Origin of the sequence: Frigoribacterium sp. CFBP 8754 (genome assembly GCF_014841815.1) — a bacterium.
Lineage (GTDB): Bacteria > Actinomycetota > Actinomycetes > Actinomycetales > Microbacteriaceae > Frigoribacterium > Frigoribacterium endophyticum.
Genome location: NZ_JACYUO010000005.1, coordinates 111,751 through 166,651, shown reverse-complemented (window position 1 = coordinate 166,651; position 54,901 = coordinate 111,751). Strand labels below are relative to the sequence as shown.

Below are 54,901 nucleotides of genomic sequence, written 5' to 3'. Positions count from 1 at the left end.
GGCGCGGCCGCCTCGAACGGCGAGGGCAGCACGAGCGCCAGGGCGCCCGAGGCGCCGCCGATGCCGAGCAGCGCCACGAGGCCGAGGGTGAGGCCGAGGTGCCGGCGGGCCCACGGGCGGGGCTTCGCGGGGGGCTCGGCCGCCGCTCGCTGCAGCACCTGCTGCTTCATCGAGACGAGCATGCGGTTCAGGTCGTCACCGACGGGGGGCTCAACGTCCATCGTTCGTCACCGCCTTCCTGAGTCGGGCGCGGCTCCGGCTCACCCGTTGGGTGAGGGAGCCGACGCTGATGCCGAGCGCCTTCGCGGCCTCGGCGTAGGAGCGTCCCTCGATGAGGCACAGCTCGATGACCTGCTGGTCGAGGGGACTGAGGGCGTCGATCTCGGAGCGCACCCAGCGGAGCCGCTCCCGCGCCTCGGCCGCGTCCTCCTGGTCGAGGTCGGCGAGGTCGAGCGGCAGCTCGTCGGCGGAGTCACGGACCCGCTTGCGACGGAGGTTCATCGCGTGGTTGCGGCACGCGACGAGCAGCCAGGGCAGCAGCGACCCGTCGTGCAGCACGATCTCGGCCGACCGTCGCCACATCGTCACGAGCGTGTCCTGCACGACCTCCTCGACGTCCATGCGGCTGTCGACCAGTGCCCACGCGTACCGGGTCACGGCCGGCGCGTAGCGGTCGAAGATCGTCGACAGCGCGTGCCGGTCGCCCGTCGCCGTGCGTCGTACGAGATCGGAGTCGCTCTCCGTCGTCAGGTCCATGTCCACCCCCCTCACCTAGGAATGTCGCCGGAGGACGGATCCTGACGAACTCGTGCAGATCTCTTCAGCAGGCCCTGGGGGAGGCGCGGTGCGCGCCCGGCCCCGCCCGCGCCTCCCGCGGTCAGGTGAACTGGATCGGCGTGCCGACGGGCAGCGTCGCCAGCGCCTGCGTCATCGCCGCCGACACCCGGACGCACCCGTGCGAGGAGCCGGTGGGGTCGGGGTAGTAGTGGATCGCCGTCAGCGCGGAGTTGCCGCCGTAGCCCGCCAGCAGCGGCGAGTGCGCGCCGGTCAGCGCGATCGGCTGGCCCTGCGTGTAGCCGATGCTCGGGTCGACGTAGTTGGCCTCCATGTAGGTGGCCGTCCCGGCCGGCGTGGGGTCGTCGGGGGAGCCGAGGCGAGCGACCTCCTGGGCCGAGACCGCGCCGTCCTGGTCGAGCACCGAGATCACCGAGCTGGCGTTGTCGACGAGCACCGACTGCGTCGCGGGGCTGAGCGTGAAGTCGGCCGCTCGTGCCCACGCGAACGTCGCGCTCGGGGCGGCGGCGACCCCGCCGTCGCCGGGCGTGGCGTTGCGGGCGGGCGTCGCCACGAGCACCATGCCGCCGTCGAGGCCCGGGCTCGTGCCCCAGACCGCGGTGGCGGCGGGGCGGTTCAGCGTCGGGACGGTGGCGCCGAACGTCGCGACCGGGGCCGCGTCGGCCGAGGGGCTCGCGTAGAGGGCGACGAGCGCGGCTCGCGGGGTCGCGATCGTCCACTGGTTGGTCGGCGTGAGGTCACCGCCGTCGAGCAGCTCGGGCACGACCGCGTCGAAGAACGCGAGCGGGAGCGCGGCCAGGGCCTCGGGCGAGGGAGGCGCGGGCACGGCCGCCGGGGCCGGCGCGGCGGTGGGGCTCGGGCTGGGCGTCGGCGCGGCGGCGGGCGCGGAGGTCGGCGCGGCGGCGGGCTCGCCGCGGGTCACCGCGACGGCGACGGCGCCCGCGACGACGAGGGCCAGCGCGGCGGCGCCGGCGAGGACGGCGGTGCGGCGGGGGAGGCGGCGGGGTGCGGCGGCGGGAGTGGAGGCGGCCGCGGGCGTGCCGGCGTCGGAGGTGCCTGCCGCGACGGTGCCGGCCGCGGGGGCGGCCTCGGGCGTGCCGACGTCCGCCGTCCGGTCGGGGCCGTGCGGGGCGGGGGGCGTCGCGTCCGGTGTCTCGTCCACAGTGCGTCCAGTCTGCCCGGCGAGGGGCCGGTCCGGGCAGAACGAGAGTGATCTGTGATCTCGACCCGCGACTCCCGCGTCCCTGCGCTCCTCCGCCGCGGATCCCTCTCAAAATTGAGAGGGCGCCTACCGGGCGAGCGCGGTCAGCTCGGCTCGGGTCGCGGCCCCGGCCTTCCGCAGCAGGTTCGAGACGTGGAACTTCACCGTGTTCTCGCTGATGCCGAGCGCCTGGGCGATCGACCGGTTGCGCGCCCCCGACGCGACGAGCCGCAGCACCTCGCGCTCGCGCGGGCTGAGGACGACCGACTCGTCGAGGCTGCCCGGCTCCGCGGGCGGGTCGAGCGGCAGCGTCACGGCGACGTCGCTGCCCCACCCCGGCGTCGACGCCACGTCGAGCGAGCCGTCGAGCGCCGCGACCCGCTCGGCGATCGGCCGCAGCGAGTCGTCGTGCACCGTCAGCTCGCCGGCCCCGTCGTCGCGGATGCCGATCAGCAGGTTGAGCCCGTCGCAGTCCCACTGGATCCGCACCCGGCTCGACCGCCCGGAGTCGACGAGGGCGAGCACGGCGCTCCGCACGATGGCGCGCGCGGCGTGGGCCACCTCGCCGGGCAGGGCCCGGCCGGTCGCGGGCGGCTCGACGAACTGCACGTCGAGGTCGCCGAACCGCACGAGGGGCCGCAGGTCGTTCCGGAGGCGCGCGAAGGCCCCGACCACCGGCTCGAGCAGCAGCGAGCGCTGCTGGTCGGTCTCGGTGCGGATCTCGACCATCGCCGAGGCCGCGATCTCGGTCGCGAGCGTCCGGGCGGCGCGGTCGTCGAGCCGGGTCGAGCGGAGCGTCGCGAGCAGCGACTCGAGCGTGAGGGCCTGCCGGTCGACGAGGTCCGACACGGCCCGGGCGTGCTCGACCACGAGGGCCCGGCTGGCGGGGGAGGGCAGCGGCAGGTCGTCGTCGGTCACCCGCCCGACCCTACCCGCGCCTCCCCGACCTACCCGTTCGGGCAGGTCGCCCCCACCGGACGGACGGCCCCGGGGAGGCGCGGTGCGCGTAGACCAGGAGCCATGCCTCCCGCAGACACCGCCGACCACCCCGACGCCGCCGTCCCCGCCGTCGCGCTCGACCTCGTGCGCGCCGAGGTCGACCGGACCGTCCGTGCCGTCGTCGACACCGACCCCGACGGCCTCGCCGCCGTCGCCGACCTGCTCTCGGGGGCGCGCCGCGTCTTCGTGCACGGAGCCGGCCGCTCGGGCCTGGCGCTCCGCATGACGGCCATGCGCCTCATGCACCTGGGCCTCACCGTCCACGTCGTGGGCGAGGTGACCGCGCCGGCGATCGGCGAGGGCGACGTGCTGCTCACGGCGAGCGGCTCGGGCACCACCGGCGGCATCGTCGGCGCGGCCCGGTCGGCCGTCGACGCCGGGGCCCGCGTCGCCGCGGTCACCACCGACGACTCGTCGCCCCTGGCCGAGGTCGCCACGGCCGTGCTGATCGTGCCCGCCGCCGACAAGCTCGACCGCTCGGGGGCCGCCTCGGCGCAGTACGCCGGCGGCCTCTTCGAGCAGGTCGTCGTGCTGGTCGGCGACGCGCTGTTCCACGCCCTCTGGCAGCGGTCGGGCCAGAGCGCCGACGACATGTGGCCCCGCCACGCCAACCTCGAGTAGCCGCGCCGCGCCTCCTCGACACCCCCTCACCCCACCACAGAAGGAGCACCACATGAAGCTGCAGTTCGCCATGGACACCCTGACCACCGACGCCGCCCTCGAGCTGGCGGCCGCCGCCGCCCCGAGCGTCGACATCATCGAGCTCGGCACCCCGCTGATCAAGGCGGAGGGCTTCCGCGCCATCACCGCGATCAAGGAGGCGCACCCCGACAAGATCGTGTTCGCCGACCTCAAGACGATGGACGCCGGCGAGCTCGAGGCCGACGAGGCCTTCAAGGCCGGTGCCGACCTGGTCACCGTGCTCGGCGTCGCGGGCGACAGCACCATCGCCGGTGCCGTCAAGGCCGCGAAGGCGCACGGCAAGGGCATCGTCGTCGACCTGATCGGCGTCAGCGACAAGGCCGCCCGCGCCAAGGAGGTCGTCGCGCTCGGCGCCGAGTTCGTCGAGATGCACGCCGGCCTCGACGAGCAGGCCGAGGAGGGCTTCACCTTCGAGAAGCTGCTCGAGGCCGGCCGCGCCTCGGGCGTGCCGTTCTCGGTCGCCGGCGGCGTGAAGGCCGCGACGGTCGGCTCCGTGCAGGACGCCGGCGCGCAGGTCGCCGTCGCCGGTGCCGCGATCTACTCGGCCGACGACGTCGCCGGTGCCGCCGCCGAGATCCGCGCCGCGATCAAGTAACGGCACCACCGCCTCCGCGCTGACGAACCCCGTCCTCGCCGAGGAACCACGCCGCGGCGTGGTTCCCGTGCGAGGACGGGGTTCGTCGTGGGCCGACGGCGTCCTAGCCTGGGGCGATGACCGAGCCGACGCCCGCCCCCGCGACCCCGCCCGCGCCTCCCGAGCCCGGCATCTACCGCCACTTCAAGGGCGCCCTCTACGAGGTCGTCGGCACCGGGCGGCACAGCGAGACCGAGGAGCCGCTGGTCTTCTACCGCAAGCTCTACGACGACTACTCGTTCTGGGTGCGCCCCCTCGCCGACTTCGTCGCGCACGTGACGCGGGGCGAGCACGACGGGCCCCGGTTCACCCGCCTGCACTGAGCTGCCCCGGTTCACCCGCCTGCACTGAGCTGCCCCGGACACATTCCGGCCTGGGCATGTGCCGCGAGGTCGAGGCCGCACAGGGGTTTGCCAGGAAGCCGGTCGGTCCCGTTCAGGCCGGCCGTGCATGCTTGCCGCTTCGTCTGCGCGTACGCCCTGTCCCCCGCGGGAGCGCGGACGAAGGAACGGGCCCTGAGCCCTGCCGCACCACCGACACCGACCCCGTCACGCCGACGCGTCCTCGCGCCGTCTCGCCCGAACCTCGGGAGCCTGCCCCCGCAGGCCGGAGACGCCGTGCCCCGAGATCCGGAGGGACCGTCCGACACCGCCAGCGCGGTGATCGCCCCCGTGTGACGCGTGCCCGCTCCCTCGAGGAGCACCCGGACCCCCTCCGGAGGCGCGGGTCGGCCGAGCATTGGACGACATGACCCCCGAGAACACCAGCGCCACCGTGCCCGCCGAGGGCACGAGGCCGACGGCCCCCGCCGCGGCCGCCCCCACCCGCCGCGAGCTCGCCTCCGCCCGTCGCCGCACCGCTCGTCGCCGCACGATCGCGATCGGCTCGATCGCCGCGGTCGCCCTCGTGACCGGCTCCGGCTTCGCCCTCGTGAACCGAGCTCCGTCGGCCGAGGCCGTCGCCGCCGCTCACGCCGCCGAGACCGAGAGGCAGGAGGACGCCATCGCGTCGGCCCTCGCCGACGCCCAGGCGAAGGCGACTCTGGACGCCGCGTCGCAGGTCGTCGCGTCGTCGCAGGGCAAGGTCGACGCGTCGGCCCTGCAGACCAGCGTCGCCTCGCTCGCCGACTACGAGTCGCTCGACGCCGACACGCTCGCCGACCGGGTCGCCGCGACCGTCGACAGCGCCCGCACGGTGCAGTCCGCCGCCGCCGAGGCCGACCGCCAGGCGGCCGCCGCGGCCGCCGCCGCCGCAGCGGCCGCCGCCCAGGCGGAGGCCGACCGGCAGGCCGCCGCCGCCGCGCAGGCCGCCGCCGACGCCGCCGCGGCCCTCGCCGCGCAGAACACGCCCGCCGGCGCCAAGGCCACCGCGCAGGCCCTCGCCTCGTCGAAGTACGGCTGGGGCAGCGACCAGTACGGCTGCCTCGTGAACCTCTGGACCAAGGAGTCCGGCTGGAACTACCAGGCCTACAACCCGAGCGGCGCGACCGGGATCCCGCAGGCCCTGCCGGGCAGCAAGATGGCCACGGCCGGCAGCGACTGGGCGACCAACGCCTCGACGCAGATCGCCTGGGGCCTCGACTACATCAAGCGCGCGTACGGCACCCCGTGCAGCGCCTGGGGCCACAGCCAGTCGGTCAACTGGTACTGATCGGTCCGGCCTGACCCGCTCACGGCGGGGCGCCTCCCTCGGGAGGCGCCCCGCCGTCGTCGTCCCGTCCGGCGCCGGCTCGGCGTGCGGGGCTCGGGAGTCGGCGGGCGAGTGCGACCCCGCCGGGCGACCGTGACGGCCCGTCCCGGTCGCACCCGCCCGCCCGGCGTCGACCCTCAGTCCTGCGGCGGGATGGTCTTGAACTCGTCCTCCTCGCGCGGCACGGGCACGAGCGCGGTCGGGGCCGGGCCGGGCTCCGACGCGCCGTCGCCGGGGGAGGCGGGCACGGTCACGGTCGGCGCGGGCGTGGGCGCGGGCGTCGCGGGCTCGGGAGTCGCGGTGGGGCTGACGGGGCTCGGCGTCACCTCGACGACCGGCTCGTCGTCGCCGCAGCCGGCGAGCACGACGGCTCCGAGCGCCGCCGTCAGCAGCACGGTCGCGACCTTCGCCTGTCCCCTCATGCGCCGAGCCTACGCATCCGCCGGGGGAGAGGTCGAGGAGGCGCGGGTCGCCCGGACACGGTCCGGTCGCCCTGGGCAGGATGGGCGCATGACCCCGCCGGAGCCCCGCGACGACTCCGAGGCGCGTCGTGCGGCGCGACCCGCCGCGCGGCCCTGGACGCTGCGGACCGCCAGCGCCGCCGACGTGCACGACATCGCCGTGTTCCAGACCGAGACGTGGCGGGAGGCCTACCGCGACGTCGTCGACCCGGCCTACCTCGCGGCGGTGGGCGTGCCCGAGAGGGTGGCCTCGTGGGGCCTGCGCATCGCCTCGCCGGCGCGGCACGTGGTGGTCGCCCGGGTGCGCGACGCCGCGGGGGACACCTCGGGCGACGACGCTGACGACACCCCGGGCGACGATGCACGGGGCCCCTCGGCCGACGACGCGCGCGGCGAGGTGGCCGGCGTCGTCAGCTGGGCGCACGGCGACCTCCGCCACGACCCGTTCGACCTCGACCTCGTCGAGCTGACGACCCTCTACGTCGGCGCCGCCCACCGCGGCGGCGGCCTCGCCGACGCCCTCCTGCGGGAGGCGCTGGGCGATGGTGCCGCCTACCTCTGGGCCTTCGAGCGAAACGCCCGGGCCCTCGCGTTCTACGCCCGGCACGGGTTCGTCGCCGACGGCACGCGCAAGCTCGACGTGCCGACCGGCGCGTGGGAGCGGCGACTCGTCCGCCCGCCCCGCCCCGCGCCCGGCGTGGGCTAGGACCGGAGCCCGCACCGCGCCTCCCGCAGGCTAGGCCCGCGTCGACCAGCTCGCACCCACCAGCTCGCACCGACCAGCCCGCGTCAGACGGCCGCGACCAGCGTCCAGGCCCCGCCGTCGCGGCGCAGCACCCGGCCGCTGAGGACGTCGGCGAGCTCGCCGACCGTCGCCTCGACCACGGCACCGACGGCCACCGCCACGTCGTCGTCGGGCGAGGTGTAGCGCACGACGAGCTGGGGCTCGCCGCGGCTCAGCAGGATGTCGCGCGCCTCCACCGTCGTCAGCTCGGCCGCGGCATCGGCGGCGCGGGGCAGCAGCTCGTCGGGGCGGGAACCGGGGCGCAGGGTGCCCACGGAGAGGGCGACGCGGTACGAGGGCATGCCCCGATCCAACCGCCGACCCCTGACAGTCGAGCCGCGGGATGTCGGTCACCGGCACCGGCAGCGCGGCCCCCGGGAGGCGCGGGTCAGCCCAGCGCGGAGGCCGCGTCCCCGGCGGCGACGGCGGCGCTGCCGAGCGGAGGCTCGGGGACGACGCGCATGCCCGTGGTCGTGGTCGCCGTCGCGAGCATCGCGTCGACCCAGGCGCGGTTGATCGCGGCCATGCGGCTGCCGGCGTAGACGAAGCGGAGCGGGATGGACTCGTGCACCCAGAGCACGTGGCGCCCCTGGCCCGAGCCGTCGGCGTCGCGCCAGGTGAGGGAGAATCCCTCGTGCCGGCGCAGCTTCGCGACGACGGCGAGCTGGAGGTGCGCGAGCGTCCGGTCGACGGCCGTGCGGTCCGACCCGTAGAACAGTGTCCCCAAAACGTGCTCCTCCTCAGCTCACTACGGTAGATGCCCGCCCGGGCATGGACGGCTCCGGTCTCGACCCCTTGACACCGTCGAGACCCCCGCGCTAGTGCCTCCGACGCCGTGTCACGAGCCCGTGACGGGGCCGACACGTGCCCGACCCCGGGGCCTGGCATCATCGGCGCATGCGCCGAACCGCCACCGCCCACCTCGACCTCGACGTGGCGGGCCCCGCCGAGCTCGTCCTCTCGATCGCCGCCGCGCGCCTGCCGGGCACGGAGCTCGACGAGCAGCTCGTCGTCACGCTCGACGGCGAGCCCGTCGACGTGCGCGAGGTCGACGACCGCCACGGCACGCGGCTGCACCTCTGCGAGGTGGGCCCCGGCACGGTCGTCGTCGACTACCGGGCCACCGTGACCGGCCACGCCGACGCCCCCGAGCGCGACGAGATCGACCTCGTCCGCTACCGGCGACCGAGCCGCTACTGCGAGTCGGACACCCTCGCCCCGACCGCCCGCGCCGAGTTCCGCGGTCTCGTCGGGCGCGGGCTCCTGGCCGCGGTGAGCTCGTGGGTGGGCGCCCAGCTGGCGTACGTCCCGGGCGCGAGCGCCCCGACCGACGGCGCCGTGCAGACGCTGCTCGACCGGCGGGGCGTCTGCCGCGACTACGCGCACCTCGTCGTCGCCCTGCTGCGGGCGCTCGACGTGCCCGCCCGGCTCGTGTCGGTCTACGCGCCCGGACTCGCGCCGATGGACTTCCACGCCGTCGCCGAGGCGTGGGTCGACGGGGCGTGGCACGTCGTCGACGCGACGGCCCTCGCCCCGCGGCAGACGCTCGTGCGCATCGCGACGGGGCGCGACGCGAGCGACACCGCGTTCCTCTCGAGCTACGGCGCGTACGTGGGGCTGCGGTCGATGACGGTCACCGCGGTGGCGGACGAGCTGCCGCGCGACGACGTCACCGCCTTCGTGACGCTCGGCTGAGCGCGGCGGCCGACCCGCGACTCCCTCAGGTCGTCAGCGTCAGCGTCAGCGGCACCGGCAGCGGCAGCGTACGCGGCAGCGTCCGCGCCCCGGACCGTCGGCGGCCCGGAGCCGTCGATCGCCCGCGTCGCCGGCTCAGTCGCGCCCGGCCTGCGGGTCGTCGGCGTCGTGGGCGAGCTCGGCGCCCTCCTCGGAGCGCTCGGCGGGCTCGTCCTGCAGGGGCCCCGCGGGCCACGACGACGGCCCGGCCGAGCCGGCCGGGTACTCGTCGAGGGCCACGGCCCCGCTCGACCACGCCTGCACGACCGGCGTCAGGATGCGCCAGCCCTCCTCGGCGGAGTCGCCGCGCACCGACAGCGTCGGGTCGTCGTCGAGGATGCCCTCGAGCACCTCGCCGTAGGCCGTCAGGTCCGACGCGCCGAAGACGGCCTTCAAGGAGGCGCGGGAGAGGTCGTACGCGTCGCCCGGCCCGTTCACGTTCAGCTCGAGCGACATCTCGTCGGGGCTGATCGCGATGCGCAGGCGGTCGGGCTCGCCGCCGCCGACGAACTCGCGCGGCACGTGGGCCGGCGGGCGGAAGGTGATGACGATCTCGCGGCGGCGCGAGGCCAGCGCCTTGCCCGAGCGGAGCAGGATCGGCACGCCGGCCCAGCGCCAGTTCTGCACCTCGACGACGACCTCGGCGAGCGTCTCGGTCTCGAGCGACGGGTCGACGCCCTGCTCGTCGGCGTACGCCGGCAGCTCGCGGCCGTCGACCGAGCCGGCGCCGTAGCGGGCCCGGCGGGTGTGGCGCGTCGCGTCGTCCTGCCAGATGCGGGTGGCGCGCAGCACGAGCTCCTTCTCGTCGCGGAGGTCGGCGGCGGTGAGGGTCGCGGGCGCGTTCATCGTCAGCACGGCCATCACCTGCAGCAGGTGGCTCTGGATCATGTCGACCATCGCGCCGGCGTGGTCGTAGTAGCGGGCGCGGTTCTCGAGCGCGAGCTCCTCGTCGTAGACGATCTCGACGCTCTCGACGTGCTGGTTGTTGAGCATCGGCTCGATGAGGCGGTTCGCGAAGCGGAGCCCGAGCAGGTTGAGCACGGTCGACCGGCCGAGGAAGTGGTCGACGCGGTGCACCTGGTCCTCGGGCACGAGCTTCAGCACCGAGCGGTTGAGCGCCTTCGCCGACGCCAGGTCGGTGCCGAAGGGCTTCTCGAGGGCGAGGGCCGTGCCGTCGGGCAGGTCGACCTCGCGCAGCGCGGCGCAGGCCTTCTCGGTGATCGCCGGCGGCAGGGCGAAGTAGATCGAGGGCGGCGAGTCGCAGGCCTCGAGGAGCGTGCGCAGCCCCTCGGCGCCGGTCACGTCGGCCGTGACGTACCGCGTCGACTCGAGCAGGGCGTCGACGGCGGGGCCCGAGGCGTCGACCGACGCGAACGAGTCGCGCACGCGCTGGGTCCACTCCTCGGCGGTGTACTCCTCGACGCCGGCGCCGATCAGCTGCACGCGACGCTGGGGCTCGTGGGCGAGCAGCCCGCCGAGGCCGGGCATGAGGAGGCGCGAGGCGAGGTCTCCGCTCGCCCCCAGGATCAGCAGGGTCGCGGGGCCGTGGGCCGACGAGCCGGCCTTGGCGGCCGTCTCGGTGTTCGCAGTCGTCATGTCGTGCACGCTAGACCGCCGGGTCAGGCGCGGCGCGTCGGCCGCACGGAGACGACCTCGGCGGTGGCGCCGTGCGGCAGGTCGACGACGAGCCGCACCGCGTCCGCGACCGACCCCGGCTCGAGGTAGAGCGCGGTGTCGTAGCGCCCGCCCTCCTTCTCGACGAGCTCGCGCTGCATGTCGGTGTCGACGCGGCCCGGGTGCACCGAGCTGACGCGCACCCCGTGGGGGCGCTCCTCCTCGCGGAGGGCGTCGGTGAGGGCGCGCAGGGCGAACTTGCTCGCGGCGTAGGTGCCGCCGCCGGTGCCGGCCGTGAGGCCGGAGCCGCTGTTGATCGCGACGACCGTGCCCTCGGCGGCCCGGAGCGCGGGGAGCAGCTGGCGGGTCAGCTCGGCGACGGCGAAGACGTTGACCTCGAAGACGCGGCGCCAGTCGTCGCGCGTCGTCGACTCGACGGTGTCGCCGCCGATCACGCCGGCGGCGTGCACCACGACGTCGAGGCGGTCGAGCTCGGGGGCGGCGAAGGCCGGCCCCGAGAGGTCCGCGACCCAGGCCGAGGCCGACGGGAGCGACGCGACGACCGCGCGCACCGCCTCCTCGTCACGGCCGTGCACGACGACGTGGTGGTCGCGGGAGAGGTCGCGGGCGACGGCGAGGCCGATGCCGCGGGTGGATCCGGTGACGAGGGCGGTCTTCATGCGGCCAGTCTGCCGCGGGCCCCCGACGGCGGGCCCGCCGCGACCTGATCCGCGCCAGTTCCCCTGATACGTGTGGATACCTGAGGCAGGGTATCGCAAGGTATCTCAGCTCAGGAGGAACGCCGGTCCCGCGCCGACAGCCTCACTTGAGCGGGTCGTTGCCCCAGTTCATCAGCGACCAGCGCCACTTCGTGTCGGTCACGTCGCCGTCCGGGCGCTGCTTCGAGTGCCGCGCCACGTAGCCGTGCACCTTGGCCATGTGGGCCCAGTCGTCGTCGGTGAGGTCGGCCTTCTTCGTGTGCAGGATGCGCACGATGTGCCGGCCGCTCTCGTGCCCGACCGACTCGCCGCCGGGCTCGGAGTGCTGCCCGACCTCCTTCGACTCGTCGGTCTCGAGCCACGCCTCCAGCTCCGACGCGGTCATCGTCACGTCGTCGTGGAAGTCGTCCCAGGTCGTCTGCCGGTCGTCGTCATCAGCCATGCTCCGACACTGCACCCGTGGCGGCGGCCTGTCCGCGCCGGGTGTCGTGTCGACGCCCCGGATAGATGACGGCTACGGCTTGACGACGGGGATCGGGCCGGTGAGCTGGGGCACCTCGCGGTCGCTGAGCAGCCAGTGCTCGCCGGAGGCGGTGATCAGGAAGGCGAGGGGCCCCGGTCGGCAGACCACCAGGGCGCCGCCGGACTGGTGCAGCACGCTGTCGAGGGCGCCGCCGAGGTCTCGGTCGTCCTCCGAGCCGGCGGAGGAGAGGACGGCGCAGCGGCCCTCCGCCCCCATGGCGGTCAACAGGCGGCGGAGGCCCTCGGGGTCGCCGAGGGAGGGCGCGACGCTGTGGGCGGCGGCCATGTCGACCCAGTCGGTCGACTCGGTGAGCGCCGCGAGGCGGTCGGGCGACGGGTCGGTGTCGCCGACGGCGAGCGACCGCAGGTCGTCGCGGCGGTCGGGGGCCGCGAACGCGTCGAGCGCCGCGATGACAGGCTCGGGGAGCAACGCCACGGGAGTCCTCCTCAGGTCCGGAGCGACCATCCTCCCACTCCGGGAGGGGTCTCGTCTCCGTCGCGTGGCCGAGGAGGCGGGGGTCGCCTCGTCGCTACAGTGGAGCGACCCTGCGCCCCGACCGGACGGACCGACGATGACCTTCCCCTCCTACCCGGGCCAGCCCGGCAGCGACGACCCCCGCCAGGGCCTCGGTCAGCAGCCCGCGTACGGCCAGCAGCCGTGGGCGGGCCAGCCGAACTCGTACGGGCCGCCGGCCCCGCAGCGCACCGACGCCGACCCGTCGACGCCGTACATGTGGGCGATCGCCGTCACGCCGCTGCTCAGCCTCCTGACCCTCGCCTTCGTCGACATCTCGTCCTACCTCGACGAGAGCCTCCGCCTCGCCGAGGCCGGCAGCACCGCGACCCCCTCGTCGCCCGGCATGCTCCTGGCCCAGCTCGTCAGCTGGGGCCTCTACGCCCTGACCGTCGTGCTGGCCTTCTTCGACTGGCGCGCGCTGAAGCGCCGCGGCGTCGACCGTCCCTTCGCGTGGCCGTGGGCGTTCCTCAGCGTCGTCTACGTCATCGGCCGTGCCGTCGTGGTGAAGCGCCGCACCGGGCGGGGCGTGGCGCCGATGGTCGTGTACCTCGTCCTGAGCGTCGTGAGCGTCGTCGTGTCGGTCATCATCGTGGGTGCGGCGCTCGCCGAGTTCCTGCCCCAGGTGGCGGAGATGACCCCGGCTCCCTGACCCCGGTCACCCGACCCGCGACTCCTCAGGTCTCCGCGCCTGCGAAGATGACCGGGTGAACGCCGCCCCGCAGCCCGCCCTCGGTCTCCTCCTCGACGTCGACGGGCCGATCGCCAGCCCCGTCACCCGCAGCATCGCGCTGCCCGAGATCACGCGCGACCTCGTCGTGCTCGCCGCGGCGGGCACGCCGGTCGTGTTCAACACGGGCCGCTCCGACGCCTTCATCCGCGACGAGGTCGTCGGCGAGCTGATCGCCGCCGGCCTCCCCGCGGGGGCCCGGGTGCACGCGGTCTGCGAGAAGGGCGCGTCGTGGTTCTCGATCGGGCCCGAGCACGGACCGACGGGCATGAGCGAGGTGCAGGTCGACGCGAGCCTCGCGATGCCCGCGGACTTCGCCGACGAGATGGAGGCGCTCGTCGCGAGCGACTACGCCGACCTCGTCTTCTTCGACCGGACGAAGCGCGCGATGGTCTCGATCGAGCAGCTGACGACCGTCGAGTCGGCCACCTACCTGGCCCGCCAGCGCGACTTCGACGAGAGGGCGATGGAGGCGCTGACCCGCCGCGGCGCCGGGGTGCGCCGTCTCGACGACGTGCGGCCCGACGCCGCCGGCGCCGTCCAGTGGCGGGTCGACCCCACGATCATCTCGACCGACATCGAGTCCGTGCGGCTCGGCAAGGACCTGGGGGCGGAGCGAGCCCTCGAGCTGCTCGCCCTCGACGGCCCCGCACCGCTCGCCTGGCGCACCGTCGGCGACTCGCGGAGCGACTACGCGATGGCCGACTGGCTGCACGAGCACGGCCACTCCGTCGCCCACGTCGACGTGCGGCCGGCCGACGGCGTCCCCGTGAAGCCGTACGCCGTGCTGACGAGCGCCTCCGGCCTCATCCACGACGAGGCGGGCGCGGAGTTCCTCGCCGGCTGGGCGAGCGCGCTGTAGCCGTCACGCTCGTCGACACGGCGGCCGCACGCCGGGCCTCGTCCCCCGCGGGCAGGAGGCCCCCCCGGGCGCGGCCGGACTGACGGGCCGGTAGCGTCACGGTCATGGGGATCTGGTCTCGGCTCGTCGGCGCGGCGTCGAGCGACGTGCCCGCGGAGCTCGTCGTCGTCGTCGACCGGGAGAGCGTGTCGATGGGCGACGACGCCCGGACGCACCGCCGCGAGCTGCGGGTCCCGGCCGGGTCGCTCGTGAGCGACGTCGTCGAGCGCAGCAGCCCCGACGTGCGCGCGCAGGGCTGGTCGTGGGTGGCCGTCGTCGACGGCACCGTCGTCGCCGTGTGGTCGGTCGACCACGGCGTCGCCCTGCTCGTCCCCGACGGGCCCCTCACCGCGCCGGACCCCTCCGGGGTCGTCCAGGTGCGCTTCCGCTACCTCGGCCAGCTCGACCCGGCGTGGCTGCACGCGCGCCTCGCCGAGGGCGCGCCGCTCGACCAGGACGCGCTCGACGCCGAGTACGCCCCGACCGCCCGGGCGGTGCTCGAGCGCGAGCGTCGCGAGCGCGAGGCCTCGACGACCGTGCGCCTCCTGGGCCCGACGTCCGTTCGGGCGCTGGAGCGCCTCGGGGCCGTCGTCGACCTCCACTCCGACGAGCTCTGCCGGTTCGACGTCGGCGGCGTCGCCTGGCAGGTCGAGCTCCGCGACACCATGACGGTCGTCTTCGGCCGGGGGCACCGGTCGCCCCTCGCGTCGCTGCGCCCGGTCGGCCTCGCGGAACGCTGGGTGCTGGCGGCCCTCGCCGGCGACCGGCGCGCCGCCGACGGCCTCGACCCGCTGCCTGACGCGCCGGTGCGCGCCGGGGCCGAGCCGGTGGATCTGACGGTCGCGGGCAGACCCCGTGCCGTTGACGGCTCGTCGGGCGCGGCCGTCGCGCAGCTGGCGGACGCCGGCGACGTCGGGCCGCTCGACCTCGTCCTGGGCCGCGACCTCGACGAGGTGGTCGCCCTGTTCGGCCTCGCCGGCCCGGGCGCCTGAGGCAGCCGTCGCGCCGTCGCCCGTCCGCGCGGCGAGGCGCCGGTGCGCCCGGGGGACACCGCAGGGGGTGACGTCGTCACCCGGACGGGTGACAATCCGGGCGAGCGGAGCGGGCGTCAGGCCCGGCAACCCGGGGCAGTCGCCACCCGGACGGGGGACATGCCCCCCGTCCGGGGGGCTAGTGTGCTCCGAACGCCCCTGTACTGTTCATCGAAGTCGACGTGCGGTCCCCCGAAAGGCCCACACGACGACCGGGCCACCCTGCAGCCGGACCACCCCTCCGGCCGACACCCCCTGGTGCCCCCACGGACGACCAGCACGACCGGCCGTCCGACGTGCCCCCGCCCCGGGGCCGTCGCCCCTCGTCGCCGGAGTCGCCGACGCCCTTCACCGGACGTCCGGCGCGCTCACCCCGCTCCAGTCGCCCGGTCTCCCCAGCCCGAACCTGGAGAAGCACACGCATGTCCCGAACCATGCGCGACGTCCCGCGCACCACCGGCACGACCGACGAGAGCCCCCGCCGCGGCGGCGGGCCCGACGACACGCACGACACAGCCTCCCGAGCCGTCGTGCGGCACCTGACACCCGACGTCGTCGAGCCCGCCGCCCGCACCCGCCGACCCGTGTCGGCGCAGCGTGAGGCCGTCCGCTCCCGGGCGGAGGGCACGCGCAGCCACAGCCCCGTCATGGTGCTGCTGGTGCTGGTCGCGACCCTCGGCATCCTGCTCTACGCGCAGTTCCTGCTGAACCCCAGCAACCGCGGCGACCTGCTGCCCTACTCGATGATCATCGTCGCCGAGGCGATCCTCGTCGTGCAGGCGCTGCTGGCCATGTGGACGATCCTCTCGGGCGGTCAGGACCCCCGCGACTTCGACTTCCACGCCACGCAGGACACGCTCTTCGACGAGGCCGAGATCGAGCGACGCGGCCTCGAGGGCACCCCGCACCTCTGGCCGATGGTCGTCGACGGCCGCGAGGTCACGGTCGACGTCTTCATCACCGTCTACGGCGAGGAGCTCTCCAAGATCGCGACGACGGTCAAGGCCGCGCTGGCGCTCCGGGGCGCCCACCGCACGTGGGTCCTCGACGACGGCCGCAGCGACGAGGTCCGCGACCTCGCCGCCGCCCTCGGCGCCCGCTACATCCGCCGCCTGAGCAGCAACGGCGCCAAGGCCGGCAACGTCAACCACGCGCTGGCCATCGCCAAGGGCGACTACTTCGCCATCTTCGACGCCGACTTCGTGCCGAAGGAGGGGTTCCTGCTCGAGACGGTGCCGTTCTTCGTCGACGAGAAGGTCGCCTTCGTCCAGACCCCGCAGACCTACGGCAACCTGACGAGCCTCGTCAGCCGCGGCGCGGGCTACATGCAGACGGTCTTCTACAAGTTCATCCAGCCGGGCCGCAACCGCTTCAACGCCGCGTTCTGCGTCGGCACCAACGTCATCTTCCGCCGCGAGGCCATCGACGAGGTCGGCGGCATCGACACCGACTCCAAGTCGGAGGACGTCTGGACGAGCCTGCACCTGCACGAGGCCGGCTGGCGCTCGATCTACATCCCGCTGACCCTCGCCGTGGGCGACGCCCCCGAGACCATCGAGGCCTACAGCAAGCAGCAGCTCCGCTGGGCGACCGGCGGCTTCGAGATCCTCTTCCGCCACTTCCCGCTCAGCCCGCGCCGCCGCCTCACGATGGACCAGCGCCTCCAGTACTTCGTCACCGCGACGAACTACCTCACCGGCATCGCGCCCCTGCTGCTGCTCCTCGTGCCGCCGATGGAGATCTTCTTCGACCTCCGCCCGATGAACCTGCACATCTCGGTGCTGCAGTGGTTCCTCTTCTACGCCGGCTTCTACCTCATGCAGATCGTGCTCGCGTTCTACACGCTGGGGTCGTTCCGCTGGGAGGTGCTGATGCTCGCGTCGGTGTCGTTCCCGATCTACGTCAAGGCCCTCTGGAACGTGCTGAGCGGCAAGGACGAGGCGTGGAGCGTCACGGGGCGGGCCGGCAAGGTCTCGTCGCCCTTCAACTTCATCATCCCGCAGGTGCTGTTCTGGGTCTTCCTGTCGCTGACGAGCCTCGTCGCCATCGTGCGCGACGTCGACAACGGCGTGCTGACCCTGGCCACGGTGTGGAACCTCCTCAACACCGGCATCCTCACCGCCTTCATGGTGGCCGCCAGCCGCGAGGCCCGGGCCATCAAGCGGTACGCCCGTGCGGCGAAGCGCGGCGAGCTGCCCGAGCCCGAGGCCCTCGTGCTCCACGACGAGACGCCCTCCGCCGCCCCGACCCGCACCCAGGTGTCGCGGCCCGCCCCCCGCTCCGCGGAGGAGCTGCGCGAGCTGCAGGAGCTGCGCCACCTCGCCGACATGACCCCCAGCGACGACCCCGAGCAGGCCGCCCGCGACGACGAGCGCCACGCGATGCTCGTCGGCGCCCAGGCGCTCGCCACCCGACGCGGCCGCCGCGAGGCCGCCCGCCGCACCGACGACACCGACGGCTCGACCGCCGAGAAGCAGAAGCAGGAGGTCACCTCATGACCTGGATGAACCGACTCAAGCTCACCGCCGGGATCCTGGTCGTGCTGGTGCTCGTCGCCGGCTCGACGATGATCTTCACGCAGCGCCAGCAGCAGGCCATCAGCACCAGCGCCGAGATCGCGGCCCAGGAGTACTCCGTGGGCTCCGACTACAGCGGCACCATCACGCAGTCGTTCGTCGAGAACGGCGACACCGTGAAGGAGGGCGACACCCTCTTCGAGGTGCAGAGCCTCTCGCTGCTGCAGGACATCGACAAGGGCCTCGTCACCTACGACACGGCCACCTACTCGGTCGCGGCCGACGGCCTGCTCACCCTCAAGGCCGCCGTCGACGGCACGGTCGCCGACGTCACCCTCAAGGAGGGCAGCTTCGTGCAGGCCGGCGCCTCGCTCGCCACCATCGACAAGTCCGACACCCTGTTCGTCCGCGCCGACTTCGTGCTGACGCCCCGTGACTACGAGCGCATCGTGCCCGGCGCCGTCGTCGACCTCCAGCTGCCGAACCAGACCTCGGTCGTCGGCACCGTCTCCGAGGTGACCGTCGAGACCCAGGACGGCAGCGCCGAGACGACCCTCCAGGTCGCCAGCGACGAGCTCGTCCAGGGCTCCTTCGGCGGGCTCGTCAGCCCCGGCACGCCCGTCACCGCCAAGCTCCACCTCCGCGACGACGGCGTCCTCGCGGGCCCGACCGACGCCGTGCAGGGCTTCCTCCGACAGATCGGCATCTGACCATCAGCGCACGCACTCCCCGCCCCGCCGCCTCCCGCCTCCTCTCGGGCGTCGCCCTCGCCGCCGCCGGAGCCCTCGTGCTCGCCGGCTGCACCAGCGGCAGCGCGTCGCCCGACGGCGGCACGGCCACGCCCGACGACTCCACGCCCCCGACGGGCGGCGTGTTCCCCGCGTCGCAGGTCGACCCGCTGGTCGAGGCCCTGCCGCAGGAGTCGGTCGGCGACGTGCCCACGATGCGCCTCGCCGACGGCCTCGTGCCCCCGACGAACAAGTGGTTCTCCGGCCTCGTCTTCGGCGACGCCCCCATGCCGGTCTTCCCGTACCCGATCTCGTTCCAGCTGACCGACGACGGCGTCGCCGCCGGCATGCCGCAGCCGGTCACCTCGCCCACGGCGATCGTCGGGCCGGCCCTGCCGGACGTGACGCTCGACCTCGGCGCGACCGAGTCCGTCGTCAGCGCGTACGACGAGGTCTCCGTCACGGTCGAGCACCGCGACGGCGACGCCGTGCTCGGCCACACCGTGGTCGCACAGGGCTCGCCGACCGTGTCGTACACGGCGGCCTCGGCCCAGACCGACACCCTCGGCGCCGCGGTGACGGCCGCCGGCGACGGTCGCGGCACGATCGAGGTCGGCGACTCCACCTGGGGCGTCGTCGTCGACGGCGGCACGCTCGACGGCACCAGCGTCGACCTCGACGAGGGCGGCAGCGTCGTGCTCGTCGCCATCCCCGCCGGCGCGTCGTCCGAGCAGGTCTCGACCGTGCTCGACGCGGCCGCCTCGCCGCTGACCGGCGTCGCGACGTCGTGGTCGTCCTCCGGCGAGGGCGACGACGCGGTCACGACCACCGAGCTCGCCTACGCCACGGCCGCGGGCGGCGACACGCTCGTCGTCGCGGCACCCCACCAGGGGCAGACCGCGAAGGTCTCCGGCGGCACCGACACCGGCCTCCGCTACGAGACCGTCTACGGCACCGTGCCCCTGGCGGTCGGCAGCTCGCTGACCTTCGACGCGCCGACCACGGCGCCCGCCACGAGCCTCGACCTCGGCAGCCTGACCGACGAGCAGAAGACCGCCGTCGGCGAGCAGCTGACGAAGGACGTCGCGGCCCTGCCCACCTTCGCGGCCGACACCTACTTCGGCGGCAAGTCGCTCTACCGGGCCTCGATGCTCTGGCAGCTCGCCGTGCAGCTCGGCGACGACGAGTCGGCGGCCACCCTGAAGAAGGCCATCGTCGACGAGCTCGACCTGTGGACGGACCCGGCCGGCTGCGAGACCCGCGACCAGGAGTGCTTCGTCTACGACCCCGCGGTGAAGGGCGTCGTCGGCAAGGCCGTGTCGTTCGGCTCCGAGGAGTTCAACGACCACTACTTCCACTACGGCTACTTCCTCTACGCGGCCGGCGTCATGGCCGCCGACGACCCCGAGCTCGCCGAGCGCTGGCAGCCCGTGATGGACCTGCTCGCCGCCGACATCGCCTCCGGCGCGCAGAACGGCTCGTTCCCCGACCGCCGCGCGTTCGACCCCTACTGGTCGCACAGCTGGGCGAGCGGCTACTCGCCCTTCGCCGACGGCAACAACCAGGAGTCGTCGTCCGAGGCCGTCACGGCCTACTCGGGCCTCGCCCTCTGGGCCGCCGCGAGCGGCGACGCCGCCCTGGGCGACGAGGCGTCGTGGATGCTCAGCGCCGAGACGCAGTCGGCCCTGGCCTACTACGTCGCGCCCGACCTCTCCGACCCGGTCTTCGAGGGCTTCGACCACGAGGTCGTCTCGCTCAACTGGGGCGGCAAGCGCGACTACGCCACCTGGTTCTCGGCCGAGCCCTCGGCCATCGCCGGCATCCAGCTGATCCCCCTGTCGCCGACCTCGATCGGCTACCTGGGGTCGGAGCCCGCGGGAGGCGCGGAGAAGGTCGACGCGCTGGTCGCGGAGGCGGCCCCCGACGGCTTCGCCGGCGCCCTCGGCGACTACGTCCTGATGTACTCGGCGCTGGCCGGGCCCGACGCGGCCGCCTCGGCGCTGACCACGCTCGAGGCCCTGCCCGACACGGCGATCGACAACGGCAATTCGCGGTCGTACGCCATGGCGTACATCCTGGCTGCCGGGGCGGCCTCGGCGGGCTGACCCGCGCCTCCCCCGTCCGCCCGGTCAGCCGACCAGGCGGACGGGGTCGCCGAAGCGGCGGACGGTGCCGTCGCGGCCGATGCCCACCAGCACCCCGCCCCAGAACTGCAGGTCGTCGACGCCGAGCTCGTCGGGCTCCGCGCGCCAGAGCCGCCGGCCGTCGCTGAGGTCGAACGCGGTCACCGAGCGGCCCACGAGGTCGCCGGTGTTCGCGTAGCGCAGCAGCGAGAAGGCGTAGCCGACCGACTCCGACGCGCGCTCCATGGTCGACTCGTTCGGCACGGCCGCCTCGAGCAGCTGCTCGCCCGTGGCGTCGTCGATCATCGCCACGACCCGGTCTCCGTCGTCGTCGCCGGACGGCGCCCGGACGAACGTCCGCACGAAGGCGTCGCGCCCGCTCTGGCCGACCGGCGGCTCGAGCACGATCGGCACGCCCCGGTCGTCGTCGTCGCGCGGCACGCTCCAGCGCTCGTCGCCGGTCAGGCGGTCGACGCACGACAGCGCGTCCCGCCCTGAGAAGACGACGCAGCCGCCCGAGAGCACCGGCGTGCGGTCGGCGTCGTGCCGGCGGCGCCAGAGCTCGGTGCCGTCGAGGTCGTAGACCACGAGCTCGGCCGTGTCGACGCGCCCGTCCGAGCCGGGGGAGTCGACGGCGAGCAGCTCGCCCCGCCGCACGGGCGTCACGGGGGTGCGCCAGCGGTCGCCCCACGCGCTCGTCTCGCCGCTCGCGGCGTCCACCCGCACGGCCGCTCCGCGGGCGAAGACGAGCACGGCGTCGTCGAGCAGCACGACGTCCTCCTGGTCGGAGGTCGACCCCGACCAGGTCGGCACGTCGAGGTCGTCGCGCGCGAAGAGCTCGAGCCGGCTGCGGGAGTCGCCGTCGACGAACGACGTGCCCCGGTCGCCCCTCCGGTCGGGGTCGGTGCGGACGAGCACCCAGTCGTCGTTCGCGTCGACGACGCGGCGCAGCCCGGCGTCGGTCGCCTGCACCTCGAGCAGCTCCCCGGTGTCGAGGTCGACGCGGGCGAAGCCGGACTCCGAGACGCCGAAGCCCCCGAACGCGCCGGTGCTGAGCAGCAGGTCGCCGCGCCGGGTGCTGGGCCAGACCTGCAGGGCCCCGCCGCCGCCTCCCACCGCGTCCGAGTCGAGCGACCAGCGCACGGTGCCCGTGCCGGGGTCGAGCCGTGCGACGCGCTCCCCGAGGCCGTCGCGGTCGTCGCAGACGCCGAGCACGGTGGTCAGCTGCGTGCTCGTGGCGACGAGCAGGTCGGGCGACCCGCCGCCGACCCGGCCGATCACGGTGTAGTCGAGGCAGGCCGTGTCGACCCCCTCGACGCCCAGCCGGTCGGGCGTCAGCACCCAGCCCTCGGGCGACGGCAGCCGCCGCAGCTCGTCGACGACGACTCCGCCGAGCGGCCGGCCGACGGGGTAGCGCGGCTGCGTGACGACCCCGGCCGTGACGACGAGCGTCGCCGCGAGGAGGGTCGCGCCGGCCGCGAGCAGCAGGCGACGGCCCCGGGAGGCGCGGTGCGGGCCCCGCAGGAGGCGCGGCCACCGCCGCCCGGTCGCGTCGCGGTCGGCGGAGGGGAGCGGCTCGGCGTGCTCGGCCCGCTCGGTCCGCTCAGCCCGGCGGGCGTCGTCGGCGCCGGCCGACCAGGGGTCGTCGCCGCGGGGCGGGCGGGGCGGGCGCCACGGAGCCTCGGTCACCTGGCCCTCCGTCCTCGGGGTCGCGCACCGCGCCTCCTCGTGCAGCGCCATCGTACGAGCCCACCGGTCGCCCGGGCCGCGGCCGGTAGGCTGGCAGCCCGCCGCCCCCGAACGGAGCAGTCCCATCGAAGCCCTCGTCGTCACGATCCTGGCCGTCGCCGCGGTCGTCCTGATCGTGCTCCAGGTCGTCTACCGCCGCCGCGTGATGCGCCGTCGCGAGGCCCAGGGGCAGGCCGCCGTGGGCCGCGGCACGTACGTGCTCTTCGCCGTGATGGCCGCGTTCTTCCTGTTCGCGGTGTTCGTCTTCCCGATGCTGGTGCGCTGAGCGCTCCCGCTGGCGGGGTCAGCCGGGCAGGCGCACGTCGTCGGCCAGGCCCCGGGCGACGCCGTCGTCGACGGTCACGAGGGTGCGGCGCCAGAACGGCGACAGCGAGCCGGTCGTGCCGATCTCGTGCGTCCAGAGGGTCCGGCCGTCGGCGAGGTCGAAGGCCGTGACCGCGGGCGGGGAGTCGGAGCTCCACCAGCTGCGCAGGGCGTAGCCGGTCGTCCGCGAGGCCGCGACCACCACCGACGCCGAGGGCAGCGTCAGGTCGAGGCGGGTCTCGCCCGTGGCCGGGTCGACGATCCACACCGGGTCGGTCTCGCCCTCCGACGACTCCTCGATCTGGCCGGGTGCCGTCGAGACGACCACCGACTCCTCGGGCGTGCCCGACCCGGGCAGCACCCAGCCGTTCACCGTCAGGCCGGAGCTGCCGGGCGAGCCCGCGTCGTCCGTCCCGAGCTCGCGGCTCCACCGCGCGCGGCCGGTGTCGGGGTCGACGCAGGTCACGGTGCCCGAGTCGTCCGAGACGACGAGGCAGCCGGCGCTGAGCCGGGTCCAGGTGCCGGGCGGCAGGTCGCGCGACCAGACCGGGCCCTCGACGGGGTCGACCAGCGAGACGACCGAGTCGCCCGCCGACGAGACCTGCCGCCCGAGCACCAGCCGGTCGCCCCAGGCCTCCACGCTGCCGAGGTCGCGCGCCTCGCCGGGCAGCGGCTGCGCCTGGCCCGTGCCCACGTCGACGGTCGACCACACGGCGTCGGCCACCGCCTCCTCCGCGTCGACGGCGAAGGCCGCGGGGTCGACGAGCTGCGCCACCAGCGTGCCGCCCAGCAGCCAGGCCTGCGTGGCGCTCACGCCGAGCCCCGACCAGACCGGGCGCGACAGGTCGTCGGCGGCGAAGAGCGTGAGCCGGTCGGCGTCGCCCGGGCCGAGCTCGAGGCCCCCGCCCGGGTCGTAGCGGTCGAGGTCGGTGGCCGACGTGAGCACGGCGTCGCCCTCGACCTGGAGCGCCTCGAGCAGGGTGCCGGGGGCCAGCCCGGCGGCCGTGTCGTCGAGCCGCTCGACGACGTGGCCGTCGGTCGTGTCGACGCGGGCCACCGTGCCGGAGGTGCGCCCCCAGACGCCGTCGGCCGAGACGAGGGCCGTCTCGCCGGCGGCGGCGGCCGCGACGCGGGCGCCCGTGACGGCCAGCCCGAGCTCGGCGCCGAGGTCGAGCCCCCAGCGCAGCTCGCCGGTGCGGGTGTCGAGCCGCACCAGGCGGCCGCCGGTGCCGCCGCAGGGCGAGCCGTCGCCGTAGCCCTGGGAGCGCGTGCCGACCACGACGTCGTCGGTGCCGACGTCGGCGACCACCTCGAGCGAGGTGCACTGGTCGGAGAGGTCGAGGTCGAAGGCGGCGCCGAGGTCGGTGCGCCAGAGGCTGGCGGTGGGCGGGCCGCGCAGCTCGTCGACGGCGGCCCCGGGGGCGGCGAGGGGCGCCCAGCTCGGGCGGGCGAGCACGCCGCCCGTCGTCACGAGCACGGTCGCGGCGACGAGGGCGACGCCGGTCAGGGCGAGGCGGCGGCCGCGTCCCTGGCGGGCCCAGCCGGCGCGGGCGGCGGCGGCGACGGACGCCGCGCCGGCGGCGAGGCGCGACGGGGGCGGGGGAGGGGACGTGCTGGTGGTGTCTGCGGCGACGGCGGCATCGGCGCCGGCGTGCGGCTCGGGGCCGACGGTGCGGGCGCGGGCGTCTGCGGGGGCGGGCCCGCCGCCCTGGCCGACCCGCGACTCCCACGCGACGTCGGGGCGCGGCGGCGGGGTCGGCTGCCAGGCCCCGCGTTCGTCGTCGTCCACCCGGCCATCGTAGGAGGCGCGGTGCAGCCCGCACCACGGAGCCGACCCAGCCCGGCCGCCCCGTCGTCACGGGGCCCGTCTGCTGGGTAGCATGGCGGGTCGCTCCGGCCGGGGCGGCGCAGGTCGAGCGAGGAGACGACATGACCGCACCCACCCACGGCCCCGGGTCGCGCAGCCTCTGGCGCACGAAGTCGGTCGAGGCCTCGATCCAGGACTCGCTCGAGGGCGAGAGCAAGCTCAAGCGCTCGCTCGGCGTCACCGACCTGACCCTGATGGGCATCGCCGTCGCCGTCGGCGCCGGCATCTTCTCGGTCGGCGCGAACGCCGCCGCGAACTTCGCCGGGCCGGGCGTCATCATCTCGTTCATCCTCGCCGCCGTCACCTGCGGCCTGGCGATCATGTGCTACGCCGAGTTCGCCTCCACCATCCCCGTCGCGGGCAGCGCGTACACCTTCACCTACGCGACCATGGGCGAGTTCCTCGCCTGGATCATCGGGTGGGACCTCATCCTCGAGACGCTCACCGGCGCCGCCGTGCTCGCCAAGTACTGGGGCATCTACCTCAGCACGGTGTTCGAGCAGTTCGGCGTGCCGCTGCCCGACACGATCGCCCTCGGGCCGGTCGACCTCAGCTGGGGCCCCTTCCTCATCGTCGCCGTCTTCACGGTGCTGCTCGTGCTCGGCACGCAGCTCAGCTCGCGCGTCGGCGGCGTCTTCACGGTGATCAAGGTCGGCATCGTGCTGTTCGTGATCGTCGTCGGGTTCTTCTTCGTCAAGGCCTCGAACTACACGCCGTTCGTGCCGGCCTCGCAGCCCCGCACGGGCGAGGGCAGCACCGACGCGTGGACGCAGTCGCTGTTCTCCTTCCTCAGCGGCGCGGCCCCCGCGCAGTACGGCGTCTTCGGCCTGCTGGCCGGCGCCTCGCTCGTCTTCTTCGCCTTCATCGGGTTCGACATCGTCGCGACGAGCGCCGAGGAGGTCAAGGACCCGCAGAAGACCCTGCCCCGCGGCATCTTCCTCGGCCTCGGCATCGTGACGCTGCTCTACGTCCTCGTCGCGATCGTGCTGACCGGCATGGTGTCGTACCGCGACCTCGCCGCCAGCGAGACCCCGAACCTCGCGACGGCGTTCGAGCTGGTCGGCGTCGACTGGGCCGCCAAGGTCATCGCGGTCGGCGCCCTGATCGGCCTGACCACGGTCATCATGGTGCTGCTGCTCGGCCTCGCCCGGATCGTCTTCTCGATGAGCCGCGACGGCCTGCTGCCCCGCGGCCTCGCCAAGACCTCGGCCAAGCGCGGCACGCCCGTGCGCGTGCAGGTGCTGGCCGGCGTCGTCGTCGCGCTGATCGCCGGTCTCACCGACGTCGGCGTGCTCGAGGAGATGATCAACATCGGCACCCTCTCGGCGTTCGTGCTGGTGAGCATCGGCGTGATCGTGCTGCGCCGCCAGCGCCCCGACCTGCCGCGCGCCTTCCGCGTGCCGTGGTCGCCGGTGCTGCCGATCCTGTCGGCCGCGCTCTGCGTGTGGCTGATGCTCAACCTCACGACGCTCACCTGGGCGCGCTTCGCGGTCTGGCTCGTGATCGGCGTCGTCGTGTACTTCGCCTACGGCCGTCGCCACTCGCGCGTGGGGCGCGGAGAGCAGTAGCGGGCCCGCCCTAGGCTGACCGCATGACGACACCCGAGGGGCCCCCGGCAGCACGGCAGCACGCCGTCGCCGTGGGGCCCCTCGGGCTGCGCGCGGTCGACGCGCTCGTCACGGGCGACCTGGCCCTCGCGTCGGTGGCGATCGGCGTCGACCTGCCGGCGGCCTTCCTCGACGACGGGTGGCTCTGGGCGATCCGCCTCGAGCAGATCCTCGCCGACGAGCGCGACGAGCCCTGGGTCGCCTGGGTCGCCACCCGTGACGGGCAGGTCGTCGGCCACACCGGCTTCCACGGCCGACCCGACGCCGACGGGGAGGTCGAGGTGTCGTACACGGTGCTGCCCGAGCTGCGCGGCCGGGGCGTCGGGGCACAGGTGCTGGAGGCGGTGCTCGCGTTCTGCGACGCCGCTCCCGCCGTGCGGTCGGTGCGCGCGAGCGTCAGCCCCGACAACGCGCCCTCGCTGGCCCTGGCGCGGTCGCACGGCTTCGTGCTGGTGGGCGAGCAGGTCGACGAGGTGGACGGGCTGGAGCTGGTGCTCCGCCGGGAGCCGCAGCGCGCCTCCTGAGCTCTACTCGGCATGGAGGTGCCCCGTCCCGGGCCCCCGAGCGGAGGCAGGACCCAGGACGGGGCACCGCGATGACGGGGGCGCCCCCGCGCTACGGCAGCAGGTCGAGCGCGGCGACGACCTCGTCGACCTCGGTGCGGGTCGTGTAGTCGACGTGCACGTCGGCGAACACGACGCGGCCGTCGCCGTCGACCACGAGCACCGTGGGGAAGGGGATGTCGCCCGTCGCGTCGGCGTTGCTGTCGGCGACGTCGAAGCCCAGCTGCGTGTGGGCGGCACGGGCCTCGGCGGTCGGCTCGGTGACGATGCCCAGGGCGCGGCTGAGCACGTTGCCCGGGTCGGAGAGCACGGGGAAGTCGAGGCTGCCGTTGCTCGTCGCGAGCTCGGAGCCCTCGGGCGTCTGCGGGCTGATCGCGACGAGGCCGACGCCGCGGTCGCGGAGGGTCGGCAGCAGCTGCTCCTGGTAGGTCTTGAGCGTGAGGTTGCAGTACGGGCACCAGGCGCCGCGGTAGAAGACGAGCACCGCGGGGCCCTCGCCGACGACGGTCGCGAGCGACACCTCGGCGCCCTCGGGCGTGAGCAGCGTCGCGTCGACCAGCTGGTCGCCGACGCCGACGGCGTCGTCCGGGCGGCCGGCGGCGGTGAGGGCCTGCTGCTCGGCGTCGAAGACGGCCGAGAGCTCGGGGCCGATCTGCGCGGTGAAGCCCTCGTTGAAGGTGCTGACCTGCTCGGCGATGGACGATGACGTCATGACGACCTCCTGGCGGGTCCGCGTCGGGTGCGGACCGGGTGCTGCCGACTGTACGGTCGCCTCCTCGGCGTGACCCGCGTGGGCGTCACGGTTCGTCACGAAGGCGGGGGGAGTCGCGGGTCGGCGGTGCCGCGGAGTCGCGGGGCGGCCGTGCCGCGGAGCCACAGGTCGGCGGGCCCGCCCGCTCGCTCGCCACGACGGCGTCAGCTCAGGTCTGGCAGCGCGGGCACCAGTAGGTGTCGCGCAGCTCGAGCTCGGACTCGCCGAGCTCGCCGCGGAGGATCTTCGTGCCGCAGCGGAGGCAGGGCTTCCCGGCCCGGCCGTAGACCCAGTCGGTCGTGCCGCGGAGCGTCCCGGTCGTGGTGCGTTCGACCCTGTCCTTGTTGGCGACGATGAGGCGGTGGGCCAGGTCGATCATCTTCGCGCGGTTCGCCACCTCGCCCACGGGCCGGGTGGGCAGCACCCCGCGGAGGAAGCAGATCTCGGCCCGGTACACGTTGCCGACGCCGGCGAGCACCCGCTGGTCGAGCAGCGCGAGGCCCACCTCGCGGGCCGGGTCGGCCTCGAGGTTCGCGAGGGCCCGCCCGGCGTCCCAGTCGGGGCCGAGCAGGTCGGGGCCGAGGTACGCCGTGACGCTGTCCTCCGGGTCGCGCTCGACGAGCTCGACGACGCCGAGGTCGAACCCGACGGTCACCCACTCGTCGGTCTCGAGCACGACGCGCGCCTGGTGCGCGGGGCGACGCCAGCGGGTGCCCCGGCGGTAGATGTGCCAGGAGCCCTCCATCTTGAGGTGCGTGTGCAGGGTCAGGCCGCCGATGTGGTGCAGCAGGTGCTTGCCGCGGCTGATCACGTCGTCGACGACCTCGCCGCTGAGGTCGACCGTGGCGAACGCGGGCACCCGGAAGTCGCTCGCCGTGAGCGTCTGGCCGTGCAGCACCGCGTCGAGGTTCTTCGCGGCGCGGTAGACGGTGTCTCCCTCGGGCATCGGTGCCCTCTACGACCTGAGCCGGACGCCGCTGGGCGTCGGGGCGAACCCCGCGTCGCGCAGAGCATCGCCGAACGGGGTGCCGAGCACGAACTCGCCGTCGACGCGCTCGACCGCGAGCTTGCCGAGCCGTGACCGCACGACCGAGGCGAGCGAGCCCGCCGCGAGGGCCAGCTCTCGGTCGTCGGGCTCGCCGAAGGTGAGGATCGTCTTGCCCCCGCGCTCGACGTAGACGGTGAGACGGCCGTCGACCAGCACGACCAGCGACCCGGCCTTGCGCCCGGGCCGGTGGCCGGCTTTCTTCTTGCCGGCGGGGGCCGACGCTGCGGAGGCGGTGGTCGCGCCGCCGGCACCGGCGCCGGCGCCGGCGCCGGCGCCGGCACCGGCACCGCCCGTCGCGGTCGCCGAGCTCGCCGTGGCGTCGGCCGTGCCGCCACCGGCCGCGGTCGCACCACCGGTCGACGACGGCCTCCCGCCGGGGGTCGGGTCGAGCACGCCCTCGGGCGCCTGCCCCGGCCAGGGCAGCGCGGCGCCGTACGGGTTCGCGGGGTCGGTCGCCGCGAGCGTCACGACGGGGATCTCGCGCCCGCGCCCCGCGGCGGCGAGGGCGTCGTCGTCGCGGCGGTCGGTCTCGTCGCGCACGAACGAGCGCAGCCGGTCGACGGTCGGGCCGGTGGCGAACTGCGCCGCGCCGAGCCCCTCGACGAAGTAGCCGCGCCGTGCCCGGCCTGACTCCTCGAAGCCGCTCAGCACCTTGTAGACCGTCGAGAACCCGCCGCGCACGCCCTCGTTGGCGACCGCGCCGCGCGTGACCACGCCGTGCCGCTCGAGCAGGATCTCGGCCATCGCGGCGGCGCGCACCGTCGCGTCGGGCTCGGCGAGCGGCAGCAGCGACCAGCGCCCGCCGACCGTCGGCGGCCCCGCCTGCCGGGGCATCGTGACGCGCCCGCGGCTCCGGTACGACGAGCGCGAGCGGGTCGGCGTGCGCGGCCGGGGCGCCTTGCCGCCGACCTGGGTGCGGAGCGGGGCGAAGGTGTCGTTCGTGATCTGCCCGGCCCAGACGAGATCCCAGATGGCGGTGACCAGGGCGTCGTCGTCGGTGCTGCCCACCGCGTCGGAGAGCTGGCGGAAGAAGTAGGCGCCGCCGCCCGCCAGCGCGGCGAGCACCTCGCGCTGCAGCTCGTCGGTGTCGGTGCCGAGCGGCTCGGGCAGGGTGACCTGGGCGCCGTCGGCGAGGTGCAGGCTGACCCAGCCGTCGTTGCCGGCCAGGCTGCCGGAGCCCGACCAGATGACCTCGCCCGTCGCGGTCAGCTCGTCGAGCATGCCGCTGGAGTAGTCCGTGACGCGGGCGGGCAGGATGAGCGACTCCCACGCGGAGGCCGGCAACGCCACCCCGCTGAGCTGGTCGATGACCTGGACGACGCCGTCGAGCCCCCGCAGGCCGCTGCCCGCGGTGCCCGTGGCGACGTGCTGCCAGGCGGGCAGGAAGCGCCCGAGCGTGTCGGGAGCGACGGGCTCGACCTCGTGGCGGAGCGCCGCGAGCGAGCGGCTGCGCAGGCGGCGCAGCACCTCGGCGTCGCACCACTCGCTGCCCTGGTGCTTCGGCCGGAACTCGCCCTCGACGACGCGTCGCTGCACGCCGAGCCGGCGCAGGGTCTCGAGCACGACGGCGGTGCCGAGGCCGAGCCGCTCGGCGACGGCGAGCGGCGTGAACGGAGCGTGGGTGCGGGCGAACCGGCCGACGAGGTCGCCGAGCGGGTCGTCGACGGGCTCGACGAACGCGGTCGGCACGCCGATGGGCAGGGCCACCCCCAGGGCGTCGCGGAGGCGCGAGGCGTCCTCGATGCCGGCCCAGCGCTCGACGCCGGCGTGCGTGAACCGCAGCACGCGGTTCGACCGCGCGAGGTCGGTCAGCGCGGCCTCGAGCTTGCCGCGAGCCTCGTCGTCGGGCTCCGCCGCCGCCGACCCCGCGGTCTCGGCCAGCCAGCTGCGCTCGACGATCTCGGCGGTGGTGAGGGGCCCGAGCAGGCGGAGCAGGTCGACGACGCCCTCGACGTCGCGGGCGCGACGGTCGGGCGCGAGCCGCTGCAGCTCGAGCTCGTGCTGGTCGATGACGTCGGCGTCGAGCAGCTCGCGGAGCTCGGCGCGGCCGAGGAGCTCCTGCAGGAGGGTGGAGTCGAGCGAGAGCGCGGCCGCCCGGCGCTCGGCGAGGGGCGAGTCGCCCTCGTACATGAACGCCGCGACGTAGCCGAAGAGGAGCGAGCGCGCGAAGGGCGACGGCACCTCGGTCTCGGTCTCGACGACGCGCACGGCGCGGGTCTCGAGCTCGCGGGTGAGGCTCATCAGGGCGGGCAGGTCGTAGACGTCTTGCAGGACCTCGCGCACCGCCTCCAGCACGATCGGGAACTGCGGGTACTTGCGCGCGACGTCGAGCAGCTGCGAGGCCCGCTGGCGCTGCTGCCAGAGCGGCGACCGACGGCCGGGGTTGTACCGGGGCAGGAGCAGGGCACGGGCCGCGCACTCACGGAAGCGCGAGGAGAAGAGCGCCGAGCCGCCGACCTCCTCGGTGACGATGTCGTCGAGCTCGTCGGGCTCGAAGCGGAAGAGCTCGGCCCCGGGAGGCTCGGCGTCGGTGTCGGGGATGCGCACGACGATCCCGTCGTCGGCCGCCATCGCACCGCCGTCGACGCCGAGCTGGTCGCGGATGCGGGCCGACACCGCGAGGGCCCAGGGCGCGTGGACCTGCATGCCGTAGGGGGAGTGGAGGATGAGGCGCCAGTCGCCGAGCTCGTCGCGGAAGCGCTCGACGACGAGGGTCGTGTCGGTGGGCACGTGGCCCGCGACCTCGCGCTGCTCGGCGATGAAGGCGATGAGGTTCTTGGCGGCCCGCTCGTCGAGGCCGCCGGCGGCGACCCGCGCCGCGGCGTCGTCGGCCGACGAGCCCGCGAGCTCGCGGAGGTACCCGCCGATCGCGCGGCCGAGCTCGGCGGGGCGGCCGATGCCGTCGCCCTTCCAGAACGGGACGCGGCCGGGCTGGCCGTAGGCGGGGGAGACGAGCACGCGGTCGTGCGTGATGTCCTCGATGCGCCAGCTCGTCGCGCCGAGCGCGAAGACGTCGCCGACGCGCGACTCGTAGACCATCTCCTCGTCGAGCTCGCCGACGCGGGCGGCCTTCTCGCCCACCATGAAGACCCCGAAGAGGCCGCGGTCGGGGATGGTGCCGCCGCTCGTCACGGCGAGCCGCTGAGCACCGGGTCGGCCGGTCAGCGTGCCGTGCACGCGGTCCCAGACGATGCGGGGCCGCAGCTCGGCGAACTCGTCGGAGGGGTACTTGCCGCTGAGCAGGTCGAGGGTCGCGTCGTAGGCCGACCGGGGCAAGGTCGCGAAGGGGGCGCTGCGGCGCACCGTGTCGAACCACTCGTCGGCGTCGATCTCGTCGAGCGCGACCGCGGCGACGGTCTGCTGGGCGAGCACGTCGAGCGGGTTCGTCGGCACCCGGAGCTCCTCGATCAGGCCGGCGACCATGCGCTCGGCCGCGACCGCGGAGTGGATGAGGTCGGCGCGGTGCTTCGGGAACATCACGCCCCGCGAGGTCTCGCCGACCTGGTGCCCGGCCCGGCCGATGCGCTGCAGGCCGCTGGCGACCGACGGCGGCGACTCGACCTGGATGACGAGGTCGACGGCGCCCATGTCGATGCCGAGCTCGAGCGAGCTGGTGGCGACGACGCAGCGCAGGCGCCCGCTCTTCAGGTCGTCCTCGATGATGGCGCGCTGGTCTTTCGACACGCTGCCGTGGTGCGCGCGGGCGAGCAGCGGCTCGGAGCCCTGGGTCTGCCCGCTGCCGCCGATCAGCTGGGCGGGAGCGCCGCCTCCGACCGCGGGGTTCCGCTTCGGGGCAGCCGGTGCGGCCGGCGCGAAGGGGTCGACGGCCACGTCGGCCTCGTCGCCGACCGCCCCGGCGACCGCGCCCACGGCGACCAGCTCGCGACCGACCGTGGTCGACCTCGACTCGGCGACGGCCTCGTCACCGCCCGTACGTTCGAGGTAGATGTCGTTGAGGCGGGCCGTGAGGCGCTCGGCCAGCCGGCGGGAGTTCGAGAAGACGATCGTCGACCGGTGGTCGAGGATCAGGTCGACGATGCCCTCCTCGACGTGCGGCCAGATCGAGCCCTGCGGGGCCGACCCGGCGGCGGAGCCCTCGAGCGGCGCGGCCGTGCCGAGCTCGGTCATGTCGTCGACCGGCACGACCACCTTGAGGTCGAAGGTCTTCTCCGACCGGGGGTTCACGATCGTCACGGGCTTGCGGCCGGAGAGGAAGCGCGCCACCTCCTCCGGCGGGCGGACCGTCGCGGAGAGCCCGATGCGCTGGGCGGGCTCCTCGAGCAGGCCGTCGAGGCGCTCGAGCGAGAGCGCCAGGTGGGCGCCGCGCTTGGTGGCGGCGACCGCGTGCACCTCGTCGACGATGACGGTGTGCACGCCCTTGAGGTTCTCGCGGGCCGCGGAGGTGAGCATCAGGTACAGCGACTCGGGGGTCGTGATGAGGATGTCGGGCGGGGTGCGCTGCAGGAGGCGGCGGTCGCCCGACGAGGTGTCGCCCGACCGCACGCCCACGGTCAGCTCGGGCGCCTCGATGCCGAGGCGTCGCGCGGTCTGCGTGATGCCGACGAGGGGCGAGCGGAGGTTGCGCTCGACGTCGACGCCGAGGGCCTTGAGGGGCGAGATGTAGAGCACCCGCGTGCGGTGCTCGCGCGCCTCGGGGGCGGGCCCGCTGGCGAGCGTGTCGATCGACCAGAGGAACGACGCGAGGGTCTTGCCCGACCCGGTCGGCGCGATCACGAGGGCGTCGTCGCCCGCGCTGATGGCCTCCCAGGCCCCGACCTGGGCGAGCGTGGGCGCCGGGAAGGCGCCGCGGAACCACTCGCGGGTCGCGGGGGAGAACTTCTCGAGCACGTCGGTCATCGTGCAGGCCATCCTGCCCTGCACCCCCGACAACCGGCCGGGCGGCCGCGGCTACGGTGGTCGCATGCCGAACCTGCTGCACCTCGACTCGTCCGCCGACCTGGGGGCCTCGCGCTCGCGGGCGATCACGGCGGCGTTCGCCGCCGCGTGGCGGTCGCTCGGCGACGACCACACCGTCACCCGCCGCGACCTGCACGCCGACCCGCTGCCGCACCTCGCCGACGCCGCGCTGCACTGGCCGCCGCGCCTGCGCCCGGCGGGCGCGTCGCCCGACCCGGCCGCGGAGGCCCTGCAGCAGGAGCTCATCGCCGAGCTGGTGGCCAGCGACGTGGTGCTCGTCGGCGCTCCCCTCTACAACTACACGGTGCCGTCGACGCTCAAGGCCTGGATCGACAACGTCCACCTGCCCTCGGTCACGGCGCCGCTCGACGGCGACGACCAGCAGCCGATGGCGGGCCGCCCGGCCGTCGTCGTCACGAGCCGCGGCGGCGCCTACGACGCGGGCACGCCGACCGCCGGCTGGGACCACGCCGTGCCCGTGCTTCAGCAGGTGCTCGGCGGGGCGCTCGGCATGGCGGTCGAGGTCATCACGACCGACCTCACGCTCAGCGAGCTGCTCGCGATGCCGGCGGAGGCGCGCGAGAGGTCGGAGCGGGAGCTCGCCTCCGCCCTCACGGCAGCGGGCGACGCCGCGCGTCGTCTCGGCTGAGGTGGCGGGCCCCACGCGGTCGCGCCTCGCGCGTCGCGCCCAGGCGGCGACGGCCCGGGTGCTCGGTTTCCTGTCGGCGATCGCCGCGGTGGTCGGCCTGGTCTCGCTCGCCAAGGGCAGCGTCGGCGTGGGGGTCGTGCTGCTCTTCGCCGCCTTCGTGCTGGTCGCCGTCGCCTGGGCGATCGTGCGGGCGGCCGTGCGGCGGGCGGCGGACGGGCGCGCGACGACGAGGCGCTGAGCACGGCCGGCCGGAGGGCCTCGGCGGCCCCTCCCGACCGGCCGGGCGGACCGATGTCGGCGGCGACGCCTACGCTCGTCCCCATGCACAGTCGCACCCTGGGCCGCACCGGCCGCGAAGTCTCCGTCATCGGCCTCGGCACCTGGCAGCTCGGCGCCGACTGGGGCGACGTCTCCGAGAGCGACGCTCTCGAGGTGCTGGGCGCCTCCGTCGAGTCCGGCGTCACCTTCTTCGACACCGCCGACGTCTACGGCGACGGCCGCAGCGAGCAGATCATCGGCACGTTCCGCGCCGCGAACCCCGACGTGCCGCTGACCGTGGCCACGAAGATGGGCCGCCGCGCCGACCAGGTGCCCTCGAACTACGTGCGCGAGAACTTCATCGCGTGGACGGACCGCTCGCGGCGCAACCTCGGCGTCGACACGCTCGACCTCGTCCAGCTGCACTGCCCGCCGACGGCCGTCTACTCCGACGACGCCGTCTACGACGCCCTCGACGAGCTCGTGGCGAACGGCGCGATCGCGGCCTACGGCGTCAGCGTCGAAGAGACCGCGCAGGCCCTGACCGCCATCGCCCGCCCCGGAGTCTCGACCGTCCAGATCATCCTCAACGCCTTCCGGCTCAAGCCCCTCGACGAGGTGCTGCCCGCCGCCCAGCGCGCCGGGGTCGGCATCATCGCCCGCGTGCCCCTGGCCAGCGGCCTGCTCTCGGGCAAGTACACGACCGAGACGACCTTCGCCGCGAACGACCACCGCAGCTTCAACCGCCACGGCGAGGCCTTCGACCAGGGCGAGACCTTCAGCGGCGTCGACTTCGAGCAGGGCGTCGCCGCGGCGCGCGAGTTCGCCGAGTCGGTGCCCGAGGGCGTCACGGTGCCACAGGCGGCCCTCGCCTGGATCGTCGACCAGCCCGGCGTCAGCACGGTCATCCCCGGCGCCCGCAACGTCGAGCAGGCCCGGGCCAACGCGGCCGCCGGCGACGTCGAGCTGGAGGAGGGCCTCGACTCCGAGGTCGTCCGCATCTACGACCAGTACTTCCGCGACCAGGTACACCCCCGCTGGTGACCGCGCTGCCGAGCGGTCACCGCGCCCTCGTCGGCGGGTCCGCCGGCCGCGTCTCGTGACCGCCCGGCAGCACGCCCGTCAGTCGTGCCGGGTGCCCTCGCCCGCCAGCACCGCGCGGTAGCCCTCGCGGTAGGTCGGGTAGGTGAACGAGAACCCGGTCGCGCGCAGCAGCGCGTTCGACAGGCGCTTGTCGCCGCCGGCCTGACGACCCCGGGGAGGCGCGGGCGCGGGGGCCTCGACGGCCAGCTCCGCGGCGAGGAAGGTCAGCACGTCGTCGAGCCGCACCGGCTCGTCGTCGGTGACGAGGTAGACCGGCCCGATCATGGCGAGCCCGGCCAGGTGGACGATGGCGGCCGCGGCGTCGTCACGGTGCACGCGGTTCGTGTGCGGCGACGTTCCCGGCTGCTCGGCGAGGGTCGCCTCGCCCCCGCGCACCTGCTCGATCAGGCGCTCCCGGCCGGGGCCGTAGATGCCCGAGAGCCGCAGCAGGGTCGCGTGCGGTGCGCGCTCCCGGAGCAGCGCCTCCGCCTCCACCAGCACCGCCGCCGTCGGGCTCGCGCCCGTCGCGGGGGTCTCCTCGGTCACGACGCTGCCGTCGTCGACGTCGTAGACGGCGGTCGACGACACCACGAGGAGTCGCGGGTCGGCCGCCGAGGCCTCGATCGCGTCGAGCACCCGGCGCAGCCCGTCGACGTACGTCGCCCGGTACTCGTCCGGGTCGCGGCTGCCCGCGGCCAGGGCGACGACGACCACCGTGGCGTCGTCGTCGATGACGGGGGTCTCCGTGCGCAGGTCGACGGCACGGCCCTCGAGGGGCGCGGGCACGAGCTCGGCGCGGCGCCGCAGGCCCACCACCCGGTGCCCGGCGGCGGCGAACCGCAGCCCTGCCTCGGTGCCCAGGTCTCCGCAGCCGGCGATGTAGACGCTCATGCTGCGAGGCTAGCGGCGCCGGCTGGGCGTGCCGCGTGCCGCGCGTGCGGCAGCGGCGGGCGGAGAGCCCGCGCTCAGAGGTGCTCGAGCGTGGCCGGGTCGAGCTGCCCGTCGAAGAACTTCGCGAGCGCGTCGGAGAAGCGTCGCTCGGACGGGTCCGCCTGAGCGAAGAGGGTGAGCGACGAGCGGAGCTTCGTCGCGTCGACGTCGCCGAGCACCGCGACGGCGTCGTCGCCGGGCAGGTCGAGCAGGGCGTCGACGCTGTCGAGCAGGCGCGGGCCGAGCAGCGGGTGCGCCAGGTAGGCACGGGCCTCCCCGATCGAGACGATCGCGTAGCGGCGCGACGTCTCGCTCGTGCCCAGGCCGGCCGCCTGCGGGAAGACGAACCACATCCAATGGGTGCGCTTGTTCCCGTTCCGCAGCTCGCGGAGGGCGCGGTCGAAGGTGCCGTCCGCCTCCTGGGAGTCGACGAAGCGCTCGAGGTCGTGGCGGGCGAGGAGCTCGGAGTGGTCGGTCATCGCTCCGGTCTACCCCTGCGGCGGGTCGCTGTCCTCCCCGGCGGGTGGGCGCGGGCCCGCCCAGGAGGACGCGGACCCGCCGCACCCGGGGAGGCGGTGGCCCAGGAGGACGCGGACCCGCCGGCCTCGGGGAGGCGGTGGCCCAGGAGGACGCGGACCCGCCGGCCACGGTCACGACCACCCCCTCGACTCCGCGCACCGGACGCGTTAGTCTGGTCGGCTGCCCACCGGGCGGCGCGCACCGCCGCACGCCCCTGCGGCCGAGGGCCGACATGACCCCCAGCACCAGCACCCCCGAGCCGACCGGGCCCCGCCCCGGCGGCACAGCCGGCACCCCCGGCGGCACAGCCGGCACCCCCGCCGGCACCCCCGCCGGCATCCCCGTCGACACCCCCGCGGGCACCGCCGGCACCACCGGCACCGCCGGCACCACCGGCACCGCCGGCACCGCCGACACCGCCGCGGCGACCGTCCGCACCACGCACCCCCACACCGGCGCCGTCGTCGAGCAGGTCGTCGTCCCGGCGAGCATCGACGCGCCCGACGCCGCCGACTTCGTCGAGTCGGTCGAGGTCGAGAACGCCGTCCGGCGCGCCGCCGTCGGCAGCGACGAGCTCTCGTGGAGCCCCGCCGAGCTGCTCACCGGCTACCTCGACACGACGTGGTCCGACCGTCGCCGGTTCGTCCTCCGCGAGAACGGCGTCGTCGTCGCGGTCGGCGACTACGAGACGCGGCGCTCCGGCGACGCCGCCGGCACCGCGTGGCTCGACGTCTGCGTGCTGCCCGAGGTCGGCCGTCGCGGCTTCGGCACCGTGCTCGCCGACCACCTCGAGGCGCTCGCCGCCGCCGAGGGGCGCACCCAGCTGATTGCCTACGTGCGGTCGCGGGGCGACGGCGAGCCCCGGCTGACCCCGCCGACCGGCGCCGGCTCGGTGCCCGCGACGAACGTCGAGGTGCGGTTCCTGCGCGGCCGCGGGTGGCAGCTCGGCCAGGTGATGCGCTGCAGCCGCCTCGCGCTGCCGCCGGACGAGGAGGCGCTGGGCGAGATCCGCGACCGGGCCCGCGCCTCCGCCGGTGACGACTACCGGCTGCACTCGTGGGTCGGGCGCTCGCCCGAGCGCTGGCTCGTCGACCTGGCCCTGCTCGAGACGCGCATGAGCACCGACGCCCCCGCGGGCGGCGTGCCCGAGCCCGAGGACGTCTGGACGGCCGAGCGCTTCCGCGACGAGGAGGAGCTCGCGCTCGCCGGCCCCCGCACCCGCTTCACGGCCGTCGTCGAGCACGTGCCGTCGGGGCACCTGGTCGGCTTCAGCCAGCTGGCGGCCCCGGCCGACCTCGCGTCGCCCGCCTTCCAGCAGGACACCCTGGTGCTGCGCGAGCACCGCGGGCACCGGCTCGGCTGGCTGCTGAAGGTCGCGACCACCGACCTCCTCACCGCCGAGCGCCCGGGGCACCCCGCCGTCATCACCTTCAACGCGGAGGAGAACCGCCCGATGCTCGACGTGAACGAGGCCGTCGGCTTCGTCCCGCTCGAGCACGAGGGAGTCTGGAGCAAGCAGCTGCCGGCCCGGTAGGAGGCGCGGTGCCGGCGGCGCGCACCGCCGCGGGCCCCGGGGAGGCGCGGCGGGGGCCCCAGGGCCACGCCAGCCGTTCGGTGCCCGCGCTGCCACCTCGGGGAGGCGGCTGTCAAGGCCCGACCCGACCCGCGACTCCGGCCTAGCGTCGCAGGAGCCGGCGGGAGGGGCAGCCTCCCGCCGGCACCTCACCGCCACCGACGTCGAGAGGACCGCCGTGCCCCCCTTCGCCCCTCAGCACGCCATCGTGACCGGATCCGACTCGGGCATCGGCCGGGCGACCGCCGTCGCCCTCGCCGTCGCCGGGCTCGACGTCGGCGTCACCTGGCTCGACGACGAGGCCGGGGCCGAGGCCACGGCCGAGGAGGTCCGCTCGCACGGGCGCACCGCCCACGTCACGCAGCTCGACACGACCGACCTCGAGCGCTGCGGCGACGTCATCGACGAGCTGGCCGACCGGCTCGGCGGCCTCGACGTCTTCGTGGCCAACGCCGGCACCGGCGCCTCCGAGCTCGTCGTCGACATGTCCCTGGCCGAGTGGCGACGGGTCGTCTCCGCCGACCTCGACGGCGCCTTCGTCTGCCTGCAGCGGGCCGCGCGCCGCATGGTCGCCGCAGGCCGGGGCGGCCGCCTGATCGGCGTGACGAGCGTGCACGAGCACCAGCCGCGGGTCGGGTCGGCGGCCTACGACGCCGCCAAGCACGGCCTCGGCGGGCTGCTCAAGACGATGGCCCTCGAGCTCGGTCGGGACGGGATCACGGTCAACGCCGTCGCCCCGGGCGAGATCGCGACGCCGATGACCGGCCAGACCGACGTCGACCCGACGGGGGTCGACCGGCCGGGCATCCCGCTCGGGCGCCCCGGCGACGCGTGGGAGATCGCGTCGGTGATCACCTTCCTGGCGTCGCCCGCCGCCGGGTACGTGACGGGCGCCTCCTGGGCCGTCGACGGCGGCATGCTGCAGATGGGCCCGCAGGCGGGGTCGCACCTGCAGGACGACAGCTGGCGGAGCGTGTAGCGGGCGGGGGCCTCAGCCCTCCGCGACGAAGTCCGCGCTGACCTCGGCGTGCACCTCGACGTCGGCGGGCACGAGCGCGAACGCCAGCGAGCCGTCGTCGGCCGAGGACGGGGGCGCGGCGCGCGCGAACAGGGCCGGTCCGCCCGCCGCGCCCGCGCCTCCGGCACCCGGGCGCAGCCCCGGCTCCCAGAGCGACCGCAGGGTCGGCGTGCCGAGCCCGAGGGCGTCGGCGTAGTCGACCGCGCGCACGACGGCGTCGGCGACCGCGGCGACCCGTGCCCCCCGGTCGACCTCAGGCCGCCGGTCGTGGCTCAGCGACCACTCGACGCCCTCGACGGCGACCCCCTCGAGGGCGGCGATCCCCGCGACCCAGCGGGCGAGCACGGCGACGTCGGAGAACCGCACGGCGACCGTCGACCGCGAGCGGACCAGCCCGGTGGAGGCGCGGGTGCCGTCCTCCTGCCAGGCACCGGGCACGGGGCCCACGGTCACGTCGTCGGCGCTCCACCAGGTCGCGGCGCCCTGACGGCGGTGCACGGTGGCCTCGGCGGTCACCCGGTCGTGCAGGGCGACGCTGTCGCGGAGCACCTGCTCGCGGTCGGTGCCCTCCCTCGCGAGGCCGAGGCGCACGGTGCCGCGCTCGGCCCGGTGCCGGTGCATCGCTGTGCCGGTGACGGAGATCGTGACCACGGGGCGCTCCCGCCTAGCGGACGGCGGGGTCGTCGGTGGTCGCGGGGGCGTCGGGGGCGTCGGGGTTCGTCGCGGGCGCGGTGGCCGTGGGGGCCGCGGGTGCGGGTGCGGCCGCACGGTCGGGTGCGTCGCGGTCGGCCGCCGCGACGTCGGTGCCCGTGTCGCGCGTGTCGCTGTCGAGAGTGTCGGGGTCGAGGCCGGCCAGCGGGTTGGTCACGCGCGAGATGAACGCGTTGAGGTCGTCGAGCTCCTCCTGGCTGATGCCGTGGGCGAGGCCGGGGTAGACGGTCTCCTCGACGTCGGCGTGGGCGGCGAGCCAGTCGGCGGTGCGCTGCACGGCGTCGAGCGGGATGACCGCGTCGACGTCGCCGCGGCCCCAGAAGACGTCGGGGCGGACCCGCGCGAGCTCGGCGTCACGACGCGACGTGGCCTCCGAGTCGTCGGGCACGACGAAGCCCGCGAGCACCGCCGCCCAGGCGAAGCGCTCGGGGGCGTGGCGCAGCAGCTGCAGCGTCAGCGAACCGCCCTGCGAGAAGCCGAGCAGGGCCACGGACGGGTGCGCGTCGCCGAGCGAGTCGACCCACGCGAGCACCGCCTCCGCGGCCTCGTCGACCGGGCCGGGCTCGGGCGAGCCGGGCAGCGCGAGCGGGTACCAGGAGTGCCCGTCGCCGTGCGGCAGCGGAGCCCGGAGGGAGGCGATCGCCAGGTCACGGGGCAGGTACGGAGCCAGCCCGATCAGGTCGCCCTCGTGCGACCCGACGCCGTGCAGCAGCACGAGCAGCGGGCGGCCGGCACGCTCGGCCTCGTCGGTGGACCAGCGGACGAGGGCGGCATCGATGGTGACCATGGGCCGAGCCTAGCCAGCGGGGCGTCGCGGGGCGCGCCTCCTCGTGCTCCGCTCGTCGGGCCTCGCCCTGTCCCGCCTCGCCTCGTGGGCTCGCTCCGCGCCGGGCGGGCGCGCTCGCCTCGGGGCGTGCCCGCCCGGCCACCGGCGGTCGTCGGCGTGTTCGCCCCTAGCGTTTCGTCGCCCGGGCGCCGCGCGCTGCCTGTAGACATGGGCCATGAGCTCCGTGCAGACCCCCGACCCCAATCCCGGCTGGCTGTCCGAGGAGGAGCTGCACTCGATCCGCCAGCGGCTGCCCATCCTCTACGTCGAGGCCGTGCCGGTGCGGGTCGACGGCATGGGCATCGTCACCGAGGTCGGCGTGCTGCTGCGTGCGTCGCCCGAGGGCGAGATGTCGCGCATGCTCGTGTCGGGCCGCGTGATGTACGGCGAGAGCCTGCGCACCGCGCTGTTCCGCCACCTCGAGAAGGACCTCGGGCCGATGGCGTTCCCGCAGCTGCCGCCGTCGCCGGTGCCGTTCCAGGTCGCCGAGTACTTCCCGCTGCCGGGCTCGTCGGTGTACACCGACGCCCGCCAGCACGCGGTGTCGCTCGCCTACGTCGTGCCCGTCACGGGCACCTGCGAGCCGCGCCAGGACGCGCTCGAGCTCACCTGGCTGACGCCGCACCAGGCCGCGAGCCCCGAGGTCGCCGACGAGATGGAGGGCGGCCGCGGCGCGCTGCTCCGCTCGGCGCTCGCCTCCGTCGGCGCCCTGCACTAGCGCCCGCCGCGCGCCCCTCCTCGCTGAGGAACCCCGTTCTCACACGGGAACCCTGCCGCGGCGGGGTTCGTGAGCGAGGACGGGGTTCGTCTCGGCGGTGCGACCCGATTCCTCCACAGGGGGAGGCGGGGGTCGCGACTGCACAGGGCAAGACGTGTGGCCCCGTCGCGTCGGCATCACGGTCGCAGGATCGTCGTCATGCCCCTGCTCTCGCCACCCCCTCAGCCGCCCCACCGACCTCCTCCTGAGCCGCTCGTCGGCTCGATGATCCACCGGTCGTCGCTCGTGCGGTCGGGTCGCGACGACCGGGCGCTGCGCCGGGCAGCCGGGCGGGGCGAGCTGGTGCGGGTCGCCCCCGGCACGTACGTCTCCGCTCCCGCGTGGGTCGCGGCGTCCCCCGAGGAGCGGCACGCCGTCGTCGTGCGCGCCACCGTCGCCCGGACGACGTCCGACATCGTGGTGTCGCACCGGTCGGCCCTCGCGGTGCACGGCTTCCCCCTCGCGTCCCCGATGCCGTCCCGGGTGCACGTCGTCGACAGGGCCAGGAGCGCGACGAAGACCACGGGGCTGATGGTCAGGCACAGTGCCGCACTGGCCGGCCATGAGATCACGGAGCTGGGCGGGCTGAGGGTCGTGAGCCCGGTGCGGGCCGCGTCGGACGTCAGCCGCCTCGAGAGCCTCCGCTCCTCCGTGATGGCGCTCGACCACGGTCTACGACTCGGGGCGTTCGACCGCGGCGCGCTCCGCGCCGCGGTCGAGCGCGCGCCTCGCGTCGGTCGGCGACGCGCGCTCATCGCCCTCGACCTCGCCGACGCCCTGGCCGAGTCGCCCGGCGAGTCGCTCAGCCGGGTCGTCATGGTCGAGATCGGTGTCCCGCTGCCGGAGCTGCAGCGGGAGTTCTGGGACAGGTGGGGTCTCATCGGCCGCGTGGACTTCTGGTGGCCGGAGCTCGGCGTCGTCGGCGAGTTCGACGGCCTGACGAAGTACCTCGAGCTCGCCCGGCGGTCCGGGCGCAGTCTCGATCAGGTGAAGATCGACGAGAAGAAGCGGGAAGACCGCATCCGCGCCCTGTCCGAGGTGCGCGGCTTCGCGCGGTGGGACTGGGCCGCGGCGAACGACCCGAGCCGGCTGGCAGCGGTGCTGGCTGACGCCGGTGTCGCTCGCCGTGGACGATGAAACACCCCGCCCTCGCACCCGAACCCTGCCGCGGCAGGGTTCCGATGCGAGAACGGGGTGTCTCGGGGTCAGCGGGGAGTGGTGGCTCAGCGACCGCCGCGCTGGCCGCCGCCGCTGCGCGGCTTGCCGCCGACGAGGCCGCCGACCTTGAGGCCGCCAGGGCGACCGCCGTCGGAGGACGCACGGCGCGAGCCGCCGCCGGCGCCGCCGCCGGAGCGCTGGCCCTGCGAGGCGGCGAAGTCGGCCTGGTCGTTGCGCACCGCGTTGGTGCGGCTCTGGCCGCCGTCGCTCTGCGCACGGCGCCCGGTCTGGCGGGTGCCGCGAGCCTCGTCGCGCGAGTCCTCGCGCACGGGCGTCACGGCGCCGCGGCCCGACTCGGTCGAGTAGAAGGTCGAGGCGCCGCCCCGGGGCGCGGCGTCGCGGCGCGAGCCGCCGTCGCGCGAGCCCTGGCCGGAGCCCTGACGCGCGCCGCCGGAGCGACCCGCACCGGCACCGCCGCGACCGGCCTCGGAGCCGCGACCCGCGCCTCCGGACCGTCCGCCGCCGGCACCGGCACCGGCCGCCGCGGGGCGACCCGAGCGGTCGGCGCGGGCGATCGGGTTGCCCTGGCTGTCCTGACGGGCGGCGCGCTTGCGCTGGGCGTTGGCGCCCTGCGAGCGACCGCCGCCACCGCCGCCCTGCTGCTGCACGGCGGCACGGGGAGCCGGCTTCACGTACGCGGCGACCTCGCCGACGAGCGCGGCGACCTCGGGCGACGACGGGGTGACCGACGTGATGGTCGGGCGGATGTCGGCCTTCTTCATCAGCTGGGCGACGTCGCGCTTCTGGCTGGGGATGACGAGGGTGACGACGTCGCCCTCGGCGCCGGCGCGGGCGGTGCGGCCCGAGCGGTGCAGGTACGCCTTGTGCTCGGTCGGCGGGTCGACGTGGATCACGAGCTCGATGTCGTCGACGTGCACGCCGCGGGCGGCGACGTCGGTGGCGACGAGCACGCGGGCCGAGCCGTCCTGGAAGGCGGCGAGGTTGCGGTCGCGCTGCGGCTGCGAGAGGTTGCCGTGCAGGTCGACGGCGGGGATGCCCGAGTCGGTGAGCTGCTTGGCGAGCTTCTTCGCGTGGTGCTTGGTGCGCATGAAGAGGATGCGGCGGCCCTTGCCCGAGGCGAGCTTCTCGACGAGCGCCTTCTTGGTGTCGAGCGACTCGGTCTCGAAGACGTGGTGGGTCATCTTGGCGACGGGCGAGTTGGCCTCGTCGACCGAGTGCAGCACCTCGTTGTGGAGGAACTGCTTGACCAGCTTGTCGACGCCGTTGTCGAGGGTCGCGCTGAAGAGCAGGCGCTGGCCGTCGTTCGGGGTGGCCTTCATGATGCGGGTGACGCCGGGCAGGAAGCCGAGGTCGGCCATGTGGTCGGCCTCGTCGAGCACGGTGACCTCGACGGCGTCGAGCTTGATGAATCCCTGCTTCATGAGGTCCTCGAGGCGGCCGGGGCAGGCGATGACGATGTCGACGCCGGCCTTGAGGGCCTGCACCTGTCGGTTCTGCGAGACGCCGCCGAAGATCGTGGTGGTGCGCATGCCGTAGGCCGCGGCGAGCGGGGCCAGCACGGCGTCGATCTGGGTGGCGAGCTCGCGGGTCGGGGCGAGCACGAGGCCCAGGGGGCGACCGGCGCGACGGGCGCCGCCGGCCAGCGCGCCGCCGAGGCGCGCGGCCATCGGGATGGAGAAGGCGAGGGTCTTGCCCGAGCCGGTCTTGCCGCGGCCGAGCACGTCACGGCCGCCGAGGGTGTCGGGCAGCGTGTCGATCTGGATCGGGAAGGCGTTCTCCTTGCCGTCCTTCGCGAGGGCGGCGACGATCGGGGCCGGGACGCCGAGCGAGGCGAAGGAGGCGGTGGGGGCGTCGGCGACGTCGGTGGCGTCGGTGACGGGGAGCGTGGTGGACATGCGTGCCTTTCAGGGGCAGGGTGTCGAGCCGGGCCGGGCTGCGGACGGCCGCGACGTCTGCGCGGGGCGCGGACGGCAGGGCGGTGCAGAGCCGGAGAGCGGCTGTCGTAGCCGGGCTCGAGGTGTGGCGACGGTGCAGGTGTGCACGATCGTTTCGCCGCAGAGTGAGCTTCGCGCGCCTGCTGGATGCCTGGGTGTGTGCCAGGTCGGGAGGCGGGGAGGGGCGTGCTACGACGCAGGGGACCGAACGGATCGATCCACAAGTGGTCCCAGTCTAGCGGCTGAGGCCGCCGAGCGCGACAGGCGTCGGACGAACGGTCAGGAGAAGAGGCCGCCGAGGGCCTTGCCGAGGGCCGACCGGCGTCGGTGCCAGCCGTGGGCCTCGAGGGTCTCCTTGACCGGGCCGACGACCTTGGCCGAGCTGAAGGTGTACGTCCCGCTGACCGTCCCTGCGCTGCTCTCGGTGTTCAGCTCGGAGCGCTTGTACTCGTGCGTCTCGGGCAGCAGCGTGATGCGGAGGGCGTAGCTGCTCCTCGCGCTGCCGACCATGCCCTGCGTGTCCTTCCAGACCCACCGGGCGACGATGCGCTCGCCCTCGACGGCGACGGTGAACGGGTGCTCCGGGTCGCGGCCCAGGTCGAGCAGGGCCTGGGTCACGGCCTGCGGCGACGAGGGGCCAGCGGGGCCGGAGGAGGCGGGCGGCGTCGTCGAGGTCACGGCGCCCACGCTAGCCGACAGGTCGGTGGGCCGACCGGGGCGGCTGGACGGATCAGGTCCAGCCGGCTGGGCGTGCGGGCTTGCGGGCGTGACCCCAGCGCTCCGCGCCGACGTCAGTGCGCCCCGTGGTACCGCTCGCCCACCGGGATCTCGACGGCGACGCGGTTGCCCGGCTGCGCGAGCGGGCAGGCCCAGGCCGGGTCGTACGCGCAGCTCGGGTTGTAGGCGAAGTTGAAGTCGAGCACGATCGAGCCGGGCTCCGAGCCGGGGCCGAGGTCGGCGCCCTTGACGGTGTCGACGAGGTAGCGGCCGCCGCCGTAGGTGCCGCCGGGCTTCCCGGCCAGGGCGTCGCCGACGGGCACGAAGAGGCCGCCGCCGTACGAGCGCAGGCGCCAGACGTCGAGGCTGCCGACCCCGGGCACGTCGACCAGGCCCACGCGGTCGAAGGGCACGTCGCCGTCGGTGCCGGTCGTCACGGTCATGCGGTGCGGCTCGGCGGGCGTGATCGGCACCTCGAACCGCCAGGCCGGGTCGTACGGCGCCGTCGGCAGCCCGGTGAAGACGGGGCGGTCCTCGGGCAGCAGGGGGGTCACCGGGTTCGTCGCGAACAGCTCGTCGCGGGTGCGTCGCCACAGGTCGTGGGCCGCCGCGAGGTCGGTGGCCTCGCGCACCTGCCGGTAGAGCCCGTGGATGGTCCGCCGCCAGGCCGCGAGGTCGAGCCCCGAGTCGACGGTCGAGACGGGGGAGGCGAGCTCCGGGGAGGCGGAGGGCACGGAGGAGGCGGAGGGCACGGAGGAGTCGCGGGTCGGGTCGGTCACCGGCTCGACGCTAGACCCGGGCCCTCCTCGTCGACCGGGAACGCGCCTCCCATCGTCCGTGGCAAGCTCGACGCCGGGGGACGACCGGCGTGCCCCCGCACAGGGGGAACCATGAGCACAGTCCGCACCGTCACCAGCACCGCCCTCGTCGCGGCCGCCCTCGCCCTGGGGGTCGTCGGCTGCAGCGCCTCGGCCTCCGTGTCGCCCACGGTGTCGGCGGACGCGTTCGCCACGGCGGTCGCCGACGCCCTCGAGCAGGAGGTCGGCACGCGGCCCGACGTCGACTGCGGCGACGAGGCCGTGCCCGTGGTCGACGGCGACGAGGTGCACTGCGACGTCAACACTCCTGGCTACGACGTGCTCTACGACTCGGTCTCGACCATATCGACCGAGGGGCAGGACGACGGCGAGTACACGGTGTCGGTCGTCGTCGACGACGAGCCGAAGGGCTGACGCTCGGCCCGGACGGCACCCGCGCGGCGATGAGCGCGCCCGGCGCTCAGCTCGGCGCGCCCGGCGCTCAGCCCGCGTGGCGCGGGTGCGCGCTCGGCGTGCGCCAGGTCGGCGCCAGCTGCTTCATGCGCAGCGCCCGCCATTGCCACACGGCCCACAGCCCGGGCCAGAGCAGCACGCCGACCGGCCCGGCGTGGAAGACGAGGCGGTCGCGCAGCAGCGTCTCGCCGTCGCCGAGCGGGGAGACCGCCATGCGGTGGTCGATGCGCATCGAGGCGAACTGGCCCGAGGTGCCGCGCCCGGTGTCGCGCTGGATCCAGGCCCCGTCGCGCTCGTGCCAGTCGAGGTCGACGTGCGTGTGCCCCAGCGAGGCCAGGCCGAGGATGCGCGCGGAGACCGGGTGCGCCTCCTCGTCCCAGCGGTGCGGGAACCCGCCCGGCTCCTCCGAGCGGTAGACGACGAGGGGCTTCGTCACCGCGACCATGACGGCGGGGTCGCGCAGCGCGTCGGCGGCGGCGTCGACGGGGCAGGCGAGGCGGATCTTGAGCTGCACGTGCATGGGTCGAGTGTGCACCCCCGGTGCTGGGCGAGGCCCGCCCCGCGACCGCAGCCGCTCCACCCCCGCCGCCCCGCAGCCGCTCCACCCCCGCGACCGCAGCCGCTCCACCCCCGCCGCCCCGCCGCCGCTCGCGTAACGCGCCGCAACACCCGCGACCCGTGCGCGCCCCCGACGTAGCCTCGACGGGTGAGCGAGCCCCAGCAGCAGAAGTACCAGGTCCGGTTCGACCACGGCGTCCCGGGCGCGGCCCGCGTCGTGGCGGGCGCCCACGTCGTGGTCGTCGTCGACGTGCTCGACGGGCACGGCCTCCTCGCGCGGGCTGAGGTGCTCGACCGCGTGGCGGAGCTCGTCGACGACGGGGCCGACCTGCTGTCGGTGACCGCCGCCTCCGCCGCCGACGACGTCGCCCGGCACGTGCTCGACCGGCAGTCCCGCCGGGGCGACCGCGCGGTCGTGGCCGTGGTGGCAACTGGGTCGGTCGACGACGACGGGTTCCGCCCCGCCGGGGAGGACCAGCTGGCCGCCGGGGCCGTCGTCGACGCGCTCGCCGCGGCCGGGGTCGACTTCTCGTCGCCCGAGGCCGCGCTCGTCTGCGCCGCGGCGGTCTCGCTGCGGCGCGCGTCCGCCCACCTGCTCAGCGCCTCCGTCTCCGCGGCCGAGCTGGCCGGCGCCGGCCGGGCCGACGCCGTCGCGGCCGCCCGGGCCCCTGAGCAGCCGCTGCGCGTCGTCGGGGAAGAGCGCGCGCGGGCGTAGCGTTCACCTCGACGGGCCGGGCCGAGCCGGCCGGGCCCGGACGGACCCCAGAGGAGGAACGATGAAGGCAGTGCTGAGCGACGGCACCGTGGTGGCCGAGGCCCCGAAGGACGACCTGATCTCGATCGAGGGCAACTGGTACTTCCCGCCCGCGAGCGTGGACGCCGAGCTGCTCACCGAGAGCCCGACGCAGTACCACTGCCCGTGGAAGGGCGACACCCAGTACTTCAGCGTGAAGTCGGGCGACACCCTGCTGCAGGACCGCGCGTGGAGCTACCCGACCCCGATCCCCACGTCGTTCGAGCGCGTGGGACAGGACTACTCGGGCTACGTCGCGTTCTGGAAGGACGTGCAGGTCGTCGAGTAGACGGTCTGACGGTGCGGCGGGTCGCCGCCCTCCTCGGCGTCGACGACGGCCCGCCCGGGAGGACGGTGACCCGCCGCACTGCTGTCTCCCGGCGGCGTCAGCCCGCGGCGAGGCGGGCCCGGTGCGCCCGGACCTTGGCGCGGTTGCCGCAGCGCTGCATCGAGCACCACCGCCGGCTGCGCCCCCGCGACTCGTCGCGGTAGACGAGGCCGCACTCGGGGTTCGAGCAGCGCCGGAGGCGCGAGTCGTCACCGCCGCCGAACCCCACCTCGTCGAGGAGGCGGACGGCGTCGCGCGCGACGGAGGCCAGGGCCTGACCCAGCCGCAGCCGCCCCGCCCCCGCCTGGCGCCGGCCGCCCGCGAGGGTCGGCGGCACGTCGGGGGTGGCCGCGAAGAGGTTGAGCGTGTCGACGTCGTCGGGGTCGGGCGACGTCGCGTCGGTGGCGGCGACGGCCAGGCGGGCGACGGCGTCGCGCAGGGCGCGCGCGTCGGCGAGCTCACGGTCGGAGGCGGCGGCCCCCACGCCGGGCCAGCGCTCGGCGACCCAGTCGTCGAGGTCGGCGGGCAGCAGCAGGCCGTCCCACGGCACCGACCCGTCGGCCGGCAGCGCGAACCCCGACTCGGGGCCCAGCCGCGAGCCGGCCCGGAACCCGCCGAGGTACGCGAAGTCGAGGCTGAGCGCCCCCGAGTCGAAGAACCACGGGGTGCCCGTGTCGGAACGCAGCCACTGACCAGTCACCTGACCACCCTAGGCGGTGTCGCCGCCGCGGATCAGACCTCGCGCTTCGTCCAGGTGATCACGTGGGCGGGGTCGTAGCTCCGGGCGCACCGGCCACAGGTCAGCACCTTCGTCGGCCGGCGGTAGCGGTGGTGCTCGTGGCCCGCGGGGCAGACCCCCACCCAGGGTGCCAGCTCGGTGGCGACGGCGCCGTCGTGCAGCCGCCCGCCGACGTAGCCGAGCTCGGCGGCGGTGGCCCGCCAGCGGGGCCCGTGGCCCGCCCGCGCCCCGGCGATCGCGTGCGCGACCTCGTGCAGCAGCACCTGGTGGATCTCGTCGTCCTCGTACCGGCCGGCGAGGTGCCGCGAGACCGAGATGCGCTTCGCCGTGTAGTTGCAGAGCCCGGCCCGCGTCTTGGCCGCGTCGAAGGCGAAGCTCCACACGGCGGGGTCGAGGTGCAGGGCGATGAGCGCGTCGGCCCAGCGCCGCACCCGGTCGAGGTCGGCCACGGGAGGGTCAGGAGGCGCGGGTCAGCGGCGAGGGAAGGGCCACGTCGTCGGCTGGTCGTCACGGGGCAGCCCGTCGACCACGCCGGTCACGCCGGTGGTTCCGCGACGCGGCTCGTCGTCGTGCGGGCCGTCGGCCCGCCCGTCGCCGCGGGCGGCGCGCTCGGCCCGCTCCGTGCGCTCGCGGTGCGCCGAGGCGTTCGCGGCGAGGCCGGAGATCTTGCTCCACAGGCCGGCGTCGGCGCGCGGCGGCAGCTCCGGCTGCGGGTCGCCCGCCGGGGCCGGCTGGCTGGGGCGCCAGGAGCCGGCCGGGGCCGAGCCCGGGGCCACGGCGGCGGGGCGCTCGTCGTCGGCGGGCGCCGTGGTCGGCACCAGGGCGTCGGAGGGGCGGGAGAGGTCGACGGGGTTCGTGTCGCCGGGGCGGGCCTCCGCGTGCGCGGGGGCCGGCGCGGGAGCGGCGACGGGAGCCGCCGCGGCGGGCGCGCTCGTGGTCGGGGCGTCGGCGGGGGCGCTGGCCGGCTCGATCGGCCCCGTGCCCGACAGGTACGCCCGGAGGACGCCCTCGATCGCGCGGCGGAGGGCCTCGACGCGGTCACGCGGGGCGCCGGTGGCCTCGAAGGCGACGACGGCCTGCTGCAGGGCCTCCTGCGCCTCGTCGTGACGGCCCAGGTCGAACAGCGTGTAGCCCTCGAGCTCGGCGGCGGCGGTCTCGAGGTCGCGCCACTCCTCCGTCGAGGCGGTGATGCGGCTGGTGTGCAGGTCGTTCAGGGCCCGCTCGAGCTTGCCCTGCTCGCGGAAGATGTGGGCGCGGCGGATGCGCGCCGCGGTCGAGTCGGCACGGTCGCCGGTGAAGTGGGCGAGGCGGAAGGCCTCCTCCGCGATCGCGAGGGCCTCGTCGAGGCGGCCCAGCGTGCGCAGCAGGTCGGCCCGCTCGCCGAGGGCGGAGGTGCTGCGGCTCTGCCCGAGGGCGGCGAGCCGGGCCTCGGCGGCGCCGACGTCGACGGCCGTGCGCAGGCTGACCGGGTCGAATCCGGCGGCGGAGCTGCTCGGGCGCGCGCGGCCCTCCGAGGCGCTGCCGGGGCGGGCGCTGCCGGAGGCTGATCCGAGGGAGGGGTCGTGCTGGCTCATCGAGTACGAGGGTAACCGCCGGTGCGCGGAACTGGCCGTCCGCCGCGCACGCGACACGCGACTCCGTCCGAGACCGCCCGCCCGGCTCAGTCGAGCGCGGAGAGCGGCACGCTGACGATCCGGTCGTCGCCGCCGCGCGGGTCGCCGCGGCCGTCGGTGTTGTTCGTGACCAGCCAGAGCGTGCCGTCGGGCCCCGGCAGCACGTCGCGCACGCGCCCGAGCGAGTCGTCGCCGGCGAACCGCTCGGTCGCGGTGGCCACGCCCGCCTCGGGCACCTGGATCTCGAACAGGCGCTCGCCGCCGAGCCCGGCGAGGAAGAGGGTCGAGCCGACGGCGGTCAGGCCGCTCGGGCTCGCGTCGTCGGTGCCCCACTGCAGCACGGGCGCGAGCGTGTCGGACGACGGCGACGTGCCCTCGACGTCGGGCCAGCCGTAGTCGCCGCCCGGGCTGACGGCGTTGAGCTCGTCCCAGCGGTCCTGCCCGAACTCGGCGGCCCACATCGAGCCCCAGCCGTCCCAGGCGATGCCCTGCGGGTTGCGGTGGCCGAGCGTGTAGACGGGCGACCCGGGCATCGGGTTGTCGGTGGGCACGTCGCCCGTGGGCGACAGGCGAAGGATCTTGCCCGCGAGCGAGTCGGGGTCGCGGGCCTCGTCGCCGCGGTTCGCGTCGCCGGTCGTGACGTACAGCATGCCGTCGGGCCCGAAGGCCAGGCGGCCGCCGTCGTGGTTCGACGCCTTCGGCACGCCCGTGAGCACCTCCTCGACCGGGCCGAGCCCGTAGGAGCCCGCCGTGCCGGTGATCGGGGCCCGCAGCACGCGGTTGTCGGAGTCGGTGGTCGCGTAGGCGTAGAGGTACGACGGCGAGCCCGCGAGCACCGCGAGGCCGAGCAGGCCGCCCTCGCCCTGGTGCACGACCCCGTCGATCTCGGCGACGTCGCGCACGTCGCCGTCGGCGGTCAGCTCGACCACGCGGCCGGTGTCGCGCAGGCTGACGAACGACGAGCCGCTGTCGAGCCGGACGACCGACCAGGGGGAGTCGAGGCCCGTGACGACGTCGGTGGGCTCGGCGCCCGGCGCGACGCGCACCGCGCCGGTGGTCGTGGCACGCGCGGCCGGTGCGGGCCCGCGGTCGGTCGTGACGGGGGCCGAGGCGATGCCGGAGGCCGAGCGGGAGGCGTCGGCCGAGCCCGGCCCGGAGTCGCCGCCCGTGCAGGCGGCCAGGCCCGCGGCGACGACGATCGCCAGCCCCGCGGCGCCGAGCGCGAGGCGTCGGGGCCGGGGGCGCCTCGTCGTCGTGCTCCGCGCCTCCATCGCTCCATCAGACACGACGGAGACGACACGTGGGGCGCATCGTTGCACGACCGTGACGAGCGAGGGATCGTCGCCTCCGCCCGCGGACAGCCGGCGGACAGCCCGCGGACATCCGCCGACGGCCCGCCCACGGGTTGCGGCGTCGTCAGCGCGCGGCGAGCTCCGCGCGCAGCGGCCAGTCCTGGCCCTCGAGGATGAGCTGGGCGCCCGATCCCGTGCGGCCGTTGACGACGACCGGGGCGAGCAGGTTGACGGTCATGCCCGTCTCGGCCGGAGTCGCGACGACGAGCAGCAGGGCCTCGTCGGCCGAGCGGAGGTCGAGGGCGGTCGTCTGCTCGTCGGTCAGCACCGGCGAGTAGTCGGGCAGGTGCACGGCCGCGTCGAGCACGAACAGGCGCACGGAGGCGTCGACCTCGCTCGTCGCGGGGTCGACGGCGCGGAGGGCGTAGAGCCCGACGGCCCCGTCGATCTCGTCGAGCACGAAGTCGACGGCCGGCTCGAGCCCGAAGGGAGGCGCGGTGAAGGTCACCGTCGTCGTCACGGCGCTCATCGGAGGAAGTCCATCAGCGACGTCTGCAGCACCTTGGCCGTGACCGCGAGGGCCGCCTGGTACGAGTTGTCCTGGAGCTTGAGGTCGAGCACGGCCCGCCCCAGGTCGAGGTCCTCGAGGCCGGAGCGCTGGGCCTCCAGCGTGACGGAGGTGTCCATGAGTGTGTCCTGCGCTCTCAGCAGCTGGGAATGGCGGGCGCCGATGTCCGACTGGACGCCGCGCAGCGCGCTGACGCGGGTGTCGATGGCGGTGAGGTGGCCGGCGATGCCGGTGGTGCCGGCCCGGAGGTCGGTGGCGATGCGGTCGAGGAGGGCGAAGACCGAGTCGTCGCCGGAGCCGAACGCGGCGGCGCCGTCGGCGTCGACCCGGACGGTGGTCTCGGGGCCGACGCGGCGGGTGACCGCGGCGCCCGCGACGCCGGTGAAGGTGGCGTCGGGCCGGAACGCGACCCCCGCGTCGGAGGTGCCGGCGAAGACGCTGCGGCCGGCGTAGCTGGCGTTGGCGTCGGCGAGCAGGTCGGCACGGAGGCCGCTGATCTCGGTCGCGATGGCGTTCCGGGCGTCCTGGGAGAGCGCCCCCTCGTTGGCGCCCTGCACGGTCAGCTGCCGCACCTTGGCGAGCACGGAGTCGGCGGCGGTGAGGGCGCTGTCGGCGGTGTTCAGCCAGCCGGAGCCGTCGTCGACGTTGCGGCTGTGCTGGGCGGCGGCCGACTGGAGGGCCTTGACGCGCAGGGCCTCGGCGGTGCCGGTGGGGTCGTCGGAGGGCACGGAGATCGCCTTGAGGCTCGACGCCCTGTCCTGCATCTGGGCGAGGCGGGTGGCCCCGGCCTGCAGGTGCTCCTGCGACCGCAGCGCGGTCATCTGGTTCGTCACACGGGTCAGCATCGCCCCTACCTCCCGACCCGGCCCATGCCGTTGATCAGCGTGTCGAGCATCTCGTCGATGGCGGTCATCACTCGGGCGGCTCCCTGGTAGGCGTGCTGGTAGCTGAGCAGGTTCACGTTCTCCTCGTCGAGGCTGACGCCGGCGCCGCTGAGCTGGCGCGACTTCGCCGACGTCGCGGCGAGGTCGGTCAGCGTGGACTGTGCCGACTCGGTCTGCGACGCGGCGCCGACGCCGGCGACGATCGTCGACCAGGTGCGGTCGGGCGAGCCGGTGCCCACGCCGACCTGCGAGACCGCCTGGGCGATCGAGCCGTCGAGCGCGCCGCCGGTGGCCGAGCGCGAGGCGATGGTCGCGGCGCTGGTCGGCAGCACGGTGAGGCCGCGCGCCGCGGAGACGCCCGCGGTCTGGCCGAAGAAGGCGCCGCCGGGCGAGCCGTCGGCCGTGACGCCCGTGGCGTGCACGGCGTTGACCTGGGTCGCGAGCTGGCTGGCGAGGGCGTCGTACGACGCCGCGGCCTGGGCGATCGCCCCGCCGCGGCCGTCGCCGGTGGCCGGGGCGAGGAGCGAGACGGCGCCGGCGAGGCTGCCGCCGTCGAGGGCGATCGCGTCGTCGGGGCGGTGGCTCCAGGCGAGGCCCACGGCTGCGCCGCCCACGGCCGTCGTCATCGAGTGCTCCCCGGTGACGACGATGCTGCGGGCGGTCGTGCCGCTGACGAGCGCGTTGCCGCCGAGGAGCACGTCGACCGTGCCGTCGCCCGCGTCGCGGACGGTGCCGCCGGCGAGCGACGCGATCTTCTCGGTGAGGCGCGAGCGGGCGTCGATCATCTCGTTCGCGCTGACGCCCTGCTGGGTCGCGGTACGGATCCGGTCGTTGAGGTCGGCGACCTGGGTCGCGGCGCCGTTGATCTGCCCGGCGAGCGAGTCGGCCTGGCCGCGCACAGCGGTCCACTGGTCGTCGACGGCCTTCCAGGCGCTGGCGATGCTGCCGGCCAGGGTGGTCGCCTGCCCGAGCAGCACGGCCGCGGGGCCGGTCTCGCCGGGGTGGTTGCCGAGGTCGCTCCAGGCGTTCCAGAACTGGCCGAGCTGAGCGGCGATGCCCGTCTTGCTGGGCTCCCCGAGCGACTCCTCGAGGGTCGACAGGGCGGAGGCGCGCACCGACTGGTAGCCGGCGGCGGCGGCGGTGCCGCGCACCTGGCCGTCGACCACCTGGTCGCCGAGGCGGGCGATCGCGTCGACCGAGACGCCCTGGCCGGCGACGACGCCCGAGCTGTAGAGCCCGACGCGGGCCGGCGCCTCCACCGACGACTGCCCCACGCGCTGGCGCGTGTAGCCCTCGGTGTTGACGTTGGCGATGTTCTGGCCGGTGACGTCGAGCCCGGTGCGGGCGGCGACGAGGCCGGTGTAGGCGGCGCTGAGCCCGCCGAAGGTGCTGGCCACGGTCACAGCCTCCCGTCGAAGAGGTGCCCGCCGGAGGCGGTGGTCGCGCTGGCCGGACCGCCGCGGCGACCGGGGGCGCCGGCCCCGACGGAGCCGCTCGCG

57 protein-coding genes (2 of these 57 running past the window's edge) are annotated in these 54,901 nt (G+C 75.3%); 25 read left to right on the top strand and 32 right to left on the bottom strand.

Annotated features, from left to right (window positions below; translation table 11 throughout):
• The 4 genes from IFT72_RS13740 to IFT72_RS13725 form a co-directional block, all read right to left on the bottom strand.
• On the bottom strand, window positions 1-221 hold the 5' end (the start) of the coding sequence (locus IFT72_RS13740) for a hypothetical protein (RefSeq protein ID WP_192046761.1). 1,042 nt of this gene lie to the left of the window's left edge; the window shows 221 of its 1,263 coding nt (coding positions 1-221); the start codon lies at window positions 219-221; its stop codon lies off the left edge, out of view.
• Complete coding sequence (locus IFT72_RS13735) at window positions 211-756, bottom strand: RNA polymerase sigma factor (protein ID WP_056057682.1); 546 nt, start codon at window positions 754-756, stop codon at window positions 211-213. Before IFT72_RS13735 ends, IFT72_RS13740 begins: the two co-directional genes overlap by 11 nt.
• Window positions 757-877: 121 nt before the next feature.
• Window positions 878-1,957, bottom strand: a complete 1,080-nt coding sequence (locus tag IFT72_RS16740) for a L,D-transpeptidase (protein WP_192046760.1) — start codon at window positions 1,955-1,957, stop codon at window positions 878-880.
• A gap of 126 nt (window positions 1,958-2,083) precedes the next feature.
• Window positions 2,084-2,914, bottom strand: coding sequence for a LuxR C-terminal-related transcriptional regulator (locus tag IFT72_RS13725; protein ID WP_192046759.1), 831 nt, complete (start codon window positions 2,912-2,914; stop codon window positions 2,084-2,086).
• 102 nt (window positions 2,915-3,016) lie between these two features.
• Here IFT72_RS13725 and hxlB point away from each other — a divergent pair, with 102 nt between their 5' ends.
• The 4 genes from hxlB to IFT72_RS13705 all read left to right on the top strand — a co-directional run bounded on the left by hxlB (window position 3,017) and on the right by IFT72_RS13705 (window position 5,981).
• Complete coding sequence (hxlB, locus tag IFT72_RS13720) at window positions 3,017-3,616, top strand: 6-phospho-3-hexuloisomerase (protein WP_192046758.1); 600 nt, start codon at window positions 3,017-3,019, stop codon at window positions 3,614-3,616.
• A 52-nt stretch (window positions 3,617-3,668) separates the two neighbouring features.
• Complete coding sequence (hxlA, locus tag IFT72_RS13715; RefSeq protein ID WP_167260538.1) at window positions 3,669-4,292, top strand: 3-hexulose-6-phosphate synthase; 624 nt, start codon at window positions 3,669-3,671, stop codon at window positions 4,290-4,292.
• A gap of 116 nt (window positions 4,293-4,408) precedes the next feature.
• Window positions 4,409-4,654, top strand: coding sequence for a DUF1653 domain-containing protein (locus IFT72_RS13710; protein ID WP_056057669.1), 246 nt, complete (start codon window positions 4,409-4,411; stop codon window positions 4,652-4,654).
• Window positions 4,655-5,078: 424 nt separating this feature from the next.
• A complete protein-coding gene (locus tag IFT72_RS13705) occupies window positions 5,079-5,981 on the top strand; it encodes a hypothetical protein (RefSeq protein ID WP_197981520.1) in 903 nt (300 codons plus the stop codon).
• 176 nt (window positions 5,982-6,157) lie between these two features.
• Here the strand turns inward: IFT72_RS13705 and IFT72_RS13700 are convergent, their stop codons facing one another.
• The gene (locus IFT72_RS13700; RefSeq protein ID WP_192046757.1) at window positions 6,158-6,442 is read right to left on the bottom strand and encodes a hypothetical protein; all 285 of its coding nucleotides are present in this window, start codon (window positions 6,440-6,442) and stop codon (window positions 6,158-6,160) included.
• An 88-nt stretch (window positions 6,443-6,530) separates the two neighbouring features.
• Between IFT72_RS13700 and IFT72_RS13695 the strand changes: the two genes are divergently transcribed.
• Entirely contained in the window at window positions 6,531-7,187 is a 657-nt protein-coding gene (locus IFT72_RS13695) for a GNAT family N-acetyltransferase (protein ID WP_192046756.1), read from the top strand.
• 83 nt (window positions 7,188-7,270) lie between these two features.
• Here the strand turns inward: IFT72_RS13695 and IFT72_RS13690 are convergent, their stop codons facing one another.
• Window positions 7,271-7,567: a hypothetical protein gene (locus IFT72_RS13690; protein ID WP_056057658.1), complete on the bottom strand. Its 297-nt coding sequence runs from the start codon at window positions 7,565-7,567 to the stop codon at window positions 7,271-7,273.
• A gap of 86 nt (window positions 7,568-7,653) precedes the next feature.
• Window positions 7,654-7,992 carry an ATP-dependent DNA ligase gene (locus tag IFT72_RS13685; RefSeq protein WP_192046755.1) on the bottom strand — a complete coding sequence of 113 codons (339 nt, stop codon included), beginning with the start codon at window positions 7,990-7,992 and terminating at the stop codon, window positions 7,654-7,656.
• Between the two features lie 170 nt (window positions 7,993-8,162).
• On the opposite strand from IFT72_RS13685, the gene IFT72_RS13680 reads away from it, so the two are divergent.
• A complete protein-coding gene (locus IFT72_RS13680; RefSeq protein ID WP_192046754.1) occupies window positions 8,163-8,960 on the top strand; it encodes a transglutaminase family protein in 798 nt (265 codons plus the stop codon).
• 135 nt (window positions 8,961-9,095) lie between these two features.
• On the opposite strand, the gene IFT72_RS13675 is transcribed toward IFT72_RS13680, so the two are convergent.
• From IFT72_RS13675 to IFT72_RS13660, 4 genes are all read right to left on the bottom strand, one after another.
• Window positions 9,096-10,595, bottom strand: a complete 1,500-nt coding sequence (locus tag IFT72_RS13675; RefSeq protein WP_082514619.1) for a glucose-6-phosphate dehydrogenase — start codon at window positions 10,593-10,595, stop codon at window positions 9,096-9,098.
• Window positions 10,596-10,618: 23 nt separating this feature from the next.
• Complete coding sequence (locus tag IFT72_RS13670; protein ID WP_192046753.1) at window positions 10,619-11,293, bottom strand: SDR family oxidoreductase; 675 nt, start codon at window positions 11,291-11,293, stop codon at window positions 10,619-10,621.
• Between the two features lie 142 nt (window positions 11,294-11,435).
• Window positions 11,436-11,774 (bottom strand): DUF3140 domain-containing protein, encoded by a 339-nt coding sequence (locus IFT72_RS13665; RefSeq protein ID WP_056057644.1) that lies wholly within the window; start codon window positions 11,772-11,774, stop codon window positions 11,436-11,438.
• Window positions 11,775-11,846: 72 nt separating this feature from the next.
• Window positions 11,847-12,290 (bottom strand): hypothetical protein, encoded by a 444-nt coding sequence (locus IFT72_RS13660; protein ID WP_056057641.1) that lies wholly within the window; start codon window positions 12,288-12,290, stop codon window positions 11,847-11,849.
• 136 nt (window positions 12,291-12,426) lie between these two features.
• On the opposite strand from IFT72_RS13660, the gene IFT72_RS13655 reads away from it, so the two are divergent.
• The 6 genes from IFT72_RS13655 (at window position 12,427) to IFT72_RS13630 (ending at window position 20,379) form a co-directional block, all read left to right on the top strand.
• Window positions 12,427-13,020, top strand: coding sequence for a hypothetical protein (locus IFT72_RS13655; protein ID WP_185230485.1), 594 nt, complete (start codon window positions 12,427-12,429; stop codon window positions 13,018-13,020).
• Window positions 13,021-13,075: 55 nt separating this feature from the next.
• Complete coding sequence (locus IFT72_RS13650) at window positions 13,076-13,960, top strand: hypothetical protein (protein ID WP_192046752.1); 885 nt, start codon at window positions 13,076-13,078, stop codon at window positions 13,958-13,960.
• A 104-nt stretch (window positions 13,961-14,064) separates the two neighbouring features.
• Complete coding sequence (locus IFT72_RS13645) at window positions 14,065-14,991, top strand: hypothetical protein (protein ID WP_192046751.1); 927 nt, start codon at window positions 14,065-14,067, stop codon at window positions 14,989-14,991.
• Between the two features lie 461 nt (window positions 14,992-15,452).
• Complete coding sequence (locus tag IFT72_RS13640) at window positions 15,453-17,528, top strand: glycosyltransferase family 2 protein (RefSeq protein WP_244634536.1); 2,076 nt, start codon at window positions 15,453-15,455, stop codon at window positions 17,526-17,528.
• A complete protein-coding gene (locus IFT72_RS13635; protein WP_185230479.1) occupies window positions 17,525-18,256 on the top strand; it encodes an HlyD family secretion protein in 732 nt (243 codons plus the stop codon). The genes IFT72_RS13640 and IFT72_RS13635 overlap by 4 nt, the downstream gene beginning before the upstream one ends.
• Window positions 18,257-18,333: 77 nt before the next feature.
• Complete coding sequence (locus IFT72_RS13630) at window positions 18,334-20,379, top strand: glycosyl hydrolase (RefSeq protein ID WP_192046750.1); 2,046 nt, start codon at window positions 18,334-18,336, stop codon at window positions 20,377-20,379.
• 24 nt (window positions 20,380-20,403) lie between these two features.
• On the opposite strand, the gene IFT72_RS13625 is transcribed toward IFT72_RS13630, so the two are convergent.
• Window positions 20,404-22,086, bottom strand: coding sequence for a PQQ-binding-like beta-propeller repeat protein (locus IFT72_RS13625; protein WP_192046749.1), 1,683 nt, complete (start codon window positions 22,084-22,086; stop codon window positions 20,404-20,406).
• A gap of 175 nt (window positions 22,087-22,261) precedes the next feature.
• Between IFT72_RS13625 and IFT72_RS13620 the strand changes: the two genes are divergently transcribed.
• The gene (locus tag IFT72_RS13620) at window positions 22,262-22,411 is read left to right on the top strand and encodes a hypothetical protein (protein ID WP_185230473.1); all 150 of its coding nucleotides are present in this window, start codon (window positions 22,262-22,264) and stop codon (window positions 22,409-22,411) included.
• 18 nt (window positions 22,412-22,429) lie between these two features.
• Here the strand turns inward: IFT72_RS13620 and IFT72_RS16735 are convergent, their stop codons facing one another.
• Window positions 22,430-24,238, bottom strand: coding sequence for a PQQ-binding-like beta-propeller repeat protein (locus IFT72_RS16735; protein ID WP_192046748.1), 1,809 nt, complete (start codon window positions 24,236-24,238; stop codon window positions 22,430-22,432).
• Window positions 24,239-24,378: 140 nt separating this feature from the next.
• On the opposite strand from IFT72_RS16735, the gene IFT72_RS13610 reads away from it, so the two are divergent.
• Both IFT72_RS13610 and IFT72_RS13605 read left to right on the top strand, forming a co-directional pair.
• Window positions 24,379-25,884 (top strand): APC family permease, encoded by a 1,506-nt coding sequence (locus tag IFT72_RS13610; RefSeq protein WP_056057609.1) that lies wholly within the window; start codon window positions 24,379-24,381, stop codon window positions 25,882-25,884.
• A gap of 23 nt (window positions 25,885-25,907) precedes the next feature.
• Window positions 25,908-26,447, top strand: a complete 540-nt coding sequence (locus tag IFT72_RS13605; protein ID WP_192046747.1) for a GNAT family N-acetyltransferase — start codon at window positions 25,908-25,910, stop codon at window positions 26,445-26,447.
• Window positions 26,448-26,538: 91 nt separating this feature from the next.
• Here the strand turns inward: IFT72_RS13605 and IFT72_RS13600 are convergent, their stop codons facing one another.
• The 3 genes from IFT72_RS13600 to IFT72_RS13590 all read right to left on the bottom strand — a co-directional run bounded on the left by IFT72_RS13600 (window position 26,539) and on the right by IFT72_RS13590 (window position 33,142).
• A complete protein-coding gene (locus tag IFT72_RS13600; protein WP_056057606.1) occupies window positions 26,539-27,198 on the bottom strand; it encodes a peroxiredoxin-like family protein in 660 nt (219 codons plus the stop codon).
• A 208-nt stretch (window positions 27,199-27,406) separates the two neighbouring features.
• Entirely contained in the window at window positions 27,407-28,183 is a 777-nt protein-coding gene (locus IFT72_RS13595; protein ID WP_056057604.1) for a DNA-formamidopyrimidine glycosylase family protein, read from the bottom strand.
• A 9-nt stretch (window positions 28,184-28,192) separates the two neighbouring features.
• Window positions 28,193-33,142 (bottom strand): DEAD/DEAH box helicase, encoded by a 4,950-nt coding sequence (locus tag IFT72_RS13590; RefSeq protein ID WP_192046746.1) that lies wholly within the window; start codon window positions 33,140-33,142, stop codon window positions 28,193-28,195.
• Window positions 33,143-33,206: 64 nt separating this feature from the next.
• Here IFT72_RS13590 and IFT72_RS13585 point away from each other — a divergent pair, with 64 nt between their 5' ends.
• The 3 genes from IFT72_RS13585 (at window position 33,207) to IFT72_RS13575 (ending at window position 35,153) form a co-directional block, all read left to right on the top strand.
• On the top strand, window positions 33,207-33,851 hold the full coding sequence (locus IFT72_RS13585) for an FMN-dependent NADH-azoreductase (RefSeq protein ID WP_192046745.1): 645 nt from the start codon (window positions 33,207-33,209) through the stop codon (window positions 33,849-33,851).
• 1 nt (window position 33,852) lies between these two features.
• Window positions 33,853-34,089, top strand: a complete 237-nt coding sequence (locus IFT72_RS13580; protein WP_056057598.1) for a hypothetical protein — start codon at window positions 33,853-33,855, stop codon at window positions 34,087-34,089.
• An 83-nt stretch (window positions 34,090-34,172) separates the two neighbouring features.
• Window positions 34,173-35,153: an aldo/keto reductase gene (locus tag IFT72_RS13575; RefSeq protein WP_167260494.1), complete on the top strand. Its 981-nt coding sequence runs from the start codon at window positions 34,173-34,175 to the stop codon at window positions 35,151-35,153.
• Window positions 35,154-35,231: 78 nt separating this feature from the next.
• On the opposite strand, the gene IFT72_RS13570 is transcribed toward IFT72_RS13575, so the two are convergent.
• Together IFT72_RS13570 and IFT72_RS13565 are read right to left on the bottom strand one after the other, a co-directional pair.
• Window positions 35,232-36,083, bottom strand: a complete 852-nt coding sequence (locus IFT72_RS13570) for an NAD-dependent epimerase/dehydratase family protein (protein WP_192046744.1) — start codon at window positions 36,081-36,083, stop codon at window positions 35,232-35,234.
• A gap of 74 nt (window positions 36,084-36,157) precedes the next feature.
• Window positions 36,158-36,601, bottom strand: coding sequence for a DUF1810 domain-containing protein (locus IFT72_RS13565; protein WP_192046743.1), 444 nt, complete (start codon window positions 36,599-36,601; stop codon window positions 36,158-36,160).
• A 272-nt stretch (window positions 36,602-36,873) separates the two neighbouring features.
• Between IFT72_RS13565 and IFT72_RS13560 the strand changes: the two genes are divergently transcribed.
• On the top strand, window positions 36,874-38,175 hold the full coding sequence (locus IFT72_RS13560) for a GNAT family N-acetyltransferase (RefSeq protein WP_192046742.1): 1,302 nt from the start codon (window positions 36,874-36,876) through the stop codon (window positions 38,173-38,175).
• A gap of 217 nt (window positions 38,176-38,392) precedes the next feature.
• Window positions 38,393-39,193, top strand: a complete 801-nt coding sequence (locus IFT72_RS13555) for an SDR family oxidoreductase (protein WP_192046741.1) — start codon at window positions 38,393-38,395, stop codon at window positions 39,191-39,193.
• A 12-nt stretch (window positions 39,194-39,205) separates the two neighbouring features.
• Here the strand turns inward: IFT72_RS13555 and IFT72_RS13550 are convergent, their stop codons facing one another.
• Together IFT72_RS13550 and IFT72_RS13545 are read right to left on the bottom strand one after the other, a co-directional pair.
• Complete coding sequence (locus tag IFT72_RS13550) at window positions 39,206-39,883, bottom strand: SIMPL domain-containing protein (RefSeq protein WP_192046740.1); 678 nt, start codon at window positions 39,881-39,883, stop codon at window positions 39,206-39,208.
• A gap of 13 nt (window positions 39,884-39,896) precedes the next feature.
• Window positions 39,897-40,730: an alpha/beta hydrolase gene (locus IFT72_RS13545; protein ID WP_192046739.1), complete on the bottom strand. Its 834-nt coding sequence runs from the start codon at window positions 40,728-40,730 to the stop codon at window positions 39,897-39,899.
• Between the two features lie 214 nt (window positions 40,731-40,944).
• Here IFT72_RS13545 and IFT72_RS13540 point away from each other — a divergent pair, with 214 nt between their 5' ends.
• A complete protein-coding gene (locus IFT72_RS13540) occupies window positions 40,945-41,487 on the top strand; it encodes an NUDIX hydrolase family protein (RefSeq protein ID WP_056057579.1) in 543 nt (180 codons plus the stop codon).
• Window positions 41,488-41,751: 264 nt separating this feature from the next.
• Window positions 41,752-42,663 (top strand): type IV toxin-antitoxin system AbiEi family antitoxin domain-containing protein, encoded by a 912-nt coding sequence (locus IFT72_RS13535; protein WP_192046738.1) that lies wholly within the window; start codon window positions 41,752-41,754, stop codon window positions 42,661-42,663.
• Window positions 42,664-42,749: 86 nt separating this feature from the next.
• On the opposite strand, the gene IFT72_RS13530 is transcribed toward IFT72_RS13535, so the two are convergent.
• From IFT72_RS13530 to IFT72_RS13520, 3 genes are all read right to left on the bottom strand, one after another.
• A complete protein-coding gene (locus IFT72_RS13530; RefSeq protein ID WP_192046737.1) occupies window positions 42,750-44,600 on the bottom strand; it encodes a DEAD/DEAH box helicase in 1,851 nt (616 codons plus the stop codon).
• A gap of 318 nt (window positions 44,601-44,918) precedes the next feature.
• Window positions 44,919-45,317, bottom strand: a complete 399-nt coding sequence (locus IFT72_RS13525; protein ID WP_192046736.1) for a hypothetical protein — start codon at window positions 45,315-45,317, stop codon at window positions 44,919-44,921.
• 113 nt (window positions 45,318-45,430) lie between these two features.
• Window positions 45,431-46,090 (bottom strand): DUF1684 domain-containing protein, encoded by a 660-nt coding sequence (locus IFT72_RS13520; RefSeq protein ID WP_056059140.1) that lies wholly within the window; start codon window positions 46,088-46,090, stop codon window positions 45,431-45,433.
• A 156-nt stretch (window positions 46,091-46,246) separates the two neighbouring features.
• Between IFT72_RS13520 and IFT72_RS13515 the strand changes: the two genes are divergently transcribed.
• On the top strand, window positions 46,247-46,588 hold the full coding sequence (locus tag IFT72_RS13515; RefSeq protein ID WP_056057570.1) for a DUF4333 domain-containing protein: 342 nt from the start codon (window positions 46,247-46,249) through the stop codon (window positions 46,586-46,588).
• Between the two features lie 67 nt (window positions 46,589-46,655).
• Here the strand turns inward: IFT72_RS13515 and IFT72_RS13510 are convergent, their stop codons facing one another.
• Window positions 46,656-47,147, bottom strand: coding sequence for a hypothetical protein (locus tag IFT72_RS13510; protein WP_056057566.1), 492 nt, complete (start codon window positions 47,145-47,147; stop codon window positions 46,656-46,658).
• A gap of 186 nt (window positions 47,148-47,333) precedes the next feature.
• Here IFT72_RS13510 and IFT72_RS13505 point away from each other — a divergent pair, with 186 nt between their 5' ends.
• Window positions 47,334-47,900 (top strand): hypothetical protein, encoded by a 567-nt coding sequence (locus IFT72_RS13505; RefSeq protein WP_192046735.1) that lies wholly within the window; start codon window positions 47,334-47,336, stop codon window positions 47,898-47,900.
• Between the two features lie 61 nt (window positions 47,901-47,961).
• Window positions 47,962-48,267, top strand: a complete 306-nt coding sequence (locus IFT72_RS13500; protein WP_056057558.1) for a DUF427 domain-containing protein — start codon at window positions 47,962-47,964, stop codon at window positions 48,265-48,267.
• A 97-nt stretch (window positions 48,268-48,364) separates the two neighbouring features.
• Here the strand turns inward: IFT72_RS13500 and IFT72_RS13495 are convergent, their stop codons facing one another.
• The 8 genes from IFT72_RS13495 to IFT72_RS13460 all read right to left on the bottom strand — a co-directional run.
• On the bottom strand, window positions 48,365-49,006 hold the full coding sequence (locus tag IFT72_RS13495) for a CGNR zinc finger domain-containing protein (protein ID WP_235491283.1): 642 nt from the start codon (window positions 49,004-49,006) through the stop codon (window positions 48,365-48,367).
• Window positions 49,007-49,038: 32 nt separating this feature from the next.
• Window positions 49,039-49,494: a SprT-like domain-containing protein gene (locus IFT72_RS13490; protein ID WP_056057556.1), complete on the bottom strand. Its 456-nt coding sequence runs from the start codon at window positions 49,492-49,494 to the stop codon at window positions 49,039-49,041.
• A gap of 21 nt (window positions 49,495-49,515) precedes the next feature.
• Window positions 49,516-50,619: a hypothetical protein gene (locus tag IFT72_RS13485; protein ID WP_192046734.1), complete on the bottom strand. Its 1,104-nt coding sequence runs from the start codon at window positions 50,617-50,619 to the stop codon at window positions 49,516-49,518.
• A gap of 86 nt (window positions 50,620-50,705) precedes the next feature.
• On the bottom strand, window positions 50,706-51,944 hold the full coding sequence (locus IFT72_RS13480; RefSeq protein ID WP_235491282.1) for a sorbosone dehydrogenase family protein: 1,239 nt from the start codon (window positions 51,942-51,944) through the stop codon (window positions 50,706-50,708).
• A 130-nt stretch (window positions 51,945-52,074) separates the two neighbouring features.
• A complete protein-coding gene (locus IFT72_RS13475; RefSeq protein WP_197981519.1) occupies window positions 52,075-52,479 on the bottom strand; it encodes a flagellar assembly protein FliW in 405 nt (134 codons plus the stop codon).
• Window positions 52,476-53,363, bottom strand: coding sequence for a flagellin (locus IFT72_RS13470; protein WP_056057544.1), 888 nt, complete (start codon window positions 53,361-53,363; stop codon window positions 52,476-52,478). Before IFT72_RS13470 ends, IFT72_RS13475 begins: the two co-directional genes overlap by 4 nt.
• Window positions 53,364-53,368: 5 nt before the next feature.
• Window positions 53,369-54,799, bottom strand: a complete 1,431-nt coding sequence (gene flgK, locus IFT72_RS13465) for a flagellar hook-associated protein FlgK (RefSeq protein WP_192046733.1) — start codon at window positions 54,797-54,799, stop codon at window positions 53,369-53,371.
• Between the two features lie 2 nt (window positions 54,800-54,801).
• Window positions 54,802-54,901 carry the 3' end of a flagellar protein FlgN gene (locus IFT72_RS13460; protein ID WP_056057542.1) on the bottom strand. Its footprint extends 431 nt past the window's final position, so 100 of the gene's 531 nt are visible here — the last part of the coding sequence; its start codon lies off the right edge, out of view; it ends in the stop codon at window positions 54,802-54,804.

Coding starts and splice junctions, on each gene's coding strand:
- IFT72_RS13690 (WP_056057658.1), bottom strand. CDS start 7,567: ATGCCCTCGTACCGCGTCGCCCTCTCCGTGGGCACCCTGCGCCCCGGT.
- IFT72_RS13695 (WP_192046756.1), top strand. CDS start 6,531: ATGACCCCGCCGGAGCCCCGCGACGACTCCGAGGCGCGTCGTGCGGCG.
- IFT72_RS13560 (WP_192046742.1), top strand. CDS start 36,874: ATGACCCCCAGCACCAGCACCCCCGAGCCGACCGGGCCCCGCCCCGGC.
- IFT72_RS13485 (WP_192046734.1), bottom strand. CDS start 50,619: ATGAGCCAGCACGACCCCTCCCTCGGATCAGCCTCCGGCAGCGCCCGC.
- hxlB (WP_192046758.1), top strand. CDS start 3,017: ATGCCTCCCGCAGACACCGCCGACCACCCCGACGCCGCCGTCCCCGCC.
- IFT72_RS13705 (WP_197981520.1), top strand. CDS start 5,079: ATGACCCCCGAGAACACCAGCGCCACCGTGCCCGCCGAGGGCACGAGG.
- IFT72_RS13470 (WP_056057544.1), bottom strand. CDS start 53,363: ATGCTGACCCGTGTGACGAACCAGATGACCGCGCTGCGGTCGCAGGAG.
- IFT72_RS13530 (WP_192046737.1), bottom strand. CDS start 44,600: ATGTCCACCACGCTCCCCGTCACCGACGCCACCGACGTCGCCGACGCC.
- IFT72_RS13610 (WP_056057609.1), top strand. CDS start 24,379: ATGACCGCACCCACCCACGGCCCCGGGTCGCGCAGCCTCTGGCGCACG.
- IFT72_RS13510 (WP_056057566.1), bottom strand. CDS start 47,147: ATGCACGTGCAGCTCAAGATCCGCCTCGCCTGCCCCGTCGACGCCGCC.
- IFT72_RS13540 (WP_056057579.1), top strand. CDS start 40,945: ATGAGCTCCGTGCAGACCCCCGACCCCAATCCCGGCTGGCTGTCCGAG.
- IFT72_RS13640 (WP_244634536.1), top strand. CDS start 15,453: ATGTCCCGAACCATGCGCGACGTCCCGCGCACCACCGGCACGACCGAC.
- IFT72_RS13570 (WP_192046744.1), bottom strand. CDS start 36,083: ATGAGCGTCTACATCGCCGGCTGCGGAGACCTGGGCACCGAGGCAGGG.
- IFT72_RS13575 (WP_167260494.1), top strand. CDS start 34,173: ATGCACAGTCGCACCCTGGGCCGCACCGGCCGCGAAGTCTCCGTCATC.
- IFT72_RS13645 (WP_192046751.1), top strand. CDS start 14,065: ATGGGGATCTGGTCTCGGCTCGTCGGCGCGGCGTCGAGCGACGTGCCC.
- IFT72_RS13565 (WP_192046743.1), bottom strand. CDS start 36,601: ATGACCGACCACTCCGAGCTCCTCGCCCGCCACGACCTCGAGCGCTTC.
- IFT72_RS13710 (WP_056057669.1), top strand. CDS start 4,409: ATGACCGAGCCGACGCCCGCCCCCGCGACCCCGCCCGCGCCTCCCGAG.
- IFT72_RS13600 (WP_056057606.1), bottom strand. CDS start 27,198: ATGACGTCATCGTCCATCGCCGAGCAGGTCAGCACCTTCAACGAGGGC.
- IFT72_RS13535 (WP_192046738.1), top strand. CDS start 41,752: ATGATCCACCGGTCGTCGCTCGTGCGGTCGGGTCGCGACGACCGGGCG.
- IFT72_RS13635 (WP_185230479.1), top strand. CDS start 17,525: ATGACCTGGATGAACCGACTCAAGCTCACCGCCGGGATCCTGGTCGTG.
- IFT72_RS13500 (WP_056057558.1), top strand. CDS start 47,962: ATGAAGGCAGTGCTGAGCGACGGCACCGTGGTGGCCGAGGCCCCGAAG.
- IFT72_RS13545 (WP_192046739.1), bottom strand. CDS start 40,730: ATGGTCACCATCGATGCCGCCCTCGTCCGCTGGTCCACCGACGAGGCC.
- IFT72_RS13590 (WP_192046746.1), bottom strand. CDS start 33,142: ATGACCGACGTGCTCGAGAAGTTCTCCCCCGCGACCCGCGAGTGGTTC.
- IFT72_RS13680 (WP_192046754.1), top strand. CDS start 8,163: ATGCGCCGAACCGCCACCGCCCACCTCGACCTCGACGTGGCGGGCCCC.
- IFT72_RS13655 (WP_185230485.1), top strand. CDS start 12,427: ATGACCTTCCCCTCCTACCCGGGCCAGCCCGGCAGCGACGACCCCCGC.
- IFT72_RS13605 (WP_192046747.1), top strand. CDS start 25,908: ATGACGACACCCGAGGGGCCCCCGGCAGCACGGCAGCACGCCGTCGCC.
- IFT72_RS13670 (WP_192046753.1), bottom strand. CDS start 11,293: ATGAAGACCGCCCTCGTCACCGGATCCACCCGCGGCATCGGCCTCGCC.
- IFT72_RS13515 (WP_056057570.1), top strand. CDS start 46,247: ATGAGCACAGTCCGCACCGTCACCAGCACCGCCCTCGTCGCGGCCGCC.
- IFT72_RS13475 (WP_197981519.1), bottom strand. CDS start 52,479: ATGAGCGCCGTGACGACGACGGTGACCTTCACCGCGCCTCCCTTCGGG.
- IFT72_RS13735 (WP_056057682.1), bottom strand. CDS start 756: ATGGACCTGACGACGGAGAGCGACTCCGATCTCGTACGACGCACGGCG.
- IFT72_RS13585 (WP_192046745.1), top strand. CDS start 33,207: ATGCCGAACCTGCTGCACCTCGACTCGTCCGCCGACCTGGGGGCCTCG.
- hxlA (WP_167260538.1), top strand. CDS start 3,669: ATGAAGCTGCAGTTCGCCATGGACACCCTGACCACCGACGCCGCCCTC.
- IFT72_RS13675 (WP_082514619.1), bottom strand. CDS start 10,595: ATGACGACTGCGAACACCGAGACGGCCGCCAAGGCCGGCTCGTCGGCC.
- IFT72_RS13665 (WP_056057644.1), bottom strand. CDS start 11,774: ATGGCTGATGACGACGACCGGCAGACGACCTGGGACGACTTCCACGAC.
- IFT72_RS13595 (WP_056057604.1), bottom strand. CDS start 28,183: ATGCCCGAGGGAGACACCGTCTACCGCGCCGCGAAGAACCTCGACGCG.
- IFT72_RS13700 (WP_192046757.1), bottom strand. CDS start 6,442: ATGAGGGGACAGGCGAAGGTCGCGACCGTGCTGCTGACGGCGGCGCTC.